Source organism: uncultured Kordia sp., from assembly GCF_947489565.1.
Lineage (GTDB): Bacteria > Bacteroidota > Bacteroidia > Flavobacteriales > Flavobacteriaceae > Kordia.
The window spans coordinates 115,343-173,013 of record NZ_CANLEA010000010.1 but is presented as its reverse complement, the minus strand read 5'-3'; the positions used below and the strand labels follow the sequence as shown (position 1 = coordinate 173,013).

Genomic DNA, 57,671 nt, shown 5'->3' with positions numbered 1-57,671 from the left:
GCTACTGCGATGTCACCTACAATTTCTTCTTTCTTTTCAGCAGATAATTCCTCTAGATTGTTTAATAAGTTTCCGAAACCATTATTTACATCAACACCAATTTCATCAAAAGTAGCTTGATGTTTCTCAAATAAATCAGCAAAATATACACGAACGGCATGTCCAAAAATAATTGGATCACTCACTTTCATCATTGTTGCTTTCATATGCAATGAAAATAACAATCCTTTTTCTTTCGTATCTGCAATTTCTCTTTCTAAAAATGCTAACAAAGCTTTCTTACTCATTACCGTTGCATCCATAACTTCTCCAGCCAACAATGCAATTCCTTCTTTTAATACGGTTTTGTTACCATTGGTATCTGTATGCTCAATATTTACAGAAGTAGCATTGGCAACCGTGACAGATTTTTCATTAGAACGAAAATCTCCAGCATCCATAGTTGCTACATGTGTTTTTGAGTCAGACGACCAAGCGCCCATGCTATGTGGATTTTTCTTTGCGTAATTTTTAACAGCTTTTGGAGCTCTACGATCTGAATTTCCTTCTCGTAATACTGGGTTTACAGCAGAACCTTTTACTTTATTATACTTTGCAAGAATTGCTTTATCTTCTTCGCTATCAGCTTCTTCTGGATAATCTGGAATTGCAAATCCTTTGGCTTGTAACTCTGTAATAGTGGCTTTCAATTGAGGAACAGAAGCACTAATATTTGGTAATTTAATAATATTTGCTTCTGGTTTTTTAGCCAATTCACCTAACTCAGCCAATGCATCGTTTACGCGTTGTTCTGGAGTTAAATATTCTGAGAAGTTTGCTAAAACTCTTCCTGCTAAAGAAATATCTTTTGTTTCGATGTCAATACCAGACGGTGCCGTAAATGCTTTTACAATTGGTAATAATGAATGCGTTGCTAATGCTGGTGCTTCGTCAGTTTTTGTATAGATAATCTTCGTTGATTTTGCCATATGTATTATAGATATAATTTTGGTATAAATTGGATGTAATTTTTACGAAAGGCAAATATACAAAATGATGGGATATTTAGGTAATGATAACTAACCTAGTATGAGAAGTTAATGTATATTTAATAAATACAAAAGCCATATCATTGTAATTTCTTACCTTGACATGGCTTTCTTGAAATGTGTTTTAGCAAATGTGTCGCTAATTTCTCAGCTAATTCATTATGTAACACAACACTTCAGTTTTTGAAATAAGCTTCGTCGTTATTGGCATTTTACCTATTTGAAACTTATTTCTGCTGTTTTTTAATATACCTACTTGTACAGATCGACTTTCGTGATTTGTCCTTTTACATGATTTTTAGTTCTTTGCAGAAGGTAGGATCATATAACACTTTATTCGCATCTTAGCAATACCAATAAATTTCGGCGTAATTCCTTGAGTCCGTTATAGCAAGCTATACTAGAAATGGAATTCCATTTTCTTTGATAATTGTTTGTACCCAAAAAATTATTTCCAGAAAACCTATTAAAATAACAACGGTTAGAACGTTCTTTAGAATTCACAAAAAGTCAATTTGCATTGTTTCTTTGTTAATTCTTTTATAAATGTAGTATAAGTTTTTGAAAAAGCAAGAAATATAACAAATTAGAAATCAACAAGATATAAACCGAGGTTATTAACAATTGTTTATAACGAAAAAAGTCCTGCAAATTTGCAAGACTTTTTTAAGGTATATTTTTGAGAGATTTTATTTGAATCTTCTCTCTTTAATTCTAGCTTTCTTACCAGTAAGACCTCTAAAGTAGAAGATACGTGCTCTACGTACTTTACCTCTTTTGTTAACTTCAATTCTTTGAAGTGCTGGTAAATTTACAGGGAAAATACGTTCAACTCCAACTGTTCCAGACATTTTTCTGATCGTAAATGTTTCAGAAGAACCAGAACCTCTACGTTGAATTACAACTCCTCTAAAGAACTGTGTACGTGTTTTTTCTCCTTCTCGGATTTCATAATAAACTGTGATAGTATCTCCTGCTGCGAATTCAGGAAATTCTTTTCTTGTTACAAATTCGTCTTGTACAAATTTAATTAAAGCTTCCATTTTAAACTTTTTATAGAAATTGATTCAAACCAACATTCGCGTCCATCGCCAGAGGTTGATCCAAAATTGAGTGCAAAAATAAGTATTTTTTTTGAATGTCAAATGTTTTTTTGAAATTATAAATGTTGAATGCTAAATTTTAAATTGAAAAATATATTTTCCAAGACCCAAGACCCAAGACCCAAGACCCAAGACCCAAGACCCAAGACCCAAGTCAATCTATTCATCCAACAAATCAGGTCGTAAGTTCTTCGTACGCTCATACGCTTGTTCTTCGCGCCAAGCTTCTATTTTTGGAAAGTTTCCAGATAATAAGACTTCCGGAACTTCCCAATCGTTATACTTAGCCGGTCTTGTGTATACAGGAGGCGCTAGTAAATTGTCTTGAAACGAATCGGTCAAGGCAGAAGTTTCATTTCCTAATACACCCGGAATTAATCTGATGATAGAATCACACAATACAGCCGCGCCCAATTCTCCTCCAGAAAGTACATAATCGCCAATAGAAATTTCTCTTGTAATAAAATGATCGCGCACACGTTGATCTACACCTTTATAATGTCCGCAAAGAATAATAATGTTTCCTTTTAATGAAAGTTCATTCGCCATTCCTTGATTCAGCGTTTTGCCATCTGGAGTCATGTAAATCACTTCGTCATAATCACGTTGCGATTTTAAGTCAGACAAACAACGATCTATCGGACCGACCATCATCACCATTCCTGCGCCGCCACCAAACTGATAATCATCAATAGATTTGTAATTATCCGTAGCATAATCGCGCAAGTTGTGAAAATGTATTTCTACAATACCTTTATCAATAGCTCTTTTCAAGATTGAAGCTTCAAAAGGACTTTTCATTAAATCAGGAACTACAGAAATGATGTCAATACGCATGGTTGAGAAAATTAGTTTTTATTCTTGTTAATTTCATCCTGAAGCTTTCTACGAACTTGTTGTTCACGTTCCAAAGCACGTTTGCGGTGTTCTTCAAATTCGTGTTCAGTTTCCGCTAATTTAGCGTTTGCTTCTTTCGTAATAGTATTACTAGCTTTGAATTTGTAGGTGAAAAACAACCATAAAATTGCTAATACTCCAATAATTCCCCACATTAAGGATTGGTAATTGCTTTTGCTCAATTGTAAACCAAGCAATGAGATGCTGTCTTTTTCGGTATTTAAATCTTTTATGTTTTGATTCGTAGTTGCTAAATCTGCCTTTAAGGTTTCAATCTCCGTTTTTTGTGTCGCTACTTTGGTTATTTCTGTAGCTAAGTCTTTTTGAATGGCATTGATAGAATCGGCTACATTTCTTTGTAACTGCTCAATCCAAACGCGTTTTACGACTTTATAATTCTTAAACTTATTAGAATTTTTAAGAATGAACTCAAATTGTTCTTTAATTGGGCCTTCTTTTAATGGCAAATTTGCATTTTTTGCTACGTTTTGTGCATTAGCAAAAAGCGAGAAACATAACGTAAGTACTGGGAATAGGTGTTTCACTTTCATCGTCTTTTCATGTTTAAAATAAGAGTTGACAAATAAACGAAGATATTTTTATTTATTGTATGAATTTTAAAGAGATTTACTCGATAATTAAGATTTAAAATGCTTCTAAGATCATCTCTATAATTCTGTATATTTCTTAAAATTGCCTTCTGAATGTATTTCTAGGCTATTTAGGTATAAAAAAAGAGTCCCATAATAGAGACTCTTTTTTATATTATATAGTGTCTTCTACTAGTAATATGTAAAACGTCTTACTTTCGAAATATATTTTGCTAAGCGCATTACTTGGTGAGAATATCCATACTCATTATCATACCAAACATATAAAATGATGTTTTTTCCACCTTCACGAACGATGGTTGCTTTGCTATCAAAAATTGATGGCGCCGAAGAACCTACAATGTCAGAAGAAACCAATTCGTCACTTAATTCATATTTGATTTGCTCTACCAAGTCACCTTCTAAAGCATATTTCTTTAAAATAGTATTTACACCTTCTAAAGAAGTAGCATTTTCAACTTCTAAGTTCAAAATTGCTAAAGATCCGTTTGGTACAGGAACACGAATTGCATTTGAAGTCAATTTCCCTTCCAATGATGGCAATGCTTTAGAAACTGCTTTTCCAGCACCTGTTTCTGTAATTACCATGTTTAAAGCTGCAGCTCTACCACGACGGTATTTTTTGTGCATATTATCTACCAAATTCTGATCGTTGGTATATGCGTGAATTGTTTCTAAGTGTCCGTGACTCAATCCAAAAGAATCTTCAATTACTTTTAAAACTGGTGTAATTGCATTTGTGGTACAAGAAGCAGCAGACCAAACTTTTACTTCATCAGGATTGTGCTCTTTATGATTTACTCCATATACAATATTTGGAACACCTTTTCCAGGAGCCGTTAATAATACTTTCTCTGCACCATTAGGAACTAAGTGTCTTTCCAACGCTTCTTTATCTCTAAAAGCACCTGTATTATCAATAATTAAAGCATCTTTAATTCCGTAGCTTGTATAATCTATTTCTTCTGGTCCGTTTGCAGAAATAATATGAACCGTAGTTCCATTAATGATTAATGCTGAATTTTCAACATCAATACCAACCGTTCCAGGGAATTCTCCGTGAACAGAGTCGTTACGCAACAAAGAAGCTCTTTTCTCTAGTACCGTAGCATCAACTTTACCACGTGTTACAATAGCACGTAAACGCAATTGGTTTCCACGTCCAGTACGTGTCATTAATTCTCTTGCCAATAAACGTCCAATACGACCAAAACCATATAAAACAACATCTTTTGGTGTAATTTCAGAAGATTTTTTAGCGTCTTTCAACTTATCAACTACAAACGAAGTTGCATTTGCATACTGATTGTCTTCTAAGTGATACTCATACGTTAATTTCCCGATATCAATTTTAGATGGCGGTAAATCAATCTTAGCTATTGCTTGTGCAATTTCTACAGTATCAAAAATTGAGATAGGTTTTTGTACAAATTGACCTGCATATTCGTGAAGATTTAAAATTTCACTAACATTTCTGTCAATTAGTTGATTTCTAAAAAGAACAAGCTCAATGGATTTATCGTACCATAAATCGCTTACATTCTTTATAAATTCAACAGTAGCACGTCTTCTATCTGCTTGAAAAGTGAGTTCCTTTTCGTAAATTTCATTAAAACTCATAGTCTTACGTTTGTGTAGTTGTGTTTACAATTTTGCGCAAAAGTATACAATTTCAAACGTTTTCGTAAATAAATAAAAAAGTTTTTTTAGTATGTTTTTGAGTAAAGATTTTTTGATCTACACTAAATCTCTAAATTCTTGAAAGAAATTGAAAGTAAACTATTTATAAATACTTGATTTCATACATTAAAATTTTAACGGCTACTTTGATTTTACATGTGATTCCTATAGTTTTAACAATGATTAAATCTAGAATATATAGAAAAGCTAAATGGATTGGAGCGAAATAGACGATTTATTAAATAGTCAAATAAGAAAAAAGACTGATTTGCTAACTGGTTATGAGCAAATTGAAAAATTATTGTCAGTCAATAATTTACCAATCGTTGAAATAAATATTAATGGACTATTGGAAAAGTTTAAAGGTTGGCTTGTTGAGGTTTTAGAAAAAGAGCCTATTCCGATAGGGATAAAATCAATTTACTTTGGGCTTTCCGAAGTATCTTTTCCTGATGTAGATAATGGACAAAGTAAAACAGCTGTTTATATAGCTGGTTCTAGTCTTTTGCCTAGTGAAGATGTTGATTGGGCTTGCGATCCCGAATATTTACCCAACAGACGTTATTTATTACTCGATGATTTTGAAAAAATTGATGCTATCAAAATACAGAACGGATTGACAGGGAATTACGAAGTTTTGGTATTCAATGGAATTTTGAATTTGCTTGTAAGTCAGGCGATGAAAGAGTTGAAGAGTCAATTCTTAACCTATAAAAGCAAAAAGTTCGGACTACTTAATGTAATTAAAGAAAGAGAAAAATTAAATTTCGGAGCTGGGTTTGATTCTGGTGATACTTACCTAATTGGAGAGTTGAAAAATGAATAAACAGTTTGAATACAGTTGTTTAAAAGAAATAATTCATTACAAAACGAATGTAATAAAATAAAAAAAGCGAGGCACTTTATAGGTGTCTCGCTTTTCAACTATATATAGAGATGGCACTTTTTTATCGAAAGATAAAACGCTCGTATTGTCCTTTCGGATTTAAGAATGCTAAGATGCGAACTTGATCCTCACCATATTTGTCGAGAAAATTCTTCAAACCTTGCACAGATTGTACTTTTTTTCCGTTGACTTCCACCAAGATATATCCTGGCGTAATACCAAGTTCTTGAGATAATTGTTTGTTGCTATTATCTGTAACTTTTAAACCGTAGCCCAAATCATTTTCTTCGTCTAAATTCTCTAAGCGCATGTTCATTAACTTTACAGAAGTTGCTTCTTCTTCCTTTGTTAAAGTAACAGGCATTGTTTCGTAATCGCTATTTCGTAAAACTGTAACATTCACAATATCTCCAGGACGCTTTGAGCTTAAATAGCCTGACAAATCAGCAAAGCTCGAAACTTTTACTTCATCTAATTTCTTAATAACATCACCTTCTTGAATTCCTGCTTTTTCTGCTCCAGATTCCGCAAATACCTTTCCAACATAAAAACCTTCTGTTTCTGTAGTGCCAATTCTTTCTGCAACCACTGAATTTAATGAACCACCAGAAACGCCTAGCAATCCTTTTTGTACATCGCCAAATTCTAATAAATCAGCTACAATTTTTTGAGCAATATTACTTGGAACCGCAAATGAATATCCAATGTATGAACCTGTTTGTGAGGTAATAGCTGTATTAATTCCAATCAATTCACCATTCGTATTTACCAATGCTCCTCCAGAATTCCCCGGATTTACAGCAGCATCTGTTTGAATAAATGATTGACTTAAATTATCACCTTCGTTTAAATCTCTTCCTTTAGCGCTAATAATTCCCGCAGTAACCGTAGAAGTTAAATTAAAAGGATTTCCAACGGCTAAAACCCATTCGCCAATTTTGGCATTGTCTGAATTTCCGAAAGATATATAAGGTAACTCTTCTTCAGCTTCAATCTTTAATAAGGCAATATCCATATTAGGATCTGTTCCTATTACAGTAGCGACATAATTTTTATTATCATTTAAGGTAACTTGAATTTCGTTAGAACCTTTAATCACGTGATTGTTGGTAACAATATGTCCGTCAGGCGTAATAATTACTCCAGAACCAGTTCCAATTTGAGTTTCAGGTCTTCCTGTACCATTATATAAGTCCCAAATGCTTCTTGGGGCAACTCTGGTCACTTTATTCTTAACGTGCACAACTGCATTCACCGTCTTTTCAGCTGCTACCGTAAAATCGATACCTGCATTGGCAGCATTTGTAGTAGTCTTTTCCGTTGTCGGATTGTTTACAAAATTTGTAGGAATGTATGATGTTTGTTCAAAAACTGAAGCTTGTTCAACTTTTTCAGGGGATTCTGAAAAAAATTTATAAGCTCCAATACTAATAACGCCTCCTAAAACAGAAACCAATAGTAAACTTGCAAATTTTTTCATATTTAGTTATTTAATTTGTTAATATTTATGAATAATTCTAATGTCTTTGTCTTCTTTTAACACTTAAAATTACATATTTATTGTAGCTGTATTTTAACTTTAACGACACTTTAACTCAATTTTAATAAGTCTGTTAAAATGAACTTAAAAGGAATATGATTTACACTTTATCGGATTCAAACGGATTCTTATAAAATTGTGATTTTCTAACCCCATTCCTTTACAATTTCCTATCTTTTATTTTGTACTTTTGTTGCCATCAAATGCAATAAATGACACTATCTTTTTATAAATATCAAGGAACTGGAAATGATTTCGTCTTGATCGATAATCGACAAGATATCTTTCCCAAAAATGATACCAAACTTGTACACCATTTGTGTGACCGAAAATTTGGCATTGGCGCCGACGGTTTGATCCTTTTGGAAAATGATGCGGATTGTGACTTTAAAATGGTGTACTATAATTCAGATGGAAACGAAAGTTCTATGTGTGGAAATGGTGGACGATGTATGGTAGCTTTCGCTAATTTTCTCGGAGTCATTCAGCAAGAAACTACATTTATAGCAATTGATGGAAAACATTATGCAACGATTGATGGCGATATGGTACATTTGCAAATGCAAGATGTCGCTACAATTGAAGATCATGAAGGTTATGTGTTTTTGGATACAGGTTCGCCACATCATGTCACATTTAAGGAAGGAATTGAAAAATTTGATATCAAAAAAGAAGGCGCTGAAATTCGTTATGGAGCACCCTATTTTGAAGAAGGGTCCAATGTGAATTTTGTCAAGAAGATTTCAGATGCTGAATTTAGAGTTCGTACCTATGAAAGAGGTGTGGAAGATGAAACGCTCTCTTGCGGAACTGGAGTGACTGCAGTAGCTTTGGCAATGCATCATTTACAAGAAACTACCGCAAACGAAGTTGTATTACAGGTTGAAGGTGGTACATTAAAAGTATCGTATGAATATGATACAAACTCATATAAAAATATCTTTTTAAAAGGAAAAGCAACACAAGTATTTAAAGGAGAAATTTCATGCTAACACTTACTGGTGAAAAATTATACCTACGCGCACTAGAACCTGAGGATTTAGATTTTATCTACGAAATAGAAAATGATGAAACTATCTGGGAAATCAGTGCTACACAAACGCCATATTCACGATTTTTAATCAAGCAATATCTAGAAAATGCACATCAAGATATCTATGAAGCAAAACAATTGCGTTTGGTGATGGTGAGCAACAAAAAGGAAAACATTGGTTTAATTGATCTTTTTGAGTTCGATCCGAAAAATAGACGTGTCGGTGTCGGATTATTAATTGCAAAAAAAGAATTCAGATACAAAGGATACGGAAAAGAAGCCTTGCAATTGGTCTGTAAATATGCTTTCAAACATTTGCATGTACATCAGCTTTATGCAAACATCGTGGAAGATAATGAAGCAAGTATCAAGCTGTTTGAAAGTTTAGGTTTTCAACAAGCAGGCATCAAAAAAGATTGGACATTTGTCAATGGCGAATTTAAAAGTGAACTCCTATATCAAAAACTCGACTAAATGTACATACGTAAAATATTGATTGGAATTTTGATTCTGGGAATCCTTGGTGGTTGCTATATCATGTATAACATCTCTCAAACGATATTCAAACCGATTACAGCTTTCAATAACGAAGTAGCATATATTTATATTCCATCAGATGCCGATTTTAAATATGTAAAAGGGGAATTAGAACCTTTGTTAAATGATATGGAAGCGTTTGAAACCTTGGCAAAAAAACTAGGATATAAAAAACGTGTAAAAGGAGGGAAGTACATCATCCGAAAAGGAATGAATAGTAATGATCTTGTAAAAACACTTTTAAACAAAGGTATTCTGGTAGATGTAATCATTCCAAATACGAATAAATCTCAGGAAATTGCAGCAGAGGTTTCTACATATATTGAAGCAACAGAGAAACAGTTAACTTCTGTCATGGAGAATACAATGTTTTTAAAAAAACTGATTCAAGAAAAAAAACTGAAAGACAGCGCCATTTACAAGCCTGGTACGTACAAAATGCCATGGAGCACAACTGCGGAAGCTTTTAGAGACTATATGGTTAAAAACAGTCAAAAACAAACGCAACAATAGTAGATGAAACTACTTTTACGATTCCTCTTCATACTCTGTATCGCAAATACTGCGAGTGCGCAATTGACGCCACCTAATTTTTGGGTAGCTTCAGATAGCTTGCACAAACCACGACGTAATTTTGTAGCCATTACAGAAGCTTCGTTGGCAACAGCTACATTAATTGGTTTGGACAGAATTTGGTATGCAGATTTTCCACGCTCTTCTTTTAAGTTTATAAATGATAACAATGAATGGTTACAGATGGACAAAGCAGGTCATGTATTTACCTCGTATTATGTGGGAAACATTGGAGCTGAGGTGCTTAGATGGAGTGGAGTTTCTAAAAAGAATCAATTGATTTTTGGAGCAACGCTCGGATTTGGCTTTTTAACTGCTGTAGAAGTCATGGATGGATATTCTGCTGAATGGGGAGCTTCTTGGGGAGATGTGCTCGCAAATGGACTCGGAACAGGCTTATACGTCGGACAAGAGTTATTGTGGAACGAACAACGTATCAAATTGAAGTATTCTTTTCATCGAACACGTTTTGCGGAATTACGTCCAAATAAATTGGGTGATGGTTTTCTAGAAGAAACACTTAAAGACTACAACGGACAAACCTATTGGTTGAGTGCAAATGTGCATTCGTTTTTCAAACAAAGTAAAATCCCAAAATGGTTCAATGTTGCTTTTGGCTACGGAGCCGATGGTTTAGTGGCTGGAACTATAGAGACACAGCGTGAAATTTTTCCAGAAATCAAACGTTTTCGTCAGTTTTATTTCAGTATTGACATTGATTTAACAAAAATAAAGACAAAATCGAAGTTTCTTAATAGTCTTTTTGACGTTATTAATTTTATTAAAATTCCTGCTCCAACATTGGAAATCAATAGTTTAGGAAAAGTTAAGTTCCATTCAATCTACTTTTAACACAACTTTAACGAATATATTTGGTTTTAATAAAAAGTGTCGTATATTTGCACGCTGAAATTTTAAGCTTAATTCTCGGATTAGTAAGTCTTAAAGAAATCAATTTTTATGGGAAAAAGAGCAATAAAATTCTCAATTTTAATAGCTATTTTAACATTTGTAAGTTTCGGTTTCACTTCGTCAAAAGAAGCCAACGTTCTTAAAAATAATATTGAAAATCATAAAACGTCATCTGAGCTGTATACAGTAAACCCCATAGATGACGACTACTTCGAGGAAGCACCAATTCCGTTTACAGGACAAAGATATTTGGGCTTTAAAGAAGCAGTAGCATTTAAAGAATCTCAGGGAAATTACTTTGTGGTAAATACCTTAGGTTATCTCGGAAAGTACCAGTTTGGAAAAGGAACATTAGAACTTATCGGAATTTATAATCCGCAAGCATTCTTAAAAGATCCAAAACTACAAGAGAAAGCCTTTGAAGCCAACGCCTCAAGGAATAAGTGGATTCTTAGAAGAGACATTAAACGCTCAGTTGGTAAAAGAATCAACGGTGTAATTGTGACAGAGTCAGGAATTTTGGCTGCGGCACATTTAGCTGGACCAGGAAGCGTAAAGAAGTATTTAAGAAGCGGAGGACAACATGGGTTTTCTGACGCGTATGGTACGACTGTGAAATATTATATGAAGCGATTTGCTGGATATGATGTTTCATCAATCAAAGCTAACAAGAAAGCAAGAGTATAGTTTAGTTGGTTGTACTCAAATTTGGTTAACATTATATATAAAAACCTCAGTATGGAAACATGCTGAGGTTTTTTATTTTACATACATTTTAGTAAAAACCGAATGTAGTGTATTTCATAATTTTAAGTTAAATTTTGATGTGCTGTATCATCTAAGAATCAAAATCCTAAAGTAATACCAAAAATCTAAAAGCGTTAGCGGTCTAACAGCAAAGCGTTCTAAAAGCGTTAGCGTTCTAAAAATCTATTTATCCAAAATAAACATGGTAGATCGCTTTTAGTTCAGTTGAAAATGTTTACCAGAAAGAACTTAAAAAATTCTCGAAACTTTCTCAAGATCATATTGGTGATTAAAACTATGCTCTAAGGAATATGGTTATTTAAAAGTTTAACAATTTAGTTTAGATATGCAAGTCAATAGGCTCAGTATGGAAACTACAACTCGGATCGTAGTACTTCTCGATACAATTTTCTATCAAAAATCACTCGAAGTGACGTTTAGAAAATTTTAACTGTAAAAGTATTTTCGAATAACAAATCAACAGAAAAACAAATAAACAAAAGCGCAGCGCGCGTCCAAAAATCTAAAAGCGCAGCGTTCTAAAAATCTACTTATCCAAAATAAACATCGTTGGTCGCTTGTGTAAATTCACCGAAGTCTTTTTCCATTCATTGATCGTCAAAGTGCGAATGTATTCTGTAGCAAGTGTAATATCGCAAGCAACGCACAAACGTGTATTTCCAGAAAGTGTAGCGATTAAATCGGCTAACAATTTATCATTTCGATACGGAGTTTCTATAAATGCTTGCGATTGTTGTAAATCACCAGCACGTTTTTCTAATTGTTTAATCGCGCGTTTACGTTCATCTTTATCAATAGGTAAATATCCGTTAAATGCAAAATTTTGCCCGTTCATACCAGATGCCATCATCGCCATTAATATGGAAGATGGACCAACGAGTGGAACCACACGAATTCCTTTTTCATGAGCAATCTTTACAATCTCCGAACCAGGATCTGCAACACCAGGACAGCCAGCTTCTGAAAGCAATCCTACATTTTTTCCTTGAAAAATAGCTTCTAAAAATGCGGGCAATTCTTGATCTTGTGTGTATTTGTTTAATACATACAGTTCCAATAAAGGCTGTACTTTTTTTGGCGTGATCTTTTTAATAAATCGGCGCGCAGTTTTTTCATTTTCAACAATAAAATGATTGGTGGCTTCAATGACTTTCTTTACAGATAACGGCAATACTTCTAAAGGTTCGTTATCTCCTAAAGTGGTTGGAATTAAATATAAAATTCCGTTCGATGCTTGCATAGATTTGGAGTTTGATTACAAATAAAACTAATTTTTAACTAATTTATGATATGAAACGCCACCATTGTTTGAAATTAGTTGCGCAATATAAATTCCATTTGTAAGTCGATCTGTGGTAATTTTTTGATTTTCAGTAGTGATTGCAGTGGTGGAAATTAATTTTCCGCTAAATGAATACATCTTTACTTCAGTGAGTTGTGAAGCTGTATTTTGATTGCTAATCTGAAAATAATCGTTTGCAGGATTTGGATACAATGTATAGTTATTTTCTAGTGAATTTTCTTCCACGCCTAAAGTAGTGTCAATTATCTTATAAATAATTCCGTTGGACAAACCTGCTGCGTACAATTCTTTGTTCACATCTTCACCAAAAGTTGCAATATCTCCAGAGAACGGACCATTAAAAGTCATATTCCATGAGCTGCCAGAAGGTGTTAATGTTCCAATTTCACTGGTGCAATAATCCGCAAAAAAGTATAATCCTTCAAAATCTGGATACATAGAACCTCTGTAGCGATAACCACCGGTAATAGCGCATTTAAAAGGATTTCCGCCAGGACTATATTCGCTAACGGGAAATGTAACTGTAGCCATTGCTGGGCAGTTAGAATTGTTAACCATACTAGTACCTTCGTAGCAGTTCCATCCAAAATTATATCCAGCATCTATAATAGGGACATTATTAATTTCTTCTTTGATAAAATTTCCAACATCAGCAATCCATAATTCGCCATTGTCGCTGTCAAATGTTATTTTCCAAGGATTTCTAAGTCCATACGACCAAATTTCATCCAAACCTGCCGGATCTCCAACATACGGATTTGTTGCAGGAATTGTATATGATGTTGCGCCACTCACATCAATACGTAGAATTTTGCCTAAATGAGATTGTAAATTTTGTGAGTTGTTAGGAATCCCGCCATCGCCTAATGCAATGTATAAAAAACCATCGTTGCCAAATGCTAACGAGCCACCATTATGAATGCTTACAGGTTGAGGAATTGTGAGTAGAATTTCTTCAGAGGTATCATCAGCAATGTCAGGATTTGCAGAAGTTGTAAATCTTGAAATCACCGTATCTAAATTATTATTGATGTAGTTTACATAAAATCTATTATTGGTTGCGTAATTTGGATCGAATGCCAAGCCTAGTAATCCTACCTCACCTAAACCTGTAATAACTTTGTCATCAATATCTAAAAAAGGTGTAGAATTTGTAAGTCCATCTGATTTTAAAATTTTAATAATTCCATCTTGTTCTACAATAAATAATCGAGAATCATTGGCGTGTTTTATGTCTAATGGTTTATTAAACCCTATTGCAAATGATTGTAGTGATACATCTTGAGCAAATAATAAAATAGGGAATAGCAGTGCTATGAATAGCTGACTTTTGTTTTTCATGGGAAGTAAGTTGTTTTTTCTTACAGAAGGTACGAAAAAAAAGCAAATACTATTTTAGAGTTAATTTCAGCGAAATTTTCTCAGTAAAAATAATACTTGCTTTGTCTTGTATCTATATACTTCCTAAAATCTTATTCGCTACTATTGTATAGGTTGCAAATTTTGAGATTGAGATTTAGAGTTTGTTTACAGATAAAATTAATTTTTGACTAATTTATGATAGGAAATTGCGCCATTATTAGAAATTAGTTGCACTATATAAATGCTATTTGTAAGTTGATCTGTGGTAATTTTTTGATTTTCAGTCGTGATGCTTGTTGTGGAAATCAATTTTCCGCTAAACGAATACATGACAACTTTTGTAAGTTGTGAAGCTTCATTTTGGTTGCTAATCTGAAAATAGTTTTTCGCAGGATTTGGATACAGCTGATAGTTGGTTGCAAGTGAATTTTCAGGAACACTTAAAGTTGGATCGTATACTTGGTAAATAACTCCATTAGACAAGCCAGCAGCATATAATTCTTTGTTCATGTCTTCACCAAATGTAGAAATATTTGGAGAAAACCCTGAGTTAGTCCAAAACATATTCCATGTATTGCCTAATGCAGGTTCTAACAAACCAAGTTCATTGCTGCAGTAATCCGCAAAAACGTACCATCCTTGTATGTTTGGATACATGCTTCCTCTGTAAATATATCCACCAGTAATAGAACAACGAAAAGGACTTCCGCCATAATTATATTCAGCAACAGGAAAGGTTGTTGTGGCTGCAGCTGGACAACCAGTAGTATCAAACGTAGCATTTCCTTCGTAACATTTCCATCCAAAATTATAACCAGCAGCTACAATTGGAACATTGTTAATTTCTTCACGATTGTTCTGTCCTACGTCGCCAATCCATAATTCGCCATTGTCACTATCAAACGATATTTTCCACGGATTTCTGAGTCCGTACGACCAAATTTCATCCAATCCTGCGGGATTTCCTACAAACGGATTGGTGGCAGGGTTCGTGTATCCGGTCGTGCCACTGACGTCAATTCGTAGAATCTTTCCTAAATGCGATTGTAAATTTTGCGCATAATTATCTGGATCGCCACCACTTCCGCCATCGCCCAAAGCAATGTATAAATAACCGTCAGTTCCAAAAGCTAACGAGCCACCATTATGATTGGTATATGGTTGTGAAACGGTGAGTAAAATTTCTTCGGAAGTATCATCGGCAATATCTGGATTTGCTGAGGTTGTGAATCTCGCGATAACCGTATCTCCACTGTTATTGATATAATTTACATAAAAACGATTGTTGGTTGCATAATTTGGATCGAAAGCCAAGCCAAGTAAACCTTGTTCGTTTCCGGTAGAACGGACACGCGCATCAATATCTAAAAAAGGTGTTGCGTTTGTATTTCCTTGATCGTCTAAAATTTTAATGACACCGTCTTGTTCCACAATAAATAATCGTGAATCGTTTGCGTGTTTAATGTCAACAGGTCTTGAAAAACCATTTGCAAATGGCTGTAGCGCAACTCCTTGTGCGCACAATACTAAAGGAAATAGTATTGCTAATACTAGGTGTAATTTTCTTTTCATTTTGGTTGTTTTTTAACCTTGTCAAGATATACGTAGCCTAAAAAAAGGTGTGTTTGGTTAGGATTAACCAAGGCGAAGATGTATTCATAACAAAGTAGGTTGCTAATTTTTTTGTAGTAAGATACAAAAAAATAACACATACATTTTTGGGAATGAATTGACTAGGAAATTTTCTCAGCAAAAATAGAGCAAGCCTCGTCAAGCATTTGGTAGACATTTTCAAAGCCTTGATCGCCGCCATAATACGGATCAGGAACTTCTGCGTTTGAGTTTGGAGAGATTTGATTTAAAATCATATGGACTTTCTTACGATCAGCTTCTGTTTCTGCCAAAGAGAGAATGTTATTGTAATTCGATTGATCCATAGCAAAGATATAATCAAACGTTTGAAAATCGTTTCTAACAAACTTTCTTGATCGTTGATAGCTAATATCAAATCCATGTTGTCGTGCTGTGGCAATTGAGCGTCTATCAGGAAGTTCTCCAGCATGATAACCAGCAGTTCCAGCAGAGTCGACTAAAAACTTTGTTGGATCGAGTTTGGATGCTAAAATTCCTTCCGCTAAAGGAGATCGACAAATATTTCCTAAGCAAACCATTAAAATTTTAGTCTTCATGAGATGGATTTTACAGCGAAAGTTTCTTTGTTAAATCTTCAACGTACTTTCTAAATTGCTTGTCTGTAGATGATAAGTTATCAACAGTTTTGCAAGCGTGTAGTACCGTTGCGTGATCGCGTTTTCCAATTTGTGAACCAATACTTGCCAAAGAAGCTTTGGTGAATTTCTTTGCAAAAAACATAGCTAACTGTCTCGCTTGCACGATATGACGCTTACGTGTTTTTGATTGTAGTGTAGATACATCCATTTGGAAATAATCTGAAACTACTTTTTGGATATAATCGATAGAAACTTCACGTTTGGTATTCTTAACGAATTTTTCAACGACTTGTTTTGCTAACTCAATTGTAACTTCTTTTTTATTGAAAGATGATTGAGCAATCAAAGAAATGATAGCACCTTCGAGTTCACGAACATTCGATTTGATATTTTTAGCAACATATTCTATAATATCATCTGGCATTTCAACACCATCACGATATAACTTATTCTTCACAATAGAAACACGTGTTTCAAAGTCTGGAGTTTGCAATTCTGCAGAAAGTCCCCATTTAAAACGAGATAATAAGCGTTGCTCAATATCTTGCATGTCTACAGGAGCTTTGTCTGATGTTAGAATTACTTGCTTTCCATTTTGGTGTAAGTGGTTGAAGATGTGGAAAAATACATCTTGCGTTCCAGATTTACCAGAAAAGAATTGTACGTCGTCAATAATCAATACATCAATTAACTGGTAAAAGTGTATAAAATCGTTACGTGTATTTTTCTTTACAGACTCTATATATTGTTGTGTAAATTTCTCAGCAGAAATGTACAATACTGTTTTCTCAGGATATTTATCTTTAATTTCAACACCAATAGCATGTGCAATATGTGTTTTTCCTAAACCAACACCACCAAAAATTAAGAGTGGATTAAAAGATGTTCCTCCAGGCTTGTTAGCTACTGCCATTCCAGCAGAACGTGCTAGGCGATTGGAGTCACCTTCTAGGAAATTGTCGAAATTATAATTTGGATTTAACTGTGATTCAATCTTTACATTTCTGATACCAGGAATGATAAAAGGGTTTTTCAGTTCGGGACTTTTATTTTTGATAGGGACATCAATTTCTTGTGCTTTCACATTACTACGATTGGCACTTGGAATTTTTTCTGTAAATGGCTTTTTGTTGCCATATGTATTTTCCATTTTAATGATATACACTAAACGAGCAGTATTTCCTAATTCTTTTACCAAAGCTACCTTTAATAACTTCACATAATGCTCTTCGAGCCATTCGTAAAAAAACTTACTAGGAACTTGAATGCTTAGCGCTTTATTTGTTAACTTTACAGGCTTTATAGGCTCAAACCAAGTCTTATATGCTTGTGGCTGAATGTTGTCCTTTATGAAAGACAGACAGTTATCCCATACTGATTGCGCAGTTACACTCATTTATTGTCGTTAAAATAGTTATTCTTAGGTTCGGAAAAAAAGAAAATTCGGGGTTTTCTCCTTTATTTTTTAGCGTGAACAAATATGTGAAAAAAAAAGTAAAAAAAAAACTTGAACGCTATTGAATTTCTTAAATTTTTTTCGCATGCTTGGAAACAATTTCTTTACAATTCGTTAACATTATTTAATATATAAAAAATACTTTGAGAAATCACGAAATAAAAACAAGAATTCGCTACGCAGAAACTGATCAAATGGGCGTAGTATATCATGGTAACTATGTGCAATTCATAGAAATGGGGCGGACTGAGTGGTTACGTGCCTTAGGCATTTCATACCGAGAGATGGAAGAAATGGGTGTGATGCTTCCCGTAATATCTATTCAGATCAATTATAAAAAATCTGCTTTTTATGACGATGTATTAACGGTAAAAACAACACTTAAAAAATTGCCGTCTGTTAAGATAGAATTCGACTACGAGATTTTGAATGAAAGTAAGGAAATTATTACACAAGGAAACACAGTTTTAGCATTCATTAATATGAAAACCAAAAGGCCAATGAAATGTCCTGCGCATTTGATCGAAAAATTATCGACGATCGACTTCAACGAATAAAAAATGGTCATTTTAAATATAAATTAAATCTCTTAGAAACATTATTTAAAAACGTATCTTCAATTTATTGTGTGTTTACAAATTTGTAAACATTATTTAGTATCTTTACAAAAACTGGAAATAAATTCGTAAATTTATAACATGGTCATTGTTAAAACTTCCACAGGAGAAAAACATCATATTGTTATAACACCTGTCAATACCAATGATTATAAAACAATAACCAAAAAACGTTATTTCTTTGATTGGAAAAAAGAAAACATCTTTGAAGTCTATAAATTACATCTTATAAACTCTAATGATATCTTAGGACTTATTTCACTGCAAAGAATACCTACTGAATGGCGAGTGCATGTACGATTGCTTACAGTTTCTGTTGAAAACCAAGGAAAACATAAAGAATTTGCGAACATTGCAGGAAACTTATTAGCACATGCAGCAAAAATAGCGATCTCTGAATATGCTGAATTGGCTTGTGTTTCCCTTCGTCCTAAAACAGAAATCGCCAAACATTATATGGAGAAGTACCATATGATTGCTACAGGACTCACATTAAGTATTGAGGTTCCAGAAATTTTAAATTTAATAAACCGATTTGATCATGACTAAAGCATATAGAAATTCAAATACAGATCCAGAGTTTGGTGTCGATAGTAGATATCCATCCAAAACAGCCTATCAATCGGAAGCTACTGCTTTGATGGAAGCACGTTTGGAACGCATGATAAACATGTCAAAAGATCAAGTTATTCGTGCCAAACTCATGCAATTAAAGTTTAAAATGGAGGAGTTTATCAAGCAACCTGTATATGAGCAACACTATTTTTTCTCGGAGTTTTTACAATCTTATGTAGATATCATTTATTCTAAACGTACTGTCTTTGCAAAAGATATTGGTACAACTCCCGTAAAATTGAGTCAAATTATCAACAATCATCGTCCGCCACAAGACGACTTCATTTTAAAATTGATGATTCATTCTGAACGTATTTATAAAGATGTTTGCGAGTTTCAAAAAGAAATTTGGTATCAAGTGTACTTTCATGAAAAGTTGTGCAATACCATGTCTACGCAACAAGAATGGAAACCAAAATTAGAGCAAGAGGTTTATGTAAGCGAGCCCATTGTAAAGTATGGAGAAAACAAGAAGTGATTTTAGACTTTATTATTAAATCAAAATAAATTAGAGTAAGTATCAGTATGAATAAAATAATTCTAGTTGTAGCCTTTTTGTTTTCATGGAGTATGTTTGGACAAAATTTTCCACCAAAAAAATATGAATATTATGATTTTTCAAAAATAGAAGCAACGATTTCTGATACTGAAAAGTTAGACTTATTAAAGAAGTGTGCGGATTCAAAATATCTGAATTTATATACTCCAGCTATATCTGTCTCAGGTGAATTCTCAAATTATCATGTATTAGATTTGAATGCAGATGGTTTGTTAGACATTATTTATAATAATAAAGAAGCAGACGGAATTGAAAAAACTGTTGCAGCCATTTATATAAACGAAAAAGATTCATTGCGTCCTGTAATTAAATTGCTTGGGAATTTCACAAAAATTAATGTAGAAAATCATCAATTGAAAAGTTTTCAAATGATAGAATTTCCGTGTTGTAACGAAGCCAGTTATTGGCTTAGAAATTATGAATTCAACAATGCTACAGATTGCTATGTTCCAATGAATGGTTCGCATGAACGTTATAAATATAGTTATGGAGAGGTAAATGATCCTCGATTTTGTGTTTCATTGGAAAGTAAATACAAATTCTTTATGCAAACTCAATTTCCAGAGAATTCGAAAGAGAAAGATATAGTAACAGTTACAGAGAAGGTGTATGCTACTATAAAACCTAGTAAGCCTACGAATATCAACCTTAAGAATAATGATTATACAGATTTTTATGAAGGGAACAAAGCAATATCTATCGTAAAAGAAGGTACACGTTGCTATGTTTTTGAAGAGCAAAAAGATGAAACCGGCGAAGTATTCTGTTTTGTGAAATTTAAAACATCTAGTGAAATTAGTACTAAGCCAAAATACAAGAACTACTATGTATATGGTTGGTTGCCAAAGCGAAATTTAAAATAAAGAAGTATCTTGAAGTACTATTAATTTTAAATAAGATATCATGAAAAGTATTGAAAACTTACAAAGTGTAAAACACATGCAAGTATTGACTGTAGATAATGCGGCTAAAGTATATGGAGGAAGCGAAGTTATACCTGTTGGAAATACAATAGTAGACGATTTAAACGGCTTGATCCGCTAAGTTTGATAAAGATGATGAATGATTTAAAACCTTCATCGTCTTTTTTTATTCCACTTCCTTAATCTCAATCTCATATAAATTGGTAAACAACTCAAAAATCTGTGCAGCATCTTTCTGACGAACAGAAATGGTAATGCGACAATCCATTTCCAATTTTTGCGCAATAATGTTTAGGTTTCGCTCTTTTACCACACGCATGACTTTGTTCATGTTTTTGTAATCGAAAATGAGCAAGTAGTCAATATTGATGGTCTTTTCTTTGATATCAGCTGCTTCTAAGGCCATTTGTGCGCCTGTACGATACGCGTTGATCAATCCTCCAACACCTAACTTAGTACCGCCAAAATACCGAACTACTACAATTAATATATTCGTGACGTCAAAAGATTGAATTTGCCCATAAATCGGCATACCAGCACTATTGGAAGGTTCGCCATCGTCATTGGCACGAAAACGAAACGGTTCACTTTTTCCCAATTGCCATGCATAACACCAATGTCGTGCTGAATGGTGACTTTTTTTCAACGCTTCTAAATGTTTCTTAATATCATCTTCATTGGAAACCGGAAATGCGTAGCCAAAGAACTTGCTATTTCGATCTTTAAACAAAGCTTCTTCCGAAGGAACATCAATCGTTTTGTATGTATCTTTTATTTCCAATAGTTAGGCATTAATAGATTGTGCTGAAATTGCAATCATTACAATGCTTACAATCGCAATGGCAATTCCAATCCAGTTTTTAATAATTAGTTTTTCTTTAAACAAGATAATTCCAAATATAGTGGATAACATTACAATTGCCACATTATTGATTGGATATACTGTAGAACTATCGCCAATATTTTCTGGACGTAAAGCTTTTAATAAAAATACAATAGAGTAGAAGTTTGGAATTCCAAGCGCAATTCCCCCAAGAATGGTTTTTCCAGTAATTTTAAAATCACGTCTGATGATTAAAATGATGATTCCAGCAAGAAATGCACAACCAAAAATTCCTGCAGAAAAAATGGCAGTTTCACCTTTAGCAACATAGTTAGTTTCTATGTATTTGATGGAAGTATCAATAATTCCAGAACCTAAAAATAATAGTAAAGGAAATAATAATTTTTTGCGATCTAAGCCGCCACCATCATTTTTTACGGTTGTTAAATACACAGCGAGTAAAGCTAAAATGATTCCAGCAATTTTCAATAAACTTAAGTGTTCTTTATATACAATCACTGCAAAAATCACCGGAACTACGACGGACATTTTTCCAGCAACAGAAGCTACAGAAAGTCCATTGCGTTGCGCTGTGAGTGCCATCAAAATAAAAACAGCAATAAAAAGAACTCCTAAAATAATGGCGCCAGTCATCCATGAACGTTCGGTCATTTCTGTAAGCGTGATTCCATTTCCATAAAAGAAAAATCCGCAACAAAAAGCCGTAATATAATTGACAACAATGGCTTGAAAGGTGTTGACTTGAAATTTGTCAAATAGTTTGAAGATGACAAATAAAGAACTGGAAATAAATATACTTAGGATGAGGTAAATCAAAATAGTGATTTTTTATGTGTAAATAAGTCTACAACGTCTTCTTTGCCAGGTATTAAGTTCCAAACATGAATTCCGAGTGTTGCAGCAGATTCGGTGTTTTCGGCAGTATCATCAATAAAGATCGTTTCTTCGGGTTTTAACTTATTTTCATTCAGCACAAACTCGTAAATATCGACATCTGGCTTGCGGAAATGAATTTCATGTGATAAGTAAAATTGCTCAAAACAGTTTTTGAACTCCGTATACAATTCCATTCCCCAATCTTCCTGAATCCACGAAATATGTAAATCGTTGGTGTTACTCAATATAAAGAGTCGATACTTGTTGTCTTTTGCCAATTGTTTGATAAACGCTAAACGATGTTTTGGGAAATCGAGCAGAATGGCATTCCAAGCGTCAATTAAAGCTTCTCTTGTAGTATGTGGGAATTCTTTATGATAAAAACTCACGAATTCGTCTGTGGTGATCAATCCTTTTTCATAGGCTTGATTTTTTGAAACCATTTCAGGTGTAAAATCGTCAATACCTAACCTGTTCAACTCACGTTGTGTGGCAGGTTTGTCAAGATTGATAAAGATATCGCCGTAATCGAAAATTATATTTTTAATCATTGATATAAGTTTGTAATAAATTGTCTGAAATGAGGATTTCTGATTGTAATTTTCCTTTTAGATTTGGTCTTCGAATTCCATCTGTAAACGAAATACTTCCTGTAAAAACACGTGCTTCATCCCACAAATTAGCATCAATAAATGTTTGTAAAGTTTGCTTGCCACCTTCAATAATCACAGATTGCAAATTATGATGATATAGAATTTCACAGATTTGCTGTGCTAGGTTTTGAGAAAAATCAATCTTCTCAAAGATGAGATTTTCAGAAGAAATTTTCTCCTGTTCTGTCAATACAATGGTTTTTACAGATTGATCAAACAAACTGTAATGCTGTGGAATTCGAAGCGATTTATCTAACACAATTCGTACAGGACTTTTTCCATGCCAATCGCGTGTATTTAACTTCGGATTGTCAGTAATAGCAGTATTTGTTCCCACCAAAATAGCAGCTTCTTCACTTCGCCATTTATGAACTAATTGACGAGCAAATTTATTCGTAATCCAATTGGGTTGCACAGGATCGTTTTCATTTCTGATCTTATCAATAAAACCATCTTGCGTTTCTGCCCATTTTAAAATGATATACGGACGTTTGTGTTGATGAAAAGTAAAAAATCGTTTGTTAGAAGCGATGCATTCATCTTTCAAAACCTCTAAAATGACTTCGCAACCCGCATCTTTTAACTTTTGGATGCCTCTTCCTGCCACTTTTGCAAACGGATCAATCGTACCAATGACAACTTTCGGAATTTGATGTTTGATAATTAAATCGCTACATGGCGGCGTTTTTCCAAAATGACTACACGGTTCAAGCGAAACATAAATGGTAGCTTCTTTTAATAAAGATTTATCTTTTACGGAGTGTACAGCATTGACTTCTGCATGATTTCCGCCATACGCACTGGTATAACCTTCGCCAATAATGACATTATTGTGTACAATTACCGCGCCCACAGAAGGATTCGGCATGGCAGCAGTCAGCCCATTTTTAGCCAACTGCAAACAGCGTTTCATGTATATTTCGTGTGTTTTTGACACTAGATTTTAATTTTTATTTCTTGTGTGGTATCTACTTCATAATCATACGAAAAACCGAGTTTATGATACGTAATAATGCCTTTGTATTGTACTTCTATCTTTTTATTAACAATGCCATTTAAAATACCGCCCAAAACTCCATTTTCGTTGCTGCCTAATACTTTTTTAGTGGGAATGATCACTTTTAGTGGAATGGTAAATTCTTCGCCAGCAGGCACTTCAAACATTTCCGAACTCATATGCGCCACTTTTACATTGTTGATAATGACATCAATATTTTTACTTTCTAAACTTCCACCAATATCATTCTGATTGATAAAATATGCATCTGCCGACAATACAATGTTTTGTAAACTAGAAGACAAAACTTTCATATTGTCCACTTTTACAAACAAAGGTTTTTCGCGAACGCTACAACTTACAAGTAACAGTATTAAAGGAATGACGAGGAGTTTTTTCATGTTATAAATGATATCAGTATACTATGTACATGTAAAGAAACTATAAAATTAGTGTGTTTTTGTATGTCGACATTTCTTGATACATTTTTTTGCAAAAACTACCCAAAATAATGTTCTATGAAATTTGATAATAAACCATCAACAAACAACTAAAAACTAACGACCAAATTTAGTATCTTCACAGCATCGCAAAACTACACAATTTCTATTTGAAGCGGATATAAAATGAGTCAAGAATTCTATCAAGATCAAACTTTCACACAAATTGATTATACACAGCAAGTTTTCCCGAAAGGCGAATATGACAATTGTACGTTTGTCAACTGTAAGTTTGAAAATGTAGATTTGGCTGTGATGACGTTTTTGGAATGTACTTTTGATACTTGCGATCTCACGAATGCTAAGGTGAAAAGTACTTCGCTTAATGAAATTGATTTTGTGAATTGTAAATTATTGGGCGTAGATTTTAGTATTTGTAATGATTTTATGTTTTCTGTAAATTTTAAAGCCTGTAATTTGGAATTGGCATCTTTTGCAGGATTGGCAATCAAACAAACGGAATTTAACGGATGCAACTTACAAAAAGTAGATTTTACCGAAACCAATTTGGAACGTGTAGTATTTGATGATTGCGATTTAAAAGCAGCGATTTTTGAGCAAACGAATTTGGAAAAAGCAGATTTTACAACGGCGCGTAATTATACCATTGATCCGACACAGAATCAATTAAAAAAAGCGAAGTTTTCCCGTAAGGAAATTCACGGTTTGCTTACCAAATATGATATTGTTGTGAAATAGTTATTAGTATTGAGTATTGAGAAGATCCAAAGTACCTGAATGCTAAGTTTTGAATTTTAAATTAAAAAATAACGTTACCAAAATCCAAAGAATGATCATTAGAAAAATACAACCAGAAGACAATCCAGCGATGGCAGCGTGTATTCGATCAGTGATTCCTGAATTCGGCATGCCAAAAGTAGGTACAGCCTACGAAGATCCAGAAACCGATGCTATGTTTGATGCGTATCAAGGAGAACGCGAAGTATATTATGTGATTGAAGAAGATGGAGAAGTGCTTGGTGGCGCAGGAATTAAGGAATTGCGTGATAATGAAAACAATGTATGTGAATTCCAAAAAATGTATTTTTTCGCCAAAACTAGGGGAAAAGGCTATGGAAAAAAGTTGCTTGCCAAATGTTTGGAAGCTGCTAAAGAGTTTGGATATACGGAATGTTATTTAGAATCATCGCCAAAATTCAAAGCGGCCATTCACATTTATGAACTTTTCGGTTTCAAACACTTAGACAAACCTTTAGGTTGTACGGGACATTATTCCTGTGATGTTTGGATGATGAAAGAGTTATAATGTAGAATATTAGGTGTTAGGTGTTAGGTTTTTGGTATTAGAATTATTTCATAGTCAATTTATAATTTAATATTTAGCATAAAAAAAGAGTTTAGTTATATATAAGTTTAATGGTTAAACTTTTGACAGAAAAAATATAATAAAGAGATTAAACCCAAAACCCATTGCGAGTAAAAGATATACAAGACATATTTCACAAAGAATTGGATGAAATCTACGGAAAAAACGAAGTGGATAGTTTCTTTTTTATGCTGACAGAAGCGTATTTTGATTTGGAACGATTTGCCTTGGTACTCAATCCGGAGTTTACCATCACCAAAGAACAGGAAACTCCAATGTTTTCAGCGTTGAGCGAATTGAAACTAGAAAAACCCATTCAGCATATTTTGGGAAAAGCTCATTTTTTTGGATTGGAATTTATGGTAAACGAACACACATTGATTCCACGACCAGAAACTGAAGAATTGGTAGCGTTTATCTTAGAAAAGGCGAAAAATACTAATACTAAAAACCTTTGTATTTTGGATATTGGTACCGGAAGTGGCTGTATTCCGATTGCTTTGAAAAAGGAACTTCCTACTGCTAGAATTTTTGCCATAGATATTTCTGCGGAAGCATTACAAGTTGCTCAAAAAAATGCAGACACTCACAATGTTTCTATCGAATTCATGCAAGCTGATGTATTGGCTTTAGATACTTTAGAAGTATTTGACGAAGAAATATCGTTTGAGTTCATTGTGTCCAATCCGCCGTATGTGCGCAATTTAGAGAAAGCAGAAATGCGAAAAAATGTATTGGAATACGAACCAGATTCCGCATTGTTTGTAGAAGATAACAATCCGTTGGTTTTTTATGATAAAATTGCCAATCTTGCGATGAAGCATTTAAAACCTAATGGTAGTTTGTATTTTGAGATCAATCAATATTTAGGAAAGGAAATGATTGATTTGTTAGCAGAAAAGCAATTTCAAAATATAGAACTGCGAAAAGATATTTTTGGTGTGGACCGAATGCTGAAAGCGGATGTTTTTTGAAAAATTTAATTAAATGTAAATGTCATTACGAGGAAGTTTGATGAAGTAATCTGTTTCTATACAAACAGATTGCCACAAGTTTTTTCAAAACTTTCGCAATGACGTTACATATTTTGTAGTTTCTAACAAGTCTAACAAGTCTAACAAGTCTAACAAGTCTAACAAGTCTAGAAAATGAAAAGTATAGCCATTTATTGTGGAAGCAGTCTCGGAAACGATCCAAAAATCGTTTCAGATGCTATTGAATTAGGAAAAGTATTAGCAAAGGAAAATATTACAGTCGTGTACGGAGGTGCAAAGATTGGAATTATGGGAACTGTGGCAGATGCTACTTTGGATAATGGAGGCGAAGTAATTGGTGTAATTCCTGAGTTTTTAAAACATAAAGAAATTGCACATACCAATCTCACGGAACTGCATACGACACAAACCATGGTGGAACGTAAAATGAAAATGATTGAACTTTCCGAAGGTTTTATTGCGCTTCCGGGCGGATTTGGAACGATGGAAGAATTGTTTGAAGTAATGACAGCGTTACAATTGGCACAAATACCACATCCTGTTGCAATTTTAAACAGCAATGGTTATTACGACGAACTTATTGCCTTGATGAAAACCATGATGCAGAAAGAATTGTTAAAAGAAAAAAACTTCGACATGCTTATCATTGAAAGCGATGTTTCAACATTGTTGGAGCGTATGAAGAATTTTGTTCCATTGGCAACTCCAAAATGGTTGAAAAACTAATGATTACCTTTTTTAACTAGAATTGTAACAATCATGATTTCATAGATATCTTCTACCAATATAGCTTCAACATCTACAATATATGCTTCGTTTTGACTTTTAAAAACTAATTCACCACGCAATCCTTTTAAACCTGACTCTTCTCTTTTTTCATAGGTAAAATCTGAATATTCAATAGAATTCCAATCAATGGAATACTGCTTTCCTACTTTTTTTAGATCGTTAAATTCGTCAATAACTTTTTTGTGATACTCTTCAGTAGTCATCTGATTGATGTTCTCTCTTATTTCACTTGGTACAGTATCTAGTTTTTTATTTATAAATGCTTTAATTTCTTGGAGAGAGTATAGCTTATTTATAAAATCTTTTTCAGAAGATTTATCTAACTCTTTTAAAATATTAAATGCCTCTTTACCAAGTTCATTCGCGTTGAAATCACTCTTAGTGTCTTGACAATACGCTGAAAAAGTGGTTGTTAAAAAAATGATGAAAAGGAATGCTATTTTTTTCATGAAAATGTATTTTTTATGTGAATGCATGTATTCTTCTCGTTTTATTACATTGTAGAATACATGCAAAATTTTTGCTTTACTAGCGACTTCAAAACGGTTGAAAATTAATCATCGTCTTTCTTTCGTAAACTTCTCACAATAACGGGCATATACACATCGCCATTCTTTACAGCATCCGTTTTTACTTTATATTCGGTTTCTTTGTATTTAAAAAATACTTCACCTTCAACTCCTTTCAAACCTCTTTTATTTCTCACTTCGTAAGTGAAATCAACATATTCAATATCTTTCCATACAATATTAAATTCTTTTGTTTTTTCTTTTAAATCATTATAGACTTTTGCCACTCTTTTTTGATACTCTGCGATATCCATTTTATTGATATCCTCTTTCATTCTGCCCATAGCAGAGTCTTCTTGTTTATTCACAAATTCTTTGACTTCTTCAATAGTCATCATGCTATTTCTGAATTCAATTTCTGAAGTATTTTCAAATTTTTTCAAAATATCTAAAGCACGTTTGCCAACATCATCTGGATTGGTAACACCTTTAGAATCTTGAGAATACACTGAAAAAGTAGCTGTTAAGAAAACAACTAAAAGGAATGTTATTTTTTTCATGAAGTCTTATTTTTAGGTTTAATTTTTCTCGTTTAATTGATTAATAATCACAGGAACGTATACATTATCAGTCAATAGGGCAGAAGTGCTTACTTCATATTGAGTACCATTATGAGTAAAAGTCAATTGGCCACGAATTCCAGTCATACCATCATCTGTTCGTTCCTCATAGGTAAAATCGCCATATTCAATGGCGTTCCATGAAATATTCAATTCCTTTGCTTTATCTTTTAGTAGCGTGTATTGTCTAAGCAATCCGGATTCGTAGGTTTTCTTATCCAACTTCTCAATACTTTCTTTTACAACTTGTTGCATGGAATCTCCATTCTTTTTTGCAAACGATTTAAACTCTTCAAGAGTTAGCAAACTATTGACATAATCTTCTTTTGAAGAATTTTCAAACTTTTTCAAAATGTCAAATGCATATTTACCTAGATCATCTGCATTTGAAATATGTTTTGAATCTTGGCAAGAAATAAAAAAAGTAGTAGCAATAATTGCAAGCACGATGAATTGTAATTTTTTCATGGTAAGGTAATCTTTAGTATTATTTGAAATTGTGTAATTATTCTTTTTCTTGATTGAGTTTGTAAATTCGAATCAACGTATGAGTTCCTTCTAAAAATGCGGAAATAATGGAAACTCTGTAGGTTTTGCCATCATGTTTAAATGTCAGCTTTCCACGAGAAGTTTTAATTCCGTCTTCATCATCTTCTTTAAATTCATAATTGTCATATTTAATAGCACTCCACGAAATGTCCGCTTTTTGGGCTCTTTCTTTTGTACGGTTATAATCTTTGCCCATACGTAAATTATAACGTCCTTCTTCAAGTCTATCAATTTGTTCCTTTGTTCTAGTACTTAAAGTTTCGGCGTTTCGTTTTCCAAATGCTTTTACTTCTTCAACAGTAAGGAGTGAATTAATATAATCGTCTTTCGTGATGTTGTCAAAATCTTTTAAAATGCCAAATACATATTTCCCTAGGTCTTCGGCGTTGGCTGTGCCTTTATGTTTGCTACAGGAAACGAATAGAATAGACGTTACTAGAACGGTTAAAATGAATTGTAATTTTTTCATCGGAAAGTTATTATTCGTTATTTTCTTAAAGATAGAAAAATTAACGAAGTATAGTGTTGATTTATTTTTAGAATCCTAAGAACACACTATTGCTTACGCACAGGTTCTATGTTTGATAAATTAAAAAGTCGTTGTTTGTCTTTATACTTGATAGAAACAATCTTGGTCACAAACTTTTTTTCTTTATAATCAAAAGCGACAAAACCATCTTGGAAGGTAATGCCATCTTCATCGCGCATTACAAATGGATATTCTCTGAATGTGATGTCTTTCCAGTCGATTTCAAAGCGTTTTCCCGATTCTTTAATCATTTCGTAAGATTGCTGTAATCTCTTGTAATGAACTTCTTTAGAAACATTTGTAATGGCGTTTCTAAAAGTCTTACTCACCGAAGTATCTTTGGCAATCTCACGCAATTCATCCAAGGAAATAAAATAACTATTAAATTCATTTGGAGACAAACTATCCATTTGCTGTAATAACCTAAAAGTTTGTTGTACGGCAAAACCTTCGGGTTTGGATTGCGTAGTACACGATGTATACAGTATAGAAATAAAAGTGAGAATAGTAATGTAGATAGACTTTTTCATTAATAAAACGAATTTATTCTTCGGCATATGTAATAGGCATGATATATACTAATTTAAGTTGATTTTGATATGGAATTGTAATCAATTTTAAAACAAAATAACGAACTCCATGTTCAAAATAAATGTCAATCTTTTTTATATCAATATCTTTTTCTTTTGCTGACTGTATTTCTGTTTTTACATATTTAATTTCGTTGCATACAATACCAAAATCTTTAAGACTTTCTTTCAAGTTATCAATGTTTTCCTGGATAAATCCATTGAATTGTTCTTGTGAAAGTTCTGCCAATTCTGTTTTAGGAAATGTCCTTAACTCTTGCAATGAAATAAACTGTGTTTTTATGTCTGCTTCTGACGCTTTAGGAGACGCTTTTAATAATTTAAAAAACTGTTTCCCAAATTTTTCTGTCGCGTCTCCAACTTTAAAACTGGAAAATGCAAGCGCACAAAGGAATGTTAGTATGACAATTCTATTTTTCATATGGAATGATTTACGCTGCTAAAATACAGTTTTAATCGTGATTTTAGATTTCGTATGAAGGTAAATTTAGAATCACTTTGGTTCCTACATCATTTTTATTTTCATCAAATATATCTTCAATTTTTAAAGAAGCATTGCTTTTGTTTTGCTTGTTGTAAATCACCAAACGTTCTTTGACAATGTCTCCCGAAATAGATTTATGCGTTTTTAAATGGTTCCTTTCTTCTTGCGGACTTTTAGAATATCCAATTCCGTTGTCTGTAATCGTACAAGAGATCAATTCTCCGTGTTGTTGAAAATCTAAAGCTACCAAGCCTCTGATTTTAGAATTTGTAATTCCGTGAATAATGGCGTTTTCTACAAAAGGCTGAATCAACATTGGCGGAACATAGGTAAATTCGGTTTCTAATTCGTCTGCAATAGAAACTTTAAAATCAAACTTCTCTGAAAAATTGGATTGCAGATTTAAATAATGATCTATCGCTTCAATTTCATCCTGTAAAGGCACAAATTCTTCTCGTGAATTCTCTAAGGTAGTTCTTAGCAACTGCGACAATTTCAACACATATTGTTTCGTCTTTTCAGGCTTCGTATCATTCGTATGTAAAATCGTATTCAGTGTATTAAACAAAAAATGCGGATTCATCTGCGAGCGTAGTAATTGTTGTTGTAAGACGACTTTTTCGTATTTGTTTTTTAATGAGGTTTTTTGATACAAAATCAGTCCTAAATAGATAACAAGTATACCCAACATACAAACTATAAAAATTGTAAGTTTTAAAGATTTATTATCTTTTTCCACAGCTAGTTTTTCTTGTTCTATTTCCTCAGTTTCATACTCAATACGTGTAAATTTATCACGCATGCGTCGTTCTTCTAATAAAGTACTATCACTAATTTCTATATAACGCCTTAGGTATTTTGTGCTGTTTTTTGGATCTGCTTTAGCTAGTAAATCATAAGTAATTAGTAAATTTTCAGGAATCTTTTTTTCAATAGCTAATTTATTAGCCTCTATTAAGTATTTATAACTTTTTTCAAAATTGTTTTTTTTAAAATAATATTCGGCTAAATGAATTTTATTAATAATGATACCGCTGTAATCATTTAAACTATCTCTTATATTTAATGACTTATATAAATCTTTTTTTATATTAATGGTATCGTTTGATAAGAATTTAGTGTATGTTAGATTGTCGAGAACAGTAGCATATTGTTTAGGCTTTATATAGTAAAGACTATCTATATTTAGAGCTTTTTTAAAATTATTTATTGCCAACTTATAATTTTCTTGATATTTGTAAATTAAACCTATGTTGTTAAGACTGAAAGAAGTATGAGTAGAATTGTTTGTATCTAAATATTTTAATGCAATATTATGATATTCAAGAGCTTTTTCATATTGTTTAAGATGTTTGAAAATAACTCCAAGATTATTATAACTACTATAGAGCCTTTTATAGTCATTTAAAGATTTAAAGATTTTTATCGCTTTTATAGTATTAAGTTCACTGCCCGTGTAATCTTTAACATCTTTTTGAATTTTTGCCATGAAGAGAAGTATTCTTGCGGCAGATATTTTTTTCTCTGGATATTTTGTTAAAATTTTCTGTGCTTTATTATAATATATATAAGCACTGTCTTTTTGGTTATTTTTTCTAGCTAAAGCTCCTTTATCCCAATAACAATTTGCTATTATAATTGAATCGTTTAATTTAATTGCAAGATTCAAAGATTTCTTATATGAAATTTTAAAAGCAGATGTGTCATTAAGTAAAAAATTGTTATAATTTATTTTAAAATAATATTTGCTTTTTAATGAGTCATTTTTAGTAAAATCAGCAGTTATATTTGCTTTTTTGTTAAAAGCTTTTCTCTCTTCCAAAGAGAACTTTTTATCCTTAGCATTTTCAATCCAAGAAACAATACTATCATGAATTGCGGAAGATTCTTGTGAAAAACTAGTGGAAAAGCTTAAGAAAAGAAATAAGAATACGAGGAGTTTGTATAAAGCGTTCAATTGTTGAATTTTTAGAAGTACTAAAATACCAAAAACAGAACGCTTTCTATAGTTTTTTATCAAATACCATTTAAAGTCTTAAACGCTAAGTCATCAATATTGTCCACTTCAGTGGTAAACGTAATCGTAACCGTTTCATTTGGCAATACATCAAAGAAATTGTCTGAAAAATGACCTTTGACTTTTGTATAGAAAAATACATCCTTTTGTAAGGTTTTTGCAGAAACTTCTATGGTAAATCCGCCTTCTGTTTTGGTGACTTTTGTGGTAATATCTTCTGCAGGTAATTTTAAATCTTTTGGTCTAGCCACATAAAATAGGTCGGTAGCTTCTTTAAAAGTTCCTTTCATTACATATGTATTTGTATCTGCTGTGATATCAGAAACAGGCGTTTCAGCAACTAACAGACTCGTATTAGCAGGCAGTTTTATGTCTTTTGAGATTTCGTGAAGTTTATTTCCTTCAAAATCTAAAAAGCTGAGGTTTAATTTTCCTTCCAACGCTTCCAATTTATCAGAAACAATATATGTTTTGATGATATCATCTTTTACAACAGAGGAAATCAATACATCTTCAAAAGACTTTTTGGCTTTGTAATGCAAGGCTTTCCAATTCCCCATAAAATCAATGCTCGACCACGAAACTACAGGCCAACAATCGTTCAATTGCCAGTATAAACTTCCCATACAATATGGCATGGCACGGCGTTCTGCTTCCATTCCCATAGTAATTCCTTTGGCTTGTGTCAATTGACTCATGTATACATAATCATCTCCCGAAGTCGGAACAGGATAATCGCGCCCCATATATTCACGAATCAACTTGAAACCTCTCGGATGCTTCTGATGTGTGATATAGCTATCGTGATTGATACTGATACTGTCCTCGCCTGTAAAAAAGCGAATGGCTTCATACGACGGAAAGGACTGAAACCCGAATTCACTCATAAAACGCGGTATTTTTTCTTCAAAACGTTCAAATGGCACGCCGCCATGCCAAACAGCCCAATCGTGATTATCACCTTCTGTAAAGGATCTTGCATCTCTACGTCCGTAACTCGGTGAACTTTCCCAATACGAAATCGACGGATTGTATTTGGCAACGGTTTCTGGAAGAATTCGGTTAAATACGGTGACATAACTATCCCAAACTTCTTTTTTCTGAGCTTCTGTTTTATCGGTTTGCCAGCCCCAATTATGCCAAGCTTCGTTATTTTCATTGTTTCCACACCAAAGTCCTACCGAAGCATATTTTCGCAAACGCTTCACTTGATCAATGGCTTCTTGTTCTACATTGTCTAAAAAGGCTTTGTCTCCAGGATACATCGCGCAAGCGAACATAAAATCTTGCCAGACTAAGATTCCTTTTTCATCACACAATTCGTAAAAAATATCGTTCTCATAAATTCCGCCGCCCCAAACGCGCAACATGTTCATATTGGCGTCTTTAGTATCGTTCAGTAACTTTTCATAATGCGCATCCGTTACTTTGTCTTGCATGCTGTGTTGCGGAATGTAATTGGCACCTTTCATAAACACTGGAACGCCATTTAATTCAAAATAAAAGGTTTCGCCTGCTTTGTCTTTATTGCGAATTAATTTAATGGTTCGCAAACCAACTTTGGCAGTTTCTTTTCCTTTGATATCATTTCCTTGTTTCAGCGTGACTTCAAATTCATATAAATGTGGTTCGCCTAAATTAAACGTCCACCAACGTTTCGGGTTTTTAATGCGAAGTCGTGTCGCATACGTATGTGTTCCTTTGTAAATAGGCGTTTTGGCTGTATGTGTTGTTTCTCCATAGTTAATTTCGAAAGAAGCATTATCCACATCTTCTTCTGAGGAAATGGTATATTCAACACTTACAGAAGCGAGTGAATCTGTCAATGCTTCTTGTTTAAAATACACATCATCCAATTTCATATTGTTCCACGACGTAATTTTAATAGGTTTCCAAATCCCAGCCGTATTAACAATTGGTCCCCAATCCCAACCGTATTGAAATTGTGCTTTTCTGGTAAAAACACGGATGCCTGGATTTAATAAATAATCGAGTTTTTCCGTTTCTTTTTCTTCATGAATGCTGGTGCTTTGGAATCCAATACGTAAAGAGTTGTCAGCTTTCGCTAGATTTTTAATGTCGAATTTCCATGTTCGGAATGCATTGTCGGTTTTCCCAATCAATGAATCGTTGAGGTAAATACTCGCGTACGTATCCAAACCTTCAAAAGTCAACTCAATATTTGATTTTTGCAATGTTTTTTCGTCAAGATTGAATGTCGTTTGATATTCCCAATCTTTCGTTGGAACCCATTGTACATTCAATTCATTAGAACCAAAAAACGGATCTGGAATTTTGTCATGTGTCAACAAATCTGAATAGATATTTCCCGGAACACTGGCCGTATTCCAAGTCGTATCGGTTTTCTGTTTAAATTCCCAGTTTTGGTGAATATTTGTAATTGTTGGTCGATCGTCTTTAGCACAACTAATGAGTAGAAGTACGAGTAAGAGTGAGAAAAATTTATTCATTGTCATATACGATATAAGCAGAAACCATCCAATAATTATCTTCGCCTTGCTTGGCTTCTTGAGCTTCTGGAATTGAGATTGTGATTGTATGTTTTCCTTGTGAGATATTTTTTAGTGGAATTATTTCGGGTTGAATGTCGCTTCCTGGACACCAATTGGAGCGTGATAAATCGGAAGAAGCAATTTTTTCGCAATCATCTACATCGTCATAAAACTGATTGGCTTTCCAAGTTGCCGAAGTTGGATTGAAACGTCTGAAACTCGCACAATCATCACGCCAAGGAATAAAGGATTTGAGAGTGTTTCCGTCAAGCGAGATTTTATTTTCTTTTTTTACAAATTCATCTCCGCCCGAATGTCCGCCATGACCTGTGGTAATATAATACAGTTTTGCATTGTTGAAGGTAGCTGGCATTTCAAATTCAACATTTACATCAGAACGCGAAAATTCATCATATAATTTCTGACCAGAAGCATACTTTGAAGTATTTACCAACGGAATGACGGTTTGCTGTTTTTTTGTATGATTCGGAATTGTACTTTCTTTAAAATCAAGTGTTGCGGTGATGTTATAGCCTTCTTTAGTCCATGTGTCAATATAAATACCTACATACACTTCATCTTCCAATAAAGGCAATAAGTGTGTTATATTTTGTGACCAGTTAACTTCGTCTTCCCATTTCGGAATGTACACAGGTTTTCTGGCTTTTACGCGTTCATCGTTGGTAAAATGACCTACACCAAAAGGTGTCATAAAACGTAAAAGTTCTACGTTTGGTTCATGTAAAATGCTGTCTTTTTGATAGCTTGTGATGACAGGATAAGTTTGTTTTATTGTTTTGAGATCGAATTTTCCAGTTTCAAAATCAATTAGCGTAAGGTTTGAAGTTTTCGGAATGATAAACATTGAACCCGATTTGTCCCAAGGATCGCCATTTGAGGTCAGTTTCAGATGTACTGTAACTTCAGGTTGTAGTTGGTACTTAGGAAGTTTTACTTTTTTTACCAATACACGACCGGCATCCAATCGTAACATTCCGTTCTCGTCTTCCGTTATATTTTCTTTGAAAGCCATGTTGAAATGTAAATTTTCATTTTCAAAAACATGTATAGAAGTATCACCGATGGCTTCTAATTTTATTTCCGTTTTCTTTTCCGCACAAGCGATCAAAAAGATGATACTAAAGAGACTTATTTTTAGAATGTTTTTCATGAATGAATACGCGCTACTATTTGTTTAATTTTTTCTGTATCTGAAGTCGCCAAATGTGTATCACTTAAAAACTTTTGACTGTTCATGCTAATTTTTGGCGGATGGATAGATTCGTGTAAATTCGTTGCAGAACAGTGAATTTCTTGAAAACGAGCTTCTTTAAAAAGAGAAGCATTTTCAGGATTAATTCCGCCTCCAGGCATCACAATCAAACGATTTTTAACCATTTGTTGTAATTCTTGAAGCAATACAATTCCTTTAGCTGCATTAGAGGCTTGTCCGGAAGTCAATACACGATCGACACCTAAATTTGCGAGCGCTATAATTGCTTCTTTCGGATTTGGCGTCCAATCAAAACCGCGATGAAATGTAAAAGTCATTGGTTTTGAATGTTCAATTAATTCTTGGGTTCGTTCTGTGTCAATTGTAAAATCTTTTTTCAAAATACCAGATACAATGCCTGCACAACCCAATTCTTTACACAATTGAATATTCGTCTTCATCATTTCAAATTCTTCATCCGAATAGGTAAAATCGCCACTTCTAGGACGAATAAGTACATGCACAGGAATGTTGAGGTCTGCCATTACTTTTTTAAGCAATCCAAAGGAAGGCGTAATACCACCAACGGCCAATTCTGAACACAATTCAATACGTTGCGCACCAGCTGTTGCAGCATTCATGGCAGATTGATAAGAGTTTGCACAGATTTCTAAGAGCATACTTTGAAATTATGAAGGTTTAGTTTTAAATATTGAATTCAACTTTAAGTTCTTTTCCAAATATATCATTTAAAAATGTTTTCTGCTTTGCTTAATCTTTCAATTGTTGATATGATTTTAAAATTGTTGAAGTTATATCTGTATTTAAAATGCTTGTTTTTATTCAAAAAAGAGGCGCTTATAAACGATTCTTTGGATGTTTTATAACAGCAAACAGAAAAGTGCATAGGATTGATTTCGTTAGGGGAAGCTAAATGCACAATGAGGAAGAATCTTCCTTAAGTAAAGGGAAGTTGGTTTCATTTTCTATTCCATATGGTTATATCACTAGCGGTGCCGACTACAAAGGAATTTCCAGTATCCGAAAATCCATAACTTCTATCAATCCCATAATGAAAAACAGCTATTTCAATGCTTTCTTTTGTTTTTCTATTTTGGAGATACATGACATCAGCTTTTAATTCTTTTTGTTGCCAATTGGGACGAATTTCACTTTTGATCTCAATGATCCAATGATCTTCTGTTTCTTTTTTTAGAATGTCAGGCGCTTCAAAGCCTCCACATTTGATGTTTTCATTTTTCAGAATTCCGATTCCTTCAACGATTCCCAAATCACTATCCCATTTTTCTGCATAATAATCAAAATGATCTCTGGCTATTTTTTCATCTTTTATACAATCAAATACGCCTCTTCCTTGGCTGGACAATACCATTAACAGATCGGAATTGGGTTTAAAACCTATTTCTCGTAATCCGCCAATTGCCCACATATTCCGTTTTTCCCACATTGTTAATTGATTGTATTTACTGTGTAAAGCTTTATTAACGCTTATTCATTAGGTTTTAGATAGTCGTCTATTCCATTTGAATCAATCACCATCATAGATCGCCAATTCACCAAAACTACATTATACTTGTCCATAAAGGCTTTCATTTCATTTTTAAATGTTTCTAGGTTTTCCCATGAAGATAAGCCGTAAAATCCAAGCGCAGTGACTTTAGAGTTGTTTGTTAGACCATACAAATGAAAACCTGAGATGTCAAAGTATATACCATTAATGACTCTTCCATATTGATCAAAAGACAGACTTCCTGTTTGGAATGAACTGAATGCGTTTTTTAAGTCTTCTATTGCAATTCCTTCATCTAAGGGATTCGGAATTAACTTTCTTACATGTAAGTTCTTAAACGCAGTCATATTTTCGCCAAGATCAACAGATTCATTTTCAATGATCATGTTTATGGAATCAATCTCTTTATCAATAGAATTTTTATACTTAGTATTGATAAACTCAAATTGCCTCCAATCATCTTCAAGAATTTCTAAATCTAAGGAATCTTTGGGTTGCTCATTTGTTCCTGGTAACGTGCTTTCGATAGTAGAGATAGACATCAAAATATCATTAGGATTCATCATCTCAACTTTTCCATTTTCTGTATTGGATTTAGATGTATTGTTATTTGAGTTGCATCCGAAGAAAGCTAGTATTGAAGTCCAAAGAGTCATTGTAATTAGTATTTTTTTCATTCTTTATGTTGATAATCAAAGGTAATATATGTTATACTTTTTACTTTATTTCTTCTTTTAATAATTCAGCAATGATTGGTTTGAAGTTTTTTAGTGTGATATAAAGTGTCGGTTATGATGTGTTTTATACTTTGTTAACGATTGCTTTTATGGTGTTAATTTTCTTTTCTATAAAATTGGTTTTGATGTTATAATCGATATTTTGATCAAAGGTGATTTCTGAGAGTTTTAATTTGGCTTCTTCTGGAATAGCATCGGATTTAAGCAATAATTCATGATTTTCGTACTGTAATTTTTTTCCATTTTCTAAGAATCTTTTCCAAGAGTCCAGATGATTAGCAATGAGGTTTGTATTGTTGAGTTCATCTAAATATTTTACAGCAGAAATAACAGTGTATTGGTCAAAAGCTAATTCAGGATGCAATAGGTAATAATCCAAATACTTGTTCAAATACATGATTGAATCCTTAGTATTAAAATAGCTTAGTGTTACGGCATATTCTCTACCTGCATAGCATACTTCACTTTTTAATAAATGAGTTCCAATGATATCGGTAAATTCCTTTTTATTTTTTATAGAAGAGAAAAAAGATCCCGTTTGTCTCGTTCTCCAATTGAAGTCTCCCAAATTCCTTAATATTACAGCATCGCTAATTTCTGGAGATAGCTTAGAAATGTTGTCAATCCAATCTTCATCAGCTCTATTTAGGTTCATATAAAAAGGCTTGACCCATTTACTGACAAACTCTGGATCAATTTTTTCTGAATTTTTATAGGATTCTAATTCCTGAAAAGGACTTTTATGCCTTACAGTAGCGCCTGCTGTATGTAGCTCAATTTCTCTTTTAGTCTTATCGTCCATTATTTAAAATTTAGCGAAGGTTTATTATATGGCAATGAGAGCAGTAGAAAGCAATAAACTTTCGAGTATGTATAAAGCCAAAACAAAGGTTTTCCTTTTCCTGAATCTCATATCAACTTAAGTATCCCAAAAATCAAAACTGCGATTCCTCCAATTTTAAAAAATGTTCCAAACTTCCTGTACCATTCTTCTTCTTTTTCAGGCTGATTCTTGCCTTTAAAAGGATTGTAAACTTTAAAGCCAATTAAGGTCATCATAACTCCAATCGTAATATTTCCAATTCCTAAAAACAATTCCATTTATACGTTGCTATTTATTCTCTGATATATTATTTAAAACAAATTTAGCCATTTCAATATTACCAAAAGTTGAATTCGTGTCAAAAATTACATCTGTTAACAATGTAGATGCTTCTTTAAAATTCCCTTTCTCATTTAGTACAAGTGCTTTGTTAATCAGCAATATTCCTTTTGTTTCAGAGTCAGGGTTTTGCTCAAGTCCTTTTTCTATAGCATTCAGTCTTTCTTTACCTTCTAAGAAATTTGAATAGTCTTTCCAACCAGGAGCAAAAGAAGGAAACTTGTCCACTAAAAGTTTTAGCATCTCTTTCTTTTCGGCAGGATTCTCTATCCATTCAAGTGTTAAATAAGATTTATACAAACCTTTTTGTAATGCTCCTTGATGTTCAAGTTGTAGTGTATGCAATGCCGTTTTAGAGGTGTAAAATCCTTTGGGAGCTATTTTATCTGTGAGTTCATAATATTTTAAAGCATTTTCATGATCATCTTGAAGCAAATAGGTATATGCTAAATCATAAAGAGGATACGGCCAATTTGGAGCTGCTTTTGTTGCTTGATTTAATTTTTCAATAGCATTTTTATAATCGCCAGTTTGTCCAAGCTGCCTTGCTTGTCTGTGCAAGGATTTTGCGGCATCCGAAACACCTTCAATTCCGTAAATTTCATAATTAAAAGTTCCTGTTGAATTTGCGAGTTCTTCTTTTGAGATTTTATTCCCTTTATCATCGGTAAACTCTATTCTAGAATTACTATGCGATTCCGTTTCTTTTTTAGTTTTTTCTCCAGATTCACAAGAAGATATTAGCCCTAAAGCGATTAAAAATCGGATTATTTTATTTTTCATTTAATTGTGATACGTATTTACTTAATTTTTTAATTGATCTCTTAAGAATCAGTAGTCTCTGAGTATTTTTTTATAATTTCATTTCTATTCGGATACTTTGATAAACTCAACTTCTTTATAGTCTGCTACCAATATCATTCTAGTAGAATTCAAGTATTTTAATTCCACCGTAGAACTGCCAGATAAACCTGTATACTTTAGTTGAAAGCCTTGCTCATATGCAATAACTTCTACAAATGCATGATCATCTAGCACGATGTATTCTCCTTTTTGATCAGATTCTTGCATTTCTGTAAGATGTCCTTTGTCATTTTCAAAGGTATATTCGAATAAAAGTTTGGAATTCGATTTGAGTTTCCAGATTCCACTCAAATGCGATTCCACTTCTTTTGTAGATTCACAACATTTCAAGTGTTGACCAAGTAATGTAAATGGTAATAGGGTTAATATTAGTATCAGTATTTTTTTCATAGAGAGATATATGATTCGTTGCTTTTACTTTTTAAAATCAGAGACTAAATCGAGTCATTGTGATAAAAATTAGGATAAGAGTCAATATTCCAATGATGGTTGTAAATCTTCCTACTTTCTTAGACTTCGTCCAACCAGATAACGCAATCATAGTGGATAACGCAAAAAGTCCAATCATAAAAGTTAACAAGCCAATGGTTCTAGACACTTGAAAATCGTCTATAGAAACATTTTTTATAAACCCACCAGGAGTTGTGGTCATTATAATATTCACCATCGCAAATACAGATACTAAGAAACAACCAGCGGCTAAGGTGGCAGCTTTTAAAATGATATTTGTGAGCCTCTCATTTTTATCTGACACCAATAAATTTGCTACAACTGCAATTGAAAACCCACTCAATAACGAGCATATAAGTAATGTTTGTTTTGCTAATTCATTAAAGTATTCTATAGTCATATTTTATAATTATTATATAAATCTAACACCAAAAATCAAACTACGTAGACTGAAACATCAAGCACTAAATTAAATAGGCTGAGCGGAGTCGAAGTCTACTTTACCACAATCTCATCCAAAAACGTCCATGCTTCGTTGCCCGCGCCTTGTTTTCCATCAGGAATGGTTCCGTAATTTGGAATAAAAATTTCGATATGCTTTGTGGTGATCTCTTCAATTTTGAATGTATGTGAAATGAGTTTGCTATCTGAAGTTTTAACTTGATTGATTTGATGCAACGTTCTGCCATCTTCTTCATTTACATAACTAATGCCGATTTCTGTGGGCGCATAAATCCACTGTCCGTTCGCATTATAAAATCGTGTAGCAATGGAACTAATTTTAGTAGGCTTTTCAAATTCGATGGTAATCGTGACATCTTTTCCCCAGAAACCAAGCCATTCTTTATCGCCATAACGTGTATCGCTTCCTGCAATTCCATTGATCAATCCTGCTTTTCCACTTCCAGCGTATGCTTTATATGGTTCTGGATCGAGCGTAATGTTGGCTCCAACCGCTTTGTGTTTGTTGAATGTCAACGTAAAATCACGTCCTAACTTCTCTTTGTCATCAAAAACCGCAGCTTTCAACACAGTCGATGTTTCAATCGGAATGTACCTTTCATAGGCTGTAGAAGTTAGTGTCGGAGAAGATTCGTCGGTAGTATAACGAATGGTTTTGTTTTTAATGATGGTTTGTAAATCAAACACCATTTTATTATTACGTTTGGCAACTTCACCTTCAATTTCATACAAGTGATTTGCATAGTTTATGTTCATCGCATCCAAACGTTTATGGTAATGCGATAAGCGATACGCAAAGTCTTGATAATCTCTTCGGTATGGATTTGACCAGTTGACTTCCGCCATGGCAATCAATCTCGGAAATGCCATATATTCTACATTTTCGGAAGTTGGAATATATTCCGTCCACACATTTCCTTGCGCACCAAGTACATGCTTTGCTTCTTCAGGACTTAGTTCTTTTGGAATTGGCTTAAAATTATACACTTTTTTCAATGGTAAATATCCTCCAATCGCCAAAGGTTCATCGGAATTGTCAGATTGATAGTAATCAAAATAACAGTGTGATGTTGGTGTCATGATCACATTATGACCAGCTTTTGCTGCTTCAACAGCACCATTTACACCACGCCAAGACATTACAGTTGCATTTGGAGCCAATCCGCCTTCCAAAATTTCGTCCCAACCAATAATCTGTTTTCCTTTGCTATTAATATATTTTTCCATGCGAGCAATGAAGTAACTTTGCAAACCATGTTCGTCTTTTAAATCTTCTTTCTTGATGAGTTCCTGACAGTGTTTACAAGCTTTCCAACGCGTTTTTGGAGCTTCATCACCACCAATATGAATATATTTTCCAGGGAAAAGCGGCATCACTTCATCCAACACATTTTCTAAAAAGGTAAATGTTTCTTCTTTCGGACAATAAATATCTTCAAAAACGCCCCATTTTGTAGCAACTTTTACATTTTCTCCTGTACAACCTAAATTGGGATAAGCGGCAATGGCAGCTTGTGAATGTCCGGGCATTTCAATTTCAGGAATTACCGTTACAAATCGTTGGGAAGCATAATTTACAATGTCTTTGACTTCTTCTTGTGTGTAGAATCCGCCATATTTCTTACCATCAAATTGTTGCGGCGCATCGTTATAATGTCCAATCAACGTTTCATCGCGAAAAGCGGCTACTTCTTGTAATTTTGGATATTGCTTAATTTCAATACGCCAACCTTGATCGTCTGTCAAATGCCAGTGAAAAGTATTCATTTTTAGCTGTGAAAGCAGATCAATGTACTTTTTAATAAAATCTATGGAATAAAAATGACGTGAAACATCCAAATGCATTCCGCGATACGAAAAGCGTGGCGCATCTTTTACAAATGCATTTTGTAGTTGAATTTCTTTGTTTGGAAATGTTTTGTTCTCTATAGTTGGTGGAAAAAATTGACGTAACGTTTGAAATCCATAAAAAGCACCTTGTGTTGTTTTTGCTTTTATTTTAATGGCTGTTGAATCTACAGTCAATTCATATCCTTCATCATGTTTAATAGTTGAATCAAACTCAAATGAAAGGATATTTACACTAGGTTTGCTATGTGCAATGAGTTTATATCCAAGTTTCTCTTCAAAATAATCATTCGCAAAATTTGCAACAGTTGTCAGTTCTGAATCGGAATGAAATGAAACATTTTCATTAAATAAAAAAGTTCCTTTTTCTAAGCCATAATCACTTGGCATTGGTATAATATACGGTCTTTCGGGTGCTTGTAGTTTCGGTTGTGGTTTTGAACAACCAATGAAACAAAGGAAAATTATGAATTTGAAAAAAATATTGCTTCTCATTTTAGTATATTAGTTGCCATAAATCTACGAATCTATTTTAATGAAACTTCAACACATTACCATTTTTGTTGTCATTTCGCTATTTTTTAGCTGTACGAATGACCAAAAAATAGAAATTGCTCAAAAAGATAAAGACTTAATTCATTATGTAAATCCTTTTATTGGAACTGGCGGACATGGACATACCTATCCTGGCGCGACCATGCCGTATGGGATGATGCAACTCAGTCCAGATACACGTTTGGATGGTTGGGATGGCTGTTCGGGCTATCATTATTCAGACGAATACATTTACGGTTTTTCGCATACACATTTAAGTGGAACAGGAGTTTCCGATTATGGAGATATTTTATTAATGCCAACCAATGAAATAAACTTCAATAATGGATCTGATGGAAAAAAAGGCTATCGCGCTCATTTTTCGCATGACAATGAAGTGGCAGAAGCTGGATACTATAAAGTACATTTAGATAGCACAAATATTGATGTGGAATTGACTGTTTCTGAACGAAGCGGAATGCATAAATACACCTTTCCTTCCGCAGAAAATCAAGTTGTGATGTTAGATTTAATACATCGTGATAAAGTATTGGATGCTAAAATTGAAAAAGTTTCTGATACGGAAATTGTAGGCTACCGATTTTCGGAAGCTTGGGCATCAGATCAACGGTTGTTTTATGTGATAAAAACATCGCACCCTTTTGATGATATGTTGCAATCGCCACCAAAACAAGGAATGCCAGGCGCTAGACGATCTGCTTTAAGGTTTAAAAACCCAAATAACGAACCTATTATAATCAAAGTTGGAATTTCAGCAGTTGATGTAGAAGGCGCAAAGAAAAATCTGGAAACAGAAATAGGAGAGAAGTCCTTTGCAGCAATTAAAAAGAAAGCGCAAGACACTTGGGAACAACAATTGGGAAAAATTGTTATTGAAAGTGATGATATAGATTATAAAACCAATTTTTATACGTCATTATATCACACTATGATTGCACCAAACTTGTATCAAGATGTTGACGGACGTTACCGTGATATGGATTTGGAAATTCACGAATCGAAAGAGCATACACATTATACAGTGTTCTCTTTGTGGGATACGTATCGCGCGGCACATCCGTTGTATACAATTATTGAGCAAGATCGCACGAATGATTTCATTAAGACATTTATTAAGAAATATGAATCAGGCGGCATTATGCCAATTTGGGATTTATCGGCAAATTATACAGGTTGTATGATTGGATATCACGCCGTTCCTGTGATTGCTGATGCATATATGAAAGGCATTCGCGATTATGATGTAGAAAAAGCTTTTGAAGCGATGAAGCACAGTGCTACACGTGATAAATTAGGATTGGATTATTATAAAGAGTTAGGTTATATTCCTGTTGAAAAAGAATCAGAATCGGTTTCTAAAACCTTAGAATACGCATATGACGATTGGACGATTGCGGAAATGGCAAAAGCAATGGGAAAAACGGAAGCGTATGAAACGTTTATAAAACGAGCACAATTTTATAAGAATGTATTTGATCCAGAAACGCAATTTATGCGTGGACGTTTTAGAAATACATGGTTTGCACCTTTTGATCCGTATGAAGTAAACTTTAATTATACGGAAGCCAACTCTTGGCAATACAGTTTTTATGTGCCGCAAGATGTTTCTGGCTTTATTGAACTATTAGGAGGAAAAGACAAGTTAGAAGCACAATTAGACAAATTATTCACTGCAAAACAAGAAACTTCTGGAAGAAATCAAGCAGATATTACAGGATTAATTGGTCAATATGCACATGGAAACGAACCGAGTCATCATATGGCATATTTGTATAACTTCATCAATAAACCTGCAAAAACACAAGAATACGTACATCAAATATTGACAACATTGTACAAAAACGAACCTGACGGCGTTTCTGGAAATGAAGATTGTGGACAAATGAGCGCGTGGTATGTGTTGAGTAGCTTAGGATTTTACTCGGTGACACCAGGAAACAACGAATATATTATTGGAACGCCATTGTTTGATAAAGCTACGATCAATTTGGAAAATGGAAAGACGTTTACGATTATTGCGAATAATATTTCGAAAGAAAATAAATATATCAAATCGGCAACATTGAACGGAAAGAATCATTCCAAAACATTCATCAATCATCAAGATATTATGAATGGCGGAAGTTTAGTGTTTGAAATGACAAATACGGCAACCGATTGGGGAACTCAAGATGAGAATATTCCGGTAACGGAAATTACGGAACATACAATTGTGCCGCCACCATTTATTGCGAAAGGTGATATTGCGTTTAAAGGAGAAACAGAAGTGACATTGCAATCTGTAGATAAGAATGCTAAAATCTACTATCAATTGGATAAAAGTAATGTACAAGAATATACAAAACCATTCACTATTTCGGAAGCTTCACAATTGAGAGTTTACGCAGAAAAAGATGGAAAAAAGAGTGTAGAAATTACAACAGATTTCTTCAAGATTGATCCAAATTTAAAGATTGAATTAGGAACTGAATATGCCAATCAATATAATGCCGGTGGACAAAATGCATTGATTGATGGAATTTTAGGAACCGAAGATTTTCGTACAGGAACATGGCAAGGATATTTTGATAAAGATTTAATTGCGACAGTCGATTTAGGAAGTGTGAAAGATATCTATTATGTAAATCTTAACTTTTTACAAGATCAAAAATCATGGATCTTTTTACCAACAGAAGTTGAATTCTTGGTTTCTAAAGACGGAAAGAAGTTTACGAGTGTTCAAAAATTAGTTCATGAAAAACCAAGACCTACTGAAAAACCACATGTTCATAAAATAGGCGCTGCATTTAACACGAAAAAGGCGCGTTATGTAAAAATAGTTGCCAAAAAATTAGGCGTATTGCCTGAATGGCATTTGGGTTACAAACACGATGGACGTTCGTGGTTATTTGTAGATGAAATTGAAGTTAAATAATAGTTCAACGGCAAGCAAAATATAAAAAGATGTCAAATCGAGCACAGTCGAGATTCTTTGAAAATAGATATGTATAGATTACTTCTCGACTGCGCTCGAAGTGACAATACTGTTTTTTGAGCTCATGAATTAGAAAATACCGTTCTCAAATTAAATAGTATCAAAAGAAGCAAAAATACGATTGACTGTTTTACATTTTATTCATTTAATTTGAAAATCGTGAAAAGCAGTGTTTAAAATTACACACGATGAAAAGAAGAAAGTTTATTCAAAATGCTGCTTTAACAGGTTTAGGCTTAACAGTTGGAACCACATTGGCTGCTTGTGCAGATGATAAAAAAGGAACTGAAAAAGTTGCCGGCACGACTGTAAATACGAATTCAAAACCTGTCATTCCAATGGTGATTGCTACTTGGAATGTACCGAATGCCACAGCGAAGGCGTGGGAAGTATTGCAAGCAGGAAAATCGGCTTTAGATGCGGTAGAGCAAGGTGTCATGATTGAAGAAGCAGATGTAAACAATCAATCTGTGGGAAAAGGCGGTTTGCCCGATAGAGATGGAAATGTAACGTTGGATGCGTGCATTATGAATAAAGAAGGAGATTATGGCGCTGTTGTGTGTATTGAAAATATAAAACATCCAATTTCGGTTGCCCGAAAAGTGATGGAAGATACGCCACATGTATTGTTGGCAGGAAATGGAGCAAAACAATTTGCGATTGAAAGTGGTTTTGAACCAGAAAATCTATTGACAGAAGCTTCTAAAAAAGCATGGGAGGAATGGAAAGTGAAATCGGAATACAAACCGATCATCAATGTGGAAAACCATGATACCATTGGAATGTTAGCGATTGATAAAAACGGAGACATTTCTGGAGCGTGTACCACAAGCGGATTGTCTTATAAGATGCAAGGTCGTGTTGGAGATTCGGCCATTATAGGTTCTGGATTGTTTATAGATAATGAAATTGGAGGTGCCACCGCTACAGGAATGGGAGAAGAGGTTTTAAAAACAGTAGGAAGTTTTCTTATTGTAGAACTGATGCGACAAGGAAAATCGCCACAAGAAGCCTGTGAAGAAGCAGTAAAACGTGTCATAAAGAAAAGTCCAAATTACAAGGATTTTCAAGTAGGTTATATTGCGGTCAACAAAAAAGGAGAAACGGGCGCGTATTGCATCCATGAGTGGTTCAATTATACCACGTATCAAAACAACGAAAACAAAAATCACAAAGCGGATTTTTATCATAAAACGAAGTAGAAACTTAAAATGTAAAACTCTAAATTTAAAATGTAAAAGTATCGTAATTGATAGCTCGTTAAGAATTGAAAAGTGATAAGTTATGTAAAAGTAAACTAACAAATCCACAAAAAAACGAATAACAAAAACGAAATTGAATAGTTTAATAGCTTACATTTTGATTTAGAAAGTATCGTAAACACATAATAACCAACCAACAACTAGAAACTAACAACAAAAACACACCAAATATGTCAACCAACAAATCGTACAAAAGTGCTTTTATATTTCTAACGACTTTATTCTTCCTTTGGGGATTTATTACCGTATTGGTCGATAGTTTAGTACCAAGATTAAAAGATGTGTTTGAAATGACATATGCTAAAACGGTGTTAGTGCAATCTGCCTTTTTCATAGCTTTTTTCGTTGTTTCAATACCAGCAAGTATCATTTTATCTCGGATTGGTTATAAAAAAGGAATCATTTTAGGTTTAGCTATTATGTCAGTAGGATGTTTATTATTTTATCCTGCTGCTGAATACAGAATATTTTCAGTCTTTTTAATAGGATATTTTACTGTTGCAGCTGGAATTACCGTATTACAAGTAGCCGCCAATCCGTATGTAGCTTTGTTAGGTTCTGAAGATGGCGCATCGAGTCGTTTGAACTTGTCACAAGCATTTAACTCATTAGGAACTACATTAGCTCCAGTTGTGGGTGCTTTATATTTATTGAGTGATAGTGTAAAAACTTCGGATGAAATAGAAGCATTAAGCGAACTAGATAAAAAAGCATATTATATTGCAGAAGCTTCAACGGTGCAAACTCCTTTTTTGTTAATTGCTGGATTGATAGCGCTTTTAGCCTTGGCTTTTTTCTTTATCAAACTACCAAAAATAATGGAAGAGAGTCCAAAAGATGGCTATTTAACTCTGCTAAAAAACAAAGTAATGTTAATGGGTGCTTTGGGAATTTTTGTCTATGTAGGTGCCGAAGTTGCTATAGGAAGTTTTATGGTAAATTATTTTGACAGTATGAATTTGGGAGCTACGGTAGCTGCTAATGATACGATGATGAGCATTGCAAATACAATTGCTGATGTTTTTGGAAAAGATTTTGATGGAAAAGATCCGAAATCATTATTAGGAGTATTTATAATATTTTATTGGGGCGGCGCAATGATTGGTCGTTTTGTAGGTGCGTATTTAACTAAAATAATGGCGCCCGGAAGAGTATTAAGTATTTTTGCAATACTAGCAATTTCTATGATTACGATTTCAATTACGACAACAGGACTCCTATCTATGTGGTCTATGTTAGCGGTAGGACTGTTTAACTCAATTATGTTCCCAACAATATTTACCTTAAGCTTAGAAGGTTTAGGGAAATTAAAAGCACAAGCTTCAGGATTGTTGTGTATGTCTATTGTTGGTGGAGCTGTAATTCCATTTATTATAGGTTCTTTAATTGATACTGTAGGTTTCAAACTTGCATTTATCTTAGCAATGGTTTGTTATGCATATATCATGTATTATGGGTATACCAAGCGAAAAAAGTCTGTAGTTGCAGGATAATCTAACGTAATATTATTGTTCCGAAAGTATAGTTTGTTATATTTGTTATATACACAATATCACAAGACTACATGAGTAATATTCAAGAGAAGTTAAACGCTTTGCGCGATGAATTACGCGAACACAATCACAATTATTACGTATTAGATAACGCTACTATTTCTGACTATGAGTTTGATATGAAACTCAAGGAATTACAGGAATTGGAAGCGAAACATCCCGAATTTCACGATCCGAATTCGCCAACGTTACGTGTTGGTGGACAAATCACGAAGAATTTCAATACCATTGCACATGAATACCGCATGTATTCGTTGGACAATTCGTATTCGAAAGAAGATTTGTTGGATTGGGAAAAACGTATTGAAAAGATTCTAGGTGTTGAGAATGTGGAATATACCTGTGAGTTAAAGTACGATGGTGCTTCAATGAATTTGACATACGAAAATGGAAAACTAATTAAAGCAGTCACGCGTGGCGATGGTTTTCAAGGAGATGAAGTGACCAACAATATCAAAACTATTAAAACGGTTCCGTTGCGTCTTAAAGGTGATTTCCCTCCAAAGTTTGACATTCGAGGCGAGATCATTCTTCCGCTTGACGGATTTAAAAAAATGAACGAAGAACGTGTTGCTAATGGAGAAGATCCATATATGAATCCTCGAAATACAGCTTCTGGAAGTTTAAAATTACAAGACAGTAGCGAAGTGGCAAAACGTCCGTTAGAATGTCTCTTATACAATATAAAAGGCGAAAGATTGCCAATTACCACACAATTTGAAAGCTTAGAGAAAGCACGCGATTGGGGATTTAAAGTGCCTACAGTCGCAAAAGTGGCTAAAAATGTTGACGAAATCCTAGAGTTTGTAAATTATTGGGAACACAATCGTCACGAGTTAGCCTATGAGATTGATGGCGTTGTTATTAAAGTCAATAATCTACGTTATCAAGAAGAGCTTGGATATACGTCAAAGGCACCACGCTGGGCGATGGCGTATAAATTCAAAGCAGAACAAGTAGCTACAATTTTAAACGAAATTACCTATCAAGTTGGCCGTACTGGAGCCATTACGCCGGTCGCAAATTTGGAACCAGTTTTACTCGCAGGAACAACTGTAAAGCGCGCATCCTTGCATAATGCAGATCAAATTGCTAAATTAGACATACGAGAACGAGATACTGTCTTTGTAGAAAAAGGTGGAGAAATCATCCCGAAAATCGTTGGTGTGAATTTTGAAGCACGTCCAAACGATTCTACGGAAACTGTATATGCAACGCATTGTCCCGAATGTAATACAGCATTAGAACGAAAAGAAGGAGAAGCGCAACATTACTGTCCAAATGTAACTGGTTGTACACCACAAATTGTGGGAAGAATTCAGCATTACATTTCGCGTAAAGCGATGGATATTGATGGTTTAGGAGGCGAAACAGTGGCTTTATTGGTGAAAGAAAATCTGATAACGAATTATGCAGATTTATACGATTTAACCAAAGAACAAATCATTCCGCTAGAGCGTATGGCAGAAAAAAGTGCAGAAAACTTAGTCAATGGAATTGAAGCCTCGAAACAAATTCCGTTTGAACGTGTTTTATATGCACTGGGAATTAGATATGTAGGTGAAACAGTAGCTAAAAAATTGGCAAAACACTACAAATCTATCGATGCACTTATGGACGCTTCGTCGGAAGATTTAGTGAACGTCGACGAAATAGGAGTGAAGATCGCCGAAAGTGTGGCGTTATTCTTCGAAGAAGAAGCTAATTTGCAAACAGTTACGCGTTTAAAAGAATACGGCGTGAAATTGGAATTCTCGGCAGAACAGTTAGAAGGCCTTACCGAAACATTATTAGGAAAGTCTTTTGTTGTTTCTGGAGTATTTGAAAAAGTATCGCGTAATGAATTAAAAAAACTCATAGAAAACAATGGAGGAAAAGTATCTTCTTCCATTTCTTCTAAAACTTCGTACGTAGTTGCTGGTGACAAAATGGGACCTAGCAAACGTGAGAAAGCAGAAAAGTTAAACATCACAATATTAACCGAAGATGAGTTTTTGAATATGATATAAATGATTTTAACTAAACCGACACATTTAGCTTTTATTGTTACAGCAGTGACAACAATACTAGTATCTATATTTTTGGAGAAGTTTAGTTTGATTTATGCGCAACCATTTACGGTATTTACAATACTAATCATATATTTTACGGAGAAAAAAGAACCTACAAGCGTTTTATACTTACTCTCGCAAATTATAGGATTAGCAGGTGGTATATTGTTGATATTAGGATTGCGCGATCATTTAAAAGCGGTTTCTATATTATTTTCATTGTTTTATATCATATACCTTCGATTGATGTATGTGCGTAATGTGATGAAGCGTACAGAACTTCGAACGTATTTTTATGTCTTTTTAATTTCAATTCCGGTATTATATATTTATTACAACGTCATTCAAACCATTTCTTCTGAGCTCAAAGACGTAGTGATTTACTTTAGTTTCTTAATGTTTTTTATGTTGAGTTACATCATTACTGCTTTGTATTATTACCTAAAAGATAAGTCTCCAACCAACCTTTGGATGCTCATTGCTGCAGTTAATCTAGGATTTATGAATATTATCATAGGTTTGAACGAATTGTACATGTACGAAACCTTTTTTACCGTAATTGTTGTATTTTGTAGTTTATGTATACAGTTTTTTGTATTAAAATTTATGTTACATGATAGTAGTCAAGATGATGACGATATGTTGAATATAATGAGTTAAATGAAGTATACCAAGCCGACATATATTGCATTCTTTATAACCGCTTTTATATCATTGTTGGTTGCTCTTTTATTTGAAAAGAGCGATTTGCTATTTGTATATCCACTTACATTCGTTTCTATTTTTGTGGTGTATATGACTGAAAAAAAGAAACCAACAAGTATTTTGTTTGTACTAGCGCTTATTTTTGGGCTTTCCAGTGGAATTTATTTAATTCTAGGGTTTGGGGAATATGTTAAAGAGGTATCCATTTTAGTTTCAATATTCTATATAATATATCTCCGATTGATGTATTTGAAAAATGAAAAGATGAAAACAACAACCAAAATGTACATCTGGTTGATTGTAATATTTCTCCCTGTATTATATATTTATGATAGAGTTATCTGTTTGATATATCCTGAAATAGAAGAGGATTTTGTGTATTTTGCTATTATGGCTTTCTTGATGTTAGGCTACATTATGGCAGCATTGTACTATTACTTAAGAAACAAAAATCAATCAAATTTATGGATGTTAATTACGGCTGTTAACTTAGGTATTATGAATATCATTATTACTATTAATGAACTGTATGTGTACGAAACTATGTTTACCGTAATTGCGGTTTTTTGCAGTCACTTTGTATTATATTTTTCATTCAAATTTATGATTGAAGATGAAAAAAATACCTTAACAGATATTGTCTGATCATTTAAAACTCTATTGAAACTTCTTTCCAATAAATGGAATCTCTTTGCGTTGTAGCCAAAGTGTAACAGCGCTTAAAACAAATACAACAATCGCGGTTATAAACAAAACACCTCCATCAGGCTCTCCTTCAAAAGGAACTTCAATTCCTAATTTGGTTAAATGCATCATAATTGCACCTCCAATAATTCCTAAAGTTAAGGTAGCGCCTATCCAAGCCGTTTTTGGAATAACGATTAAAATTCCAGCGATTAATTCGGCAATTCCTATTCCAATACGTCCAAAAGGTTCTAAACCTACTTCTTCAAAAATGGCAACACTATCAGGATGTGCCGTTAATTTAAATCGTAATGTTTGTATCAAAATGACAGCAACTGCCAAGCGTATAATAAATGGAATATATTTTTTCATGTTGTTGGTTTTTAATGACTTTGTAGTCGATAAGTAGAAATAGAGCTTACAAAAAATAGGAAAGATTTAATTTCTGTAAAATATTTTGTACCTTAAAAATCACTTTAGAATTATTGCTGAATGTCTAAACAAAAACCCCTAACATACCTTTTTGTCCTTCTGTCTATTTTGAATGCATTAGGAATTATATTTCCCGAAGTTATTGATAAAAAATTGGTGACATTTTTGCCATTTCCCGTATTGATTTTACTGTACCTTTTTTCTGTGAAAAAGGTGAATATACTTTATTTTATATCCTTACTAGCTACGTTTTGCGGCATTGTTTTATTTAATACCGCATCCTATTTTGAACCTTCACTTATCTTTTATGCAATTGGTGTGTGTTTGTATGTTGTAATTGTATTAAAAACAGCGGTTGTAATATCCATGCGGAGTATTTTAATGACTACCATTCCTTTTTTAATTGTATACTTGGTGCCGCTATTTTATTATTATGATAGTGTACAAACTGATATATTTAACTACATCATGTTTTATGTGTTTTTTGTAGGCTTATTTTTCTTTGTTTCTGGACTTGTATATGTGAATCAACGAAACACAAAGAACTTATGGCTTCTTAACTCAGGAATTGTGTTCTTAATTTCTACTGTCATTCATGGGTATTATATTTTTTCTGAAAAATTAGTCAGCATAAGAGTTGCCATCGTTTTTACATTTCTCTTTATGCATTATGCAATGTATAGATATATAATTACGAAATAAGAACAGGAGATTCCGTTTTAACTGCTTGAAAATAAAAAAGTATAGGAATTTTATCTAGAAATAAGTTACTTTGTATCGTTAATGAAAAAGATTGCTTCGCTTTTAATTGCGCTACTTGCATGCATTGCTTTTGTAGACATTTTATGGTTATTTTTTCCTGATTATATATCTCGGAAATATGCCATAGTACTGACGATTCCGATAATTACCATTTGCTATTTTTTGTATGTTGAGGTGAAGAACATATTGTACTTACTAGCCTTGATCGCTTTTTTGGTTGCAGATTATTATTTTTTCATAGAAAAAAGTCTAGCAAACGGAATTATAAGTAGTGGAGTTGCCTTGTCTATATATGGAGTTATCGTACTGAAGCAAGCGCATTATATTTCTACCCGTAGATTACTTGTTACGACCATTCCATTTTTAGCAATTTATATGTTGCCTTTTATCCTTTTTGTAGATAGAATTAGTGACGAAATTTTTGGAGAAGTGATATTTTACTCCTTTGCGATTGGATACTTCTCATTCATGTCTACCATGACGTACATAAGCAGCAGAAATCTAGTTACTAAAAAACTGGTGCTTGCAGGCTTGTCCACCGCATTCATGGGAATTCTATTTGGAACCTATTTGTTTATTGAAAGAAAACCTATATATACAGTAATCTCAAATGCACTTTTTATATTTTCTCATTATAAAATGTGGCAATACATTATCATTAAGGATACTGAAGAAATCCAGCAAGAAGTATAGTGATTTTTTATTTTTACTAAATGCTAAATGCTAAACGATAATTGATTTTCCGTTGGCAATTACATTTTTCTCATCATCAAAATAAAAATCAACTCTTCCCACATAAACACCATACGCACCAACTTGGTTTACTAAGACAGATTCGCCTTTGCTATTTTTTTCAATGGTTGGTTTTTGTAAAAATGTATGTGTATGTCCGCCAATAATCAAATCGATATCTTTGGTAGCACGTGCCAATTTTAAATCTGATGGACGCTCAGGATTTCTCTTGTAATTGTAACCAATATGAGAGAGACAAATTACCAAATCGCACTTTTCTTCTTCTTTTAAGATACGACTTATGTCTTGCGCAGATTCAATTGGATCATTGTACACAGTTTCTTTGTACATACGCTTATCAACCAAACCTCCTAATTTTACACCAAGACCAAAAATTCCAATCTTAATACCATCTTTTACAAAAATCTTATACGGTTTTACATGTGTATCTAAAACGGTATTTTTAAAGTCATAATTGGCAGAAACAAATTCAAAATTTGCATTTGGTAACTGCGCAAACAATCCGTCGATACCATTGTCAAAATCATGATTTCCGATTGTTGCCAAATCGTACTTCATCATGCTCATAAGCTTAAATTCCAATTCGCCACCATAATAATTAAAATATGGAGTTCCTTGAAAAATATCACCAGCATCTAACAACAATGTATTAGGATTTTCTTTTCTGATGTTTGCGATCAAACTCGCTCTACGCGCAGCGCCACCTTGATTCGGATTTCTTGGATGATTGGCTCCAAAAGGATCAATATGACTATGAACGTCATTGGTATGTAAAATTGTAATGTGTTTCTTTGCTGTATTCGCTGTAAAACTCTGTAATGACAAACCTCCTAAGGTCACAAAAGCACTAGTAGCCAACGAATTTTGTATAAAATCTCTTCTTTTCATTTCTTAGTTGAGTTATTGTTGAATAAATCTGCCATCAAGTTGTGCAGGAATGGTGTCAACAGTTTTAAAATAATCAATCATTGCATTTCTAATCTTATAATCTAAAACCTCTAAAGTTTCCGGATTTTTCAAGAAATTCATACGATCACCACCATTTTGTAAATAATCGGAAGTAACAACCGTATAGGTTTTTCCATCTTCAATAGGTTTCCCATTGACCAAAGCTTCTGTTACTTTTAAATCTTTATCGAGTTTAACAGTTAGACCAGAAATTGGATGTGCACGTTTTGCTTTTGCCAAATATGCCACCATATTATGTACATTTTCAGCAGTCAATTCGGCCACAACAATCGAGTTTTCAAAAGGCATTACATTAAAAGCCGTTCTTGTTTTAATAGGTCCAGCAGGAATTGGCGCACGAATTCCACCGTGATTCAACAAACAAATATCAATAGATTTTCCAGTTCGTTTTTTATACACAGGTTCGCTTTGCGATTTTACCAAATCGGCCATTAAATTTCCAATCGTAGTTTCTAGTTCGCCATCATTCTTGTGCATGTCTTTTGGAGCATAACTCAACACTTTATTCATATCTTCTTCGATACGCTCGCGAAAAGGTTTGATAAAATCTTCAATTTCTTGATTGGCAGTTAAGGAATCGTTGATGTTGATACGTTTTCCTTCAATCTTGGAAATGGACTGTTTTTCTTGGGAACAAGAAATTGCTATAAAAACAACAAGCAGCGCAATAATTTTTCTCATAAACTTTAAATATGCGGCAAATTATAAAAAATAGCAGATACAAGCGTTGTCAACTACACTAAATAATTGTAAAAACATACACTTTTTTTGTGATTACTTGCTCAAAATGGACGTTCGTTGTTAAAAAATGACGCTTATGAAATATTTTTTTTCATCTAAGAAACTCCTTGTAACTTCGTGTATAATCAATGTTCATGAGGAAGAACATAATTCGTTTTATTTTAATAAAAGAGAGATGCATATACATACGTGCATCTCTTTTTTTGTGGAAAAAGAGTATTTTTGTGCAATATCAATTCGCATACATGTTTTTAAAAGGATTACAACATAAATCAGCTAAGAAAGTACTTACGAAAAAGCTAAACAAAACCACTACAAAGGAAGTGAGTGGACAACCAATTCAAACTGTTGGTATTATTGTAAACGCTGACGTAACAGAAGATTTTCAGCATATTGCTAAAAGTTTACAACTCAATGTAGCAATAGATGTGATGTGTTATCATAAAACCTTTCAAAAAGCACGCGAAGTAAAATATCCTGTTTTTTATGAAAAAGACATTGGTTGGAAAGGAAAAGCAAAAACAACAGCATTAGCAG

The 57,671-nt window shown here is 33.6% G+C and carries 61 protein-coding genes (2 of these 61 running past the window's edge); 24 read left to right on the top strand and 37 right to left on the bottom strand.

The genetic code is table 11. The features are described 5' to 3' along the window. The 5 genes from Q0845_RS15200 to Q0845_RS15180 form a co-directional block, all read right to left on the bottom strand. Nucleotides 1-968, bottom strand: the 5' portion of a protein-coding gene (locus Q0845_RS15200) for an NADP-dependent isocitrate dehydrogenase (protein ID WP_298514860.1). Its footprint begins 1,261 nt before the window's first position; the window shows 968 of its 2,229 coding nt (coding positions 1-968); the start codon lies at nucleotides 966-968; its stop codon lies off the left edge, out of view. A gap of 749 nt (nucleotides 969-1,717) precedes the next feature. After that, nucleotides 1,718-2,071, bottom strand: a complete 354-nt coding sequence (rplS, locus tag Q0845_RS15195) for a 50S ribosomal protein L19 (RefSeq protein ID WP_298514858.1) — start codon at nucleotides 2,069-2,071, stop codon at nucleotides 1,718-1,720. Between the two features lie 219 nt (nucleotides 2,072-2,290). Beyond that, nucleotides 2,291-2,968: a tRNA (guanosine(37)-N1)-methyltransferase TrmD gene (gene trmD, locus Q0845_RS15190; RefSeq protein WP_298514856.1), complete on the bottom strand. Its 678-nt coding sequence runs from the start codon at nucleotides 2,966-2,968 to the stop codon at nucleotides 2,291-2,293. Between the two features lie 11 nt (nucleotides 2,969-2,979). Continuing rightward, the gene (locus Q0845_RS15185) at nucleotides 2,980-3,579 is read right to left on the bottom strand and encodes a tRNA (guanine-N1)-methyltransferase (RefSeq protein WP_298514854.1); all 600 of its coding nucleotides are present in this window, start codon (nucleotides 3,577-3,579) and stop codon (nucleotides 2,980-2,982) included. Nucleotides 3,580-3,810: 231 nt separating this feature from the next. Further along, entirely contained in the window at nucleotides 3,811-5,259 is a 1,449-nt protein-coding gene (locus Q0845_RS15180) for a glyceraldehyde-3-phosphate dehydrogenase (RefSeq protein ID WP_298514852.1), read from the bottom strand. Between the two features lie 271 nt (nucleotides 5,260-5,530). Here Q0845_RS15180 and Q0845_RS15175 point away from each other — a divergent pair, with 271 nt between their 5' ends. Continuing rightward, complete coding sequence (locus tag Q0845_RS15175; RefSeq protein WP_298514850.1) at nucleotides 5,531-6,145, top strand: hypothetical protein; 615 nt, start codon at nucleotides 5,531-5,533, stop codon at nucleotides 6,143-6,145. A 121-nt stretch (nucleotides 6,146-6,266) separates the two neighbouring features. Here Q0845_RS15175 and Q0845_RS15170 read toward each other — a convergent pair whose 3' ends face one another. After that, nucleotides 6,267-7,685, bottom strand: coding sequence for a trypsin-like peptidase domain-containing protein (locus tag Q0845_RS15170; RefSeq protein WP_298514848.1), 1,419 nt, complete (start codon nucleotides 7,683-7,685; stop codon nucleotides 6,267-6,269). A gap of 272 nt (nucleotides 7,686-7,957) precedes the next feature. Between Q0845_RS15170 and dapF the strand changes: the two genes are divergently transcribed. The 5 genes from dapF (at nucleotide 7,958) to Q0845_RS15145 (ending at nucleotide 11,487) form a co-directional block, all read left to right on the top strand. After that, the gene (gene dapF / locus Q0845_RS15165) at nucleotides 7,958-8,737 is read left to right on the top strand and encodes a diaminopimelate epimerase (protein WP_298514845.1); all 780 of its coding nucleotides are present in this window, start codon (nucleotides 7,958-7,960) and stop codon (nucleotides 8,735-8,737) included. Continuing rightward, on the top strand, nucleotides 8,731-9,252 hold the full coding sequence (locus Q0845_RS15160) for a GNAT family N-acetyltransferase (RefSeq protein ID WP_298514842.1): 522 nt from the start codon (nucleotides 8,731-8,733) through the stop codon (nucleotides 9,250-9,252). The genes dapF and Q0845_RS15160 overlap by 7 nt, the downstream gene beginning before the upstream one ends. After that, the gene (locus Q0845_RS15155; protein WP_298514839.1) at nucleotides 9,253-9,828 is read left to right on the top strand and encodes an endolytic transglycosylase MltG; all 576 of its coding nucleotides are present in this window, start codon (nucleotides 9,253-9,255) and stop codon (nucleotides 9,826-9,828) included. Between the two features lie 3 nt (nucleotides 9,829-9,831). After that, on the top strand, nucleotides 9,832-10,740 hold the full coding sequence (locus Q0845_RS15150; protein WP_298514838.1) for a DUF2279 domain-containing protein: 909 nt from the start codon (nucleotides 9,832-9,834) through the stop codon (nucleotides 10,738-10,740). A 108-nt stretch (nucleotides 10,741-10,848) separates the two neighbouring features. Next, nucleotides 10,849-11,487, top strand: coding sequence for a hypothetical protein (locus Q0845_RS15145; RefSeq protein ID WP_298514835.1), 639 nt, complete (start codon nucleotides 10,849-10,851; stop codon nucleotides 11,485-11,487). 607 nt (nucleotides 11,488-12,094) lie between these two features. Here the strand turns inward: Q0845_RS15145 and Q0845_RS15140 are convergent. The 5 genes from Q0845_RS15140 to dnaA form a co-directional block, all read right to left on the bottom strand. Then, complete coding sequence (locus Q0845_RS15140; RefSeq protein ID WP_298514832.1) at nucleotides 12,095-12,808, bottom strand: SAM-dependent methyltransferase; 714 nt, start codon at nucleotides 12,806-12,808, stop codon at nucleotides 12,095-12,097. 27 nt (nucleotides 12,809-12,835) lie between these two features. Next, complete coding sequence (locus Q0845_RS15135) at nucleotides 12,836-14,212, bottom strand: PQQ-dependent sugar dehydrogenase (RefSeq protein ID WP_298514829.1); 1,377 nt, start codon at nucleotides 14,210-14,212, stop codon at nucleotides 12,836-12,838. A 198-nt stretch (nucleotides 14,213-14,410) separates the two neighbouring features. Further along, entirely contained in the window at nucleotides 14,411-15,805 is a 1,395-nt protein-coding gene (locus Q0845_RS15130; protein ID WP_298514826.1) for a PQQ-dependent sugar dehydrogenase, read from the bottom strand. 161 nt (nucleotides 15,806-15,966) lie between these two features. After that, nucleotides 15,967-16,422 carry a low molecular weight protein-tyrosine-phosphatase gene (locus Q0845_RS15125; protein WP_298514823.1) on the bottom strand — a complete coding sequence of 152 codons (456 nt, stop codon included), beginning with the start codon at nucleotides 16,420-16,422 and terminating at the stop codon, nucleotides 15,967-15,969. A gap of 10 nt (nucleotides 16,423-16,432) precedes the next feature. Next, nucleotides 16,433-17,860, bottom strand: coding sequence for a chromosomal replication initiator protein DnaA (dnaA, locus tag Q0845_RS15120; RefSeq protein ID WP_298514820.1), 1,428 nt, complete (start codon nucleotides 17,858-17,860; stop codon nucleotides 16,433-16,435). A 203-nt stretch (nucleotides 17,861-18,063) separates the two neighbouring features. Here dnaA and Q0845_RS15115 point away from each other — a divergent pair, with 203 nt between their 5' ends. From Q0845_RS15115 to Q0845_RS15095, 5 genes are all read left to right on the top strand, one after another. Beyond that, nucleotides 18,064-18,477 (top strand): thioesterase family protein, encoded by a 414-nt coding sequence (locus Q0845_RS15115; RefSeq protein WP_298514817.1) that lies wholly within the window; start codon nucleotides 18,064-18,066, stop codon nucleotides 18,475-18,477. A 141-nt stretch (nucleotides 18,478-18,618) separates the two neighbouring features. Then, the gene (locus Q0845_RS15110) at nucleotides 18,619-19,086 is read left to right on the top strand and encodes an N-acetyltransferase (protein ID WP_298514815.1); all 468 of its coding nucleotides are present in this window, start codon (nucleotides 18,619-18,621) and stop codon (nucleotides 19,084-19,086) included. Beyond that, complete coding sequence (locus Q0845_RS15105) at nucleotides 19,079-19,630, top strand: hypothetical protein (protein WP_298514813.1); 552 nt, start codon at nucleotides 19,079-19,081, stop codon at nucleotides 19,628-19,630. The genes Q0845_RS15110 and Q0845_RS15105 overlap by 8 nt, the downstream gene beginning before the upstream one ends. 47 nt (nucleotides 19,631-19,677) lie before the next feature. Continuing rightward, nucleotides 19,678-20,574, top strand: coding sequence for a hypothetical protein (locus Q0845_RS15100; protein ID WP_298514812.1), 897 nt, complete (start codon nucleotides 19,678-19,680; stop codon nucleotides 20,572-20,574). Between the two features lie 40 nt (nucleotides 20,575-20,614). After that, nucleotides 20,615-20,755: a hypothetical protein gene (locus tag Q0845_RS15095; protein WP_298514811.1), complete on the top strand. Its 141-nt coding sequence runs from the start codon at nucleotides 20,615-20,617 to the stop codon at nucleotides 20,753-20,755. 45 nt (nucleotides 20,756-20,800) lie between these two features. Here Q0845_RS15095 and Q0845_RS15090 read toward each other — a convergent pair whose 3' ends face one another. The 5 genes from Q0845_RS15090 to Q0845_RS15070 are packed head-to-tail and all read right to left on the bottom strand — an operon-like array spanning nucleotide 20,801 to nucleotide 24,405. Continuing rightward, a complete protein-coding gene (locus Q0845_RS15090) occupies nucleotides 20,801-21,415 on the bottom strand; it encodes a YigZ family protein (RefSeq protein ID WP_298514809.1) in 615 nt (204 codons plus the stop codon). A 3-nt stretch (nucleotides 21,416-21,418) separates the two neighbouring features. Beyond that, nucleotides 21,419-22,294 carry a DMT family transporter gene (locus Q0845_RS15085; RefSeq protein ID WP_298514808.1) on the bottom strand — a complete coding sequence of 292 codons (876 nt, stop codon included), beginning with the start codon at nucleotides 22,292-22,294 and terminating at the stop codon, nucleotides 21,419-21,421. Then, entirely contained in the window at nucleotides 22,291-22,905 is a 615-nt protein-coding gene (locus Q0845_RS15080) for an HAD family phosphatase (protein WP_298514807.1), read from the bottom strand. Before Q0845_RS15080 ends, Q0845_RS15085 begins: the two co-directional genes overlap by 4 nt. Next, nucleotides 22,898-23,944 (bottom strand): bifunctional diaminohydroxyphosphoribosylaminopyrimidine deaminase/5-amino-6-(5-phosphoribosylamino)uracil reductase RibD, encoded by a 1,047-nt coding sequence (gene ribD / locus Q0845_RS15075; RefSeq protein WP_298514806.1) that lies wholly within the window; start codon nucleotides 23,942-23,944, stop codon nucleotides 22,898-22,900. The genes Q0845_RS15080 and ribD overlap by 8 nt, the downstream gene beginning before the upstream one ends. Continuing rightward, nucleotides 23,944-24,405: a hypothetical protein gene (locus Q0845_RS15070; protein WP_298514805.1), complete on the bottom strand. Its 462-nt coding sequence runs from the start codon at nucleotides 24,403-24,405 to the stop codon at nucleotides 23,944-23,946. Before Q0845_RS15070 ends, ribD begins: the two co-directional genes overlap by 1 nt. Before the next feature lie 225 nt (nucleotides 24,406-24,630). Here Q0845_RS15070 and Q0845_RS15065 point away from each other — a divergent pair, with 225 nt between their 5' ends. The 4 genes from Q0845_RS15065 to Q0845_RS15050 all read left to right on the top strand — a co-directional run bounded on the left by Q0845_RS15065 (nucleotide 24,631) and on the right by Q0845_RS15050 (nucleotide 27,552). Beyond that, nucleotides 24,631-25,203, top strand: coding sequence for a pentapeptide repeat-containing protein (locus Q0845_RS15065; RefSeq protein ID WP_298514804.1), 573 nt, complete (start codon nucleotides 24,631-24,633; stop codon nucleotides 25,201-25,203). 91 nt (nucleotides 25,204-25,294) lie between these two features. Beyond that, complete coding sequence (locus Q0845_RS15060) at nucleotides 25,295-25,771, top strand: GNAT family N-acetyltransferase (protein ID WP_298514803.1); 477 nt, start codon at nucleotides 25,295-25,297, stop codon at nucleotides 25,769-25,771. 164 nt (nucleotides 25,772-25,935) lie between these two features. Further along, nucleotides 25,936-26,805, top strand: coding sequence for a peptide chain release factor N(5)-glutamine methyltransferase (gene prmC / locus Q0845_RS15055; RefSeq protein ID WP_298514802.1), 870 nt, complete (start codon nucleotides 25,936-25,938; stop codon nucleotides 26,803-26,805). Nucleotides 26,806-26,979: 174 nt separating this feature from the next. Further along, complete coding sequence (locus Q0845_RS15050) at nucleotides 26,980-27,552, top strand: TIGR00730 family Rossman fold protein (protein WP_298514801.1); 573 nt, start codon at nucleotides 26,980-26,982, stop codon at nucleotides 27,550-27,552. On the opposite strand, the gene Q0845_RS15045 is transcribed toward Q0845_RS15050, so the two are convergent. The 18 genes from Q0845_RS15045 to Q0845_RS14960 all read right to left on the bottom strand — a co-directional run bounded on the left by Q0845_RS15045 (nucleotide 27,549) and on the right by Q0845_RS14960 (nucleotide 44,188). Further along, nucleotides 27,549-28,064 (bottom strand): hypothetical protein, encoded by a 516-nt coding sequence (locus Q0845_RS15045; protein ID WP_298514800.1) that lies wholly within the window; start codon nucleotides 28,062-28,064, stop codon nucleotides 27,549-27,551. The two genes, Q0845_RS15050 and Q0845_RS15045, sit on opposite strands and share 4 nt — an antisense overlap. Before the next feature lie 104 nt (nucleotides 28,065-28,168). Beyond that, entirely contained in the window at nucleotides 28,169-28,684 is a 516-nt protein-coding gene (locus tag Q0845_RS15040) for a hypothetical protein (RefSeq protein ID WP_298514798.1), read from the bottom strand. Between the two features lie 18 nt (nucleotides 28,685-28,702). After that, on the bottom strand, nucleotides 28,703-29,212 hold the full coding sequence (locus Q0845_RS15035; RefSeq protein ID WP_298514796.1) for a hypothetical protein: 510 nt from the start codon (nucleotides 29,210-29,212) through the stop codon (nucleotides 28,703-28,705). A gap of 37 nt (nucleotides 29,213-29,249) precedes the next feature. Further along, nucleotides 29,250-29,762 carry a hypothetical protein gene (locus tag Q0845_RS15030; RefSeq protein ID WP_298514795.1) on the bottom strand — a complete coding sequence of 171 codons (513 nt, stop codon included), beginning with the start codon at nucleotides 29,760-29,762 and terminating at the stop codon, nucleotides 29,250-29,252. An 86-nt stretch (nucleotides 29,763-29,848) separates the two neighbouring features. Beyond that, nucleotides 29,849-30,352, bottom strand: coding sequence for a hypothetical protein (locus tag Q0845_RS15025; protein ID WP_298514794.1), 504 nt, complete (start codon nucleotides 30,350-30,352; stop codon nucleotides 29,849-29,851). A 13-nt stretch (nucleotides 30,353-30,365) separates the two neighbouring features. Beyond that, nucleotides 30,366-30,833: a hypothetical protein gene (locus tag Q0845_RS15020; protein WP_298514793.1), complete on the bottom strand. Its 468-nt coding sequence runs from the start codon at nucleotides 30,831-30,833 to the stop codon at nucleotides 30,366-30,368. A 43-nt stretch (nucleotides 30,834-30,876) separates the two neighbouring features. After that, nucleotides 30,877-32,853, bottom strand: a complete 1,977-nt coding sequence (locus tag Q0845_RS15015; protein WP_298514792.1) for a histidine kinase — start codon at nucleotides 32,851-32,853, stop codon at nucleotides 30,877-30,879. A gap of 59 nt (nucleotides 32,854-32,912) precedes the next feature. Then, nucleotides 32,913-35,384 carry a glycoside hydrolase family 2 protein gene (locus Q0845_RS15010; RefSeq protein ID WP_298514791.1) on the bottom strand — a complete coding sequence of 824 codons (2,472 nt, stop codon included), beginning with the start codon at nucleotides 35,382-35,384 and terminating at the stop codon, nucleotides 32,913-32,915. After that, complete coding sequence (locus Q0845_RS15005) at nucleotides 35,377-36,597, bottom strand: PNGase F N-terminal domain-containing protein (RefSeq protein WP_298514790.1); 1,221 nt, start codon at nucleotides 36,595-36,597, stop codon at nucleotides 35,377-35,379. Before Q0845_RS15005 ends, Q0845_RS15010 begins: the two co-directional genes overlap by 8 nt. Further along, a complete protein-coding gene (locus Q0845_RS15000; protein WP_298514789.1) occupies nucleotides 36,594-37,319 on the bottom strand; it encodes a copper homeostasis protein CutC in 726 nt (241 codons plus the stop codon). The genes Q0845_RS15005 and Q0845_RS15000 overlap by 4 nt, the downstream gene beginning before the upstream one ends. A 299-nt stretch (nucleotides 37,320-37,618) precedes the next feature. After that, nucleotides 37,619-38,107, bottom strand: a complete 489-nt coding sequence (locus Q0845_RS14995; RefSeq protein ID WP_298514788.1) for a hypothetical protein — start codon at nucleotides 38,105-38,107, stop codon at nucleotides 37,619-37,621. A 41-nt stretch (nucleotides 38,108-38,148) separates the two neighbouring features. Then, nucleotides 38,149-38,847 (bottom strand): hypothetical protein, encoded by a 699-nt coding sequence (locus Q0845_RS14990; protein ID WP_298514787.1) that lies wholly within the window; start codon nucleotides 38,845-38,847, stop codon nucleotides 38,149-38,151. A 124-nt stretch (nucleotides 38,848-38,971) separates the two neighbouring features. Next, nucleotides 38,972-39,709 carry a DUF6000 family protein gene (locus Q0845_RS14985; RefSeq protein WP_298514786.1) on the bottom strand — a complete coding sequence of 246 codons (738 nt, stop codon included), beginning with the start codon at nucleotides 39,707-39,709 and terminating at the stop codon, nucleotides 38,972-38,974. A gap of 107 nt (nucleotides 39,710-39,816) precedes the next feature. Further along, nucleotides 39,817-40,008, bottom strand: a complete 192-nt coding sequence (locus Q0845_RS14980) for a hypothetical protein (RefSeq protein WP_298514785.1) — start codon at nucleotides 40,006-40,008, stop codon at nucleotides 39,817-39,819. 10 nt (nucleotides 40,009-40,018) lie between these two features. Beyond that, entirely contained in the window at nucleotides 40,019-40,852 is an 834-nt protein-coding gene (locus Q0845_RS14975; RefSeq protein ID WP_298514784.1) for a tetratricopeptide repeat protein, read from the bottom strand. A gap of 84 nt (nucleotides 40,853-40,936) precedes the next feature. Further along, nucleotides 40,937-41,323: a hypothetical protein gene (locus Q0845_RS14970; RefSeq protein ID WP_298514783.1), complete on the bottom strand. Its 387-nt coding sequence runs from the start codon at nucleotides 41,321-41,323 to the stop codon at nucleotides 40,937-40,939. 37 nt (nucleotides 41,324-41,360) lie between these two features. Further along, entirely contained in the window at nucleotides 41,361-41,783 is a 423-nt protein-coding gene (locus Q0845_RS14965) for a hypothetical protein (RefSeq protein WP_298514781.1), read from the bottom strand. 95 nt (nucleotides 41,784-41,878) lie between these two features. Further along, complete coding sequence (locus Q0845_RS14960) at nucleotides 41,879-44,188, bottom strand: family 20 glycosylhydrolase (RefSeq protein WP_298514778.1); 2,310 nt, start codon at nucleotides 44,186-44,188, stop codon at nucleotides 41,879-41,881. Nucleotides 44,189-44,228: 40 nt separating this feature from the next. On the opposite strand from Q0845_RS14960, the gene Q0845_RS14955 reads away from it, so the two are divergent. From Q0845_RS14955 to Q0845_RS14930, 6 genes are all read left to right on the top strand, one after another. Beyond that, complete coding sequence (locus Q0845_RS14955) at nucleotides 44,229-47,162, top strand: GH92 family glycosyl hydrolase (protein WP_298514775.1); 2,934 nt, start codon at nucleotides 44,229-44,231, stop codon at nucleotides 47,160-47,162. Between the two features lie 248 nt (nucleotides 47,163-47,410). Then, nucleotides 47,411-48,424, top strand: a complete 1,014-nt coding sequence (locus tag Q0845_RS14950; protein ID WP_298514773.1) for an isoaspartyl peptidase/L-asparaginase family protein — start codon at nucleotides 47,411-47,413, stop codon at nucleotides 48,422-48,424. 230 nt (nucleotides 48,425-48,654) lie between these two features. Further along, nucleotides 48,655-49,977, top strand: coding sequence for a sugar MFS transporter (locus Q0845_RS14945; RefSeq protein WP_298514769.1), 1,323 nt, complete (start codon nucleotides 48,655-48,657; stop codon nucleotides 49,975-49,977). 71 nt (nucleotides 49,978-50,048) lie between these two features. Continuing rightward, nucleotides 50,049-52,046: an NAD-dependent DNA ligase LigA gene (gene ligA, locus Q0845_RS14940; protein ID WP_298514767.1), complete on the top strand. Its 1,998-nt coding sequence runs from the start codon at nucleotides 50,049-50,051 to the stop codon at nucleotides 52,044-52,046. Continuing rightward, a complete protein-coding gene (locus tag Q0845_RS14935; protein ID WP_298514765.1) occupies nucleotides 52,047-52,748 on the top strand; it encodes a hypothetical protein in 702 nt (233 codons plus the stop codon). Between the two features lie 309 nt (nucleotides 52,749-53,057). Continuing rightward, complete coding sequence (locus Q0845_RS14930; protein ID WP_298514762.1) at nucleotides 53,058-53,438, top strand: hypothetical protein; 381 nt, start codon at nucleotides 53,058-53,060, stop codon at nucleotides 53,436-53,438. Nucleotides 53,439-53,450: 12 nt separating this feature from the next. Here the strand turns inward: Q0845_RS14930 and Q0845_RS14925 are convergent, their stop codons facing one another. Further along, nucleotides 53,451-53,849, bottom strand: a complete 399-nt coding sequence (locus Q0845_RS14925) for a DoxX family membrane protein (protein ID WP_298514759.1) — start codon at nucleotides 53,847-53,849, stop codon at nucleotides 53,451-53,453. Nucleotides 53,850-53,969: 120 nt separating this feature from the next. On the opposite strand from Q0845_RS14925, the gene Q0845_RS14920 reads away from it, so the two are divergent. Both Q0845_RS14920 and Q0845_RS14915 read left to right on the top strand, forming a co-directional pair. Then, on the top strand, nucleotides 53,970-54,611 hold the full coding sequence (locus Q0845_RS14920) for a hypothetical protein (RefSeq protein WP_298514757.1): 642 nt from the start codon (nucleotides 53,970-53,972) through the stop codon (nucleotides 54,609-54,611). Between the two features lie 81 nt (nucleotides 54,612-54,692). Further along, nucleotides 54,693-55,364 carry a hypothetical protein gene (locus tag Q0845_RS14915; protein ID WP_298514755.1) on the top strand — a complete coding sequence of 224 codons (672 nt, stop codon included), beginning with the start codon at nucleotides 54,693-54,695 and terminating at the stop codon, nucleotides 55,362-55,364. A 30-nt stretch (nucleotides 55,365-55,394) separates the two neighbouring features. On the opposite strand, the gene Q0845_RS14910 is transcribed toward Q0845_RS14915, so the two are convergent. Together Q0845_RS14910 and Q0845_RS14905 are read right to left on the bottom strand one after the other, a co-directional pair. Continuing rightward, nucleotides 55,395-56,312, bottom strand: coding sequence for a bifunctional UDP-sugar hydrolase/5'-nucleotidase (locus tag Q0845_RS14910; protein ID WP_298514753.1), 918 nt, complete (start codon nucleotides 56,310-56,312; stop codon nucleotides 55,395-55,397). A 12-nt stretch (nucleotides 56,313-56,324) separates the two neighbouring features. Further along, nucleotides 56,325-57,074 (bottom strand): 5'-nucleotidase C-terminal domain-containing protein, encoded by a 750-nt coding sequence (locus Q0845_RS14905; protein WP_298514750.1) that lies wholly within the window; start codon nucleotides 57,072-57,074, stop codon nucleotides 56,325-56,327. A 284-nt stretch (nucleotides 57,075-57,358) separates the two neighbouring features. Here Q0845_RS14905 and Q0845_RS14900 point away from each other — a divergent pair, with 284 nt between their 5' ends. Further along, a protein-coding gene (locus tag Q0845_RS14900) for a hypothetical protein (protein ID WP_298514748.1) crosses the window boundary here: on the top strand, nucleotides 57,359-57,671 show its 5' portion. The gene runs 221 nt beyond the window's last position; only the first 313 of its 534 coding nucleotides appear in the window; the start codon lies at nucleotides 57,359-57,361; the stop codon falls past the right edge of the window.

Bases quoted from the DNA above. Each gene is read 5' to 3' on its own strand.
- dapF (WP_298514845.1), top strand. From the start codon at position 7,958: ATGACACTATCTTTTTATAAATATCAAGGAACTGGAAATGATTTCGTC.
- Q0845_RS14955 (WP_298514775.1), top strand. From the start codon at position 44,229: ATGAAACTTCAACACATTACCATTTTTGTTGTCATTTCGCTATTTTTT.
- Q0845_RS15110 (WP_298514815.1), top strand. From the start codon at position 18,619: ATGGTCATTGTTAAAACTTCCACAGGAGAAAAACATCATATTGTTATA.
- rplS (WP_298514858.1), bottom strand. From the start codon at position 2,071: ATGGAAGCTTTAATTAAATTTGTACAAGACGAATTTGTAACAAGAAAA.
- Q0845_RS14920 (WP_298514757.1), top strand. From the start codon at position 53,970: ATGTCTAAACAAAAACCCCTAACATACCTTTTTGTCCTTCTGTCTATT.
- Q0845_RS15060 (WP_298514803.1), top strand. From the start codon at position 25,295: ATGATCATTAGAAAAATACAACCAGAAGACAATCCAGCGATGGCAGCG.
- Q0845_RS15125 (WP_298514823.1), bottom strand. From the start codon at position 16,422: ATGAAGACTAAAATTTTAATGGTTTGCTTAGGAAATATTTGTCGATCT.
- Q0845_RS14930 (WP_298514762.1), top strand. From the start codon at position 53,058: ATGAAAACAACAACCAAAATGTACATCTGGTTGATTGTAATATTTCTC.
- Q0845_RS15155 (WP_298514839.1), top strand. From the start codon at position 9,253: ATGTACATACGTAAAATATTGATTGGAATTTTGATTCTGGGAATCCTT.
- trmD (WP_298514856.1), bottom strand. From the start codon at position 2,968: ATGCGTATTGACATCATTTCTGTAGTTCCTGATTTAATGAAAAGTCCT.
- Q0845_RS14910 (WP_298514753.1), bottom strand. From the start codon at position 56,312: ATGAAAAGAAGAGATTTTATACAAAATTCGTTGGCTACTAGTGCTTTT.
- Q0845_RS15130 (WP_298514826.1), bottom strand. From the start codon at position 15,805: ATGAAAAGAAAATTACACCTAGTATTAGCAATACTATTTCCTTTAGTA.
- Q0845_RS14945 (WP_298514769.1), top strand. From the start codon at position 48,655: ATGTCAACCAACAAATCGTACAAAAGTGCTTTTATATTTCTAACGACT.
- Q0845_RS15070 (WP_298514805.1), bottom strand. From the start codon at position 24,405: ATGAAAAAACTCCTCGTCATTCCTTTAATACTGTTACTTGTAAGTTGT.
- Q0845_RS14995 (WP_298514788.1), bottom strand. From the start codon at position 38,107: ATGTGGGAAAAACGGAATATGTGGGCAATTGGCGGATTACGAGAAATA.
- Q0845_RS15005 (WP_298514790.1), bottom strand. From the start codon at position 36,597: ATGAAAAACATTCTAAAAATAAGTCTCTTTAGTATCATCTTTTTGATC.
- Q0845_RS15050 (WP_298514801.1), top strand. From the start codon at position 26,980: ATGAAAAGTATAGCCATTTATTGTGGAAGCAGTCTCGGAAACGATCCA.
- Q0845_RS15035 (WP_298514796.1), bottom strand. From the start codon at position 29,212: ATGAAAAAATTACAATTCATCGTGCTTGCAATTATTGCTACTACTTTT.
- Q0845_RS15080 (WP_298514807.1), bottom strand. From the start codon at position 22,905: ATGATTAAAAATATAATTTTCGATTACGGCGATATCTTTATCAATCTT.
- Q0845_RS15175 (WP_298514850.1), top strand. From the start codon at position 5,531: ATGGATTGGAGCGAAATAGACGATTTATTAAATAGTCAAATAAGAAAA.
- Q0845_RS14950 (WP_298514773.1), top strand. From the start codon at position 47,411: ATGAAAAGAAGAAAGTTTATTCAAAATGCTGCTTTAACAGGTTTAGGC.
- Q0845_RS15040 (WP_298514798.1), bottom strand. From the start codon at position 28,684: ATGAAAAAAATAACATTCCTTTTAGTTGTTTTCTTAACAGCTACTTTT.
- Q0845_RS15095 (WP_298514811.1), top strand. From the start codon at position 20,615: ATGAAAAGTATTGAAAACTTACAAAGTGTAAAACACATGCAAGTATTG.
- Q0845_RS15135 (WP_298514829.1), bottom strand. From the start codon at position 14,212: ATGAAAAACAAAAGTCAGCTATTCATAGCACTGCTATTCCCTATTTTA.
- Q0845_RS15010 (WP_298514791.1), bottom strand. From the start codon at position 35,384: ATGAATAAATTTTTCTCACTCTTACTCGTACTTCTACTCATTAGTTGT.
- Q0845_RS14975 (WP_298514784.1), bottom strand. From the start codon at position 40,852: ATGAAAAATAAAATAATCCGATTTTTAATCGCTTTAGGGCTAATATCT.
- Q0845_RS15020 (WP_298514793.1), bottom strand. From the start codon at position 30,833: ATGAAAAATAGAATTGTCATACTAACATTCCTTTGTGCGCTTGCATTT.
- Q0845_RS15045 (WP_298514800.1), bottom strand. From the start codon at position 28,064: ATGAAAAAAATAGCATTCCTTTTCATCATTTTTTTAACAACCACTTTT.
- Q0845_RS15185 (WP_298514854.1), bottom strand. From the start codon at position 3,579: ATGAAAGTGAAACACCTATTCCCAGTACTTACGTTATGTTTCTCGCTT.
- Q0845_RS15160 (WP_298514842.1), top strand. From the start codon at position 8,731: ATGCTAACACTTACTGGTGAAAAATTATACCTACGCGCACTAGAACCT.
- dnaA (WP_298514820.1), bottom strand. From the start codon at position 17,860: ATGAGTGTAACTGCGCAATCAGTATGGGATAACTGTCTGTCTTTCATA.
- Q0845_RS14925 (WP_298514759.1), bottom strand. From the start codon at position 53,849: ATGAAAAAATATATTCCATTTATTATACGCTTGGCAGTTGCTGTCATT.
- ligA (WP_298514767.1), top strand. From the start codon at position 50,049: ATGAGTAATATTCAAGAGAAGTTAAACGCTTTGCGCGATGAATTACGC.
- Q0845_RS14960 (WP_298514778.1), bottom strand. From the start codon at position 44,188: ATGAGAAGCAATATTTTTTTCAAATTCATAATTTTCCTTTGTTTCATT.
- Q0845_RS15030 (WP_298514795.1), bottom strand. From the start codon at position 29,762: ATGAAAAAATTACAATTCATTTTAACCGTTCTAGTAACGTCTATTCTA.
- Q0845_RS14915 (WP_298514755.1), top strand. From the start codon at position 54,693: ATGAAAAAGATTGCTTCGCTTTTAATTGCGCTACTTGCATGCATTGCT.
- Q0845_RS14985 (WP_298514786.1), bottom strand. From the start codon at position 39,709: ATGGACGATAAGACTAAAAGAGAAATTGAGCTACATACAGCAGGCGCT.
- Q0845_RS15180 (WP_298514852.1), bottom strand. From the start codon at position 5,259: ATGAGTTTTAATGAAATTTACGAAAAGGAACTCACTTTTCAAGCAGAT.
- Q0845_RS14905 (WP_298514750.1), bottom strand. From the start codon at position 57,074: ATGAGAAAAATTATTGCGCTGCTTGTTGTTTTTATAGCAATTTCTTGT.
- Q0845_RS15000 (WP_298514789.1), bottom strand. From the start codon at position 37,319: ATGCTCTTAGAAATCTGTGCAAACTCTTATCAATCTGCCATGAATGCT.
- Q0845_RS15145 (WP_298514835.1), top strand. From the start codon at position 10,849: ATGGGAAAAAGAGCAATAAAATTCTCAATTTTAATAGCTATTTTAACA.
- Q0845_RS14970 (WP_298514783.1), bottom strand. From the start codon at position 41,323: ATGAAAAAAATACTGATACTAATATTAACCCTATTACCATTTACATTA.
- Q0845_RS14965 (WP_298514781.1), bottom strand. From the start codon at position 41,783: ATGACTATAGAATACTTTAATGAATTAGCAAAACAAACATTACTTATA.
- Q0845_RS15105 (WP_298514813.1), top strand. From the start codon at position 19,079: ATGACTAAAGCATATAGAAATTCAAATACAGATCCAGAGTTTGGTGTC.
- Q0845_RS15065 (WP_298514804.1), top strand. From the start codon at position 24,631: ATGAGTCAAGAATTCTATCAAGATCAAACTTTCACACAAATTGATTAT.
- Q0845_RS15025 (WP_298514794.1), bottom strand. From the start codon at position 30,352: ATGAAAAAGTCTATCTACATTACTATTCTCACTTTTATTTCTATACTG.
- Q0845_RS14990 (WP_298514787.1), bottom strand. From the start codon at position 38,847: ATGAAAAAAATACTAATTACAATGACTCTTTGGACTTCAATACTAGCT.
- Q0845_RS15150 (WP_298514838.1), top strand. From the start codon at position 9,832: ATGAAACTACTTTTACGATTCCTCTTCATACTCTGTATCGCAAATACT.
- Q0845_RS15170 (WP_298514848.1), bottom strand. From the start codon at position 7,685: ATGAAAAAATTTGCAAGTTTACTATTGGTTTCTGTTTTAGGAGGCGTT.
- Q0845_RS15100 (WP_298514812.1), top strand. From the start codon at position 19,678: ATGAATAAAATAATTCTAGTTGTAGCCTTTTTGTTTTCATGGAGTATG.
- Q0845_RS14980 (WP_298514785.1), bottom strand. From the start codon at position 40,008: ATGGAATTGTTTTTAGGAATTGGAAATATTACGATTGGAGTTATGATG.
- Q0845_RS14935 (WP_298514765.1), top strand. From the start codon at position 52,047: ATGATTTTAACTAAACCGACACATTTAGCTTTTATTGTTACAGCAGTG.
- Q0845_RS15140 (WP_298514832.1), bottom strand. From the start codon at position 12,808: ATGCAAGCATCGAACGGAATTTTATATTTAATTCCAACCACTTTAGGA.